Below are 55,038 nucleotides of genomic sequence, written 5' to 3'. Positions count from 1 at the left end.
ACGGTGATCGGCCTGGCGAGCGAGCCGAACCACGCTTGGTTGAAGGATCGCGGTGTCGTTCCCGTCGCGTACGGGGAGGGTGTGGCCGAGCGGATCCGGGGAGCCTGCGGCGGGAAGGTCGACGCTTTCATCGACACGTTCGGCGACGGCTACGTGGAGCTGGCAGTGGAGCTGGGCGTGCGGCCCGAGCGGATCAACACGATCCGCGACTGGCAGGCCGCGGCCAAGGTCGGTGCGCGTACCGACGGAGAAGGCGCCGCGGCGTGCGCGGTCGTGGTCGGCGAGCTGGCCCGGCTTGCCGCGCGTGGGGAGCTCGAAGTGCCGATCGCCCGCACCTACCCACTGGAGCAGGTACGGGACGCATACCACGAGCTGGAACAGCGGCACACTCACGGCAAGATCGTGCTCCGTCCCTAGCGGAGGGAAGGCGAGCCGTTCGCCCCCAGGGTTGACCTTGACCTTAGGTCAGCGTGCACGCTGAACGGGTGACCGACCTGAACTCCACCTGGACCGGCATGGTGCCGGTCGACGACACCACGCTGGCCGTGACCGACACCGGTGGGCCCGGCCGGCCCGTGGTCTACCTCAATGGACAGTTCGCCACGCAGTCGTACTGGCGTCGCGTCATCGCCGAACTCGGCGGTGAATACCGGCACATCACCTACGACATGCGAGCCCGCGGCCGATCGAGGCGTTCGGCGGCGGCCGCCTCGTTCGAGGCGCACGTCCGTGACGTCGACGCCGTCCTCAAGGCGAGGGGCGTTGACCGGCCGCTGCTGGTCGGCTGGTCCTACGGCGCGCCGGTCGCGCTGCACTGGGCCTGCCGGAACCCGGACCGCGTCCTGGGCGTGGTGTCCGTGGACGGCGCGTACCCGCACGGCTGGACCGACACCGTCACCCCGGAACGGATCCGAGGGCTGTTCCGCCGGTGGGGCTGGCTGTTTCCGATGCTCCGCCCCCTGCACTTGTGCGCGAAGATGTCCGTCGAGGAGCATGCCCAGAGCAACATCGAGCTCATCGAGATCTGCGCCGCCCTCGGCCCGGTCCTGGACGGTGTGACCTGTCCGGTCCGGTACGTGGTCGCCACGGGTGCCAACCTCGGCGGCAGCCGGGAGGAGATGGAACAGATGCGCGCCACCCTCGACCCGGTGCTCGCCCGCAACCCGAACATCAGGATGAGCGCGAAGGTCGCCGGCAACCACGGCAACATGCTGCGCAAGGACTTCCGCGCCGTCGCCGACGCGGTTCGCGAACTCGCCGGCACCCCACGATCGGTCGGCTGAGCAGATGACCGGCGGTGTCACGATCGGCCAGGCGGCGGCATTCGCCGGCGTCACGGTGAAAACCATCCGGCACTACCACAAGCACGGCCTGATCGACGAACCCCGCCGCGACAGCTCCGGCTACCGCCGCTACGGATCGGCCGACCTGCTGCGGCTGGTCCAGATCCGGACGCTGGCCGCCGCCGGAGTGCCGCTCGCCGAGATCGGGGCCATACTCGACGCCGACCCCGACCGGTTCGCCGCCGCGCTCGTCGACGTCGAACGGCGCCTCACCGACCGGATCGACGATCTGATCGCGCGGCGCGACACGCTGCGCCGGCTCGCCACCGGCGACCGGGCCCTGCTGCCCGACCGCGTTCTCACGAAGCTGGACAGGGTGGCCGCCGAGCTGGGCTTCACCCCGGACGACGTGACGATGGCCCGGGAGGGCCTGGTGCTGATCAGGGCCCTGGTGCCGGAAGGCTTCGACGACTATGTCACCAAGGTCGAGCGCGCCCTCGACGACCCTCAGTACGTCTCCTTGGTCAAGCGCCTGTGGTGTGCCGCCGAGTGGGAGCCGGACGACCCCCGGGTCGACGAACTCGCCACAGCCATGGCCGACCACTTCCTCGCCCACCCCTCGCTGCTGCCGATCCCGGCCGGACTCCGGGCCCGCGACGACGGCGCGATTCGCTACAGCCTGCTCAGCCACCACGGACAAGAGCGGAAGCCGGCCTGGGCTCGGCTGGATGAGTTGTTCGAGACAAGAATGCGCTCGGCCGGCATCGACCTCCCGTAGCGGACTCCCCGGCGCTCATGAAACCGACGAGCGTGGCGAGGGCCCCATCCCGGCGAAGAGAGCGTCGAGGATCCGGTCGACATACTCATAGGTCAGTTGTTCCTGAGTGATCAGGAGCTGGAAGTACAGCGGGCCGGACAGGATCGCCATCGCCAGGTCGAGGTCGAAGCCGGGTGACAGCTGGCCCTGGTCGCGAGCCGCTTTCAGCCGGGCGACGGTCCTGTCCGCCTGCGGGGTGATGAAGCGCTCGTTGAGTGCGGCGGCGACCTCGGGATTGTGCTGGGCCTCACTGATCAGGGCCTTGTACAAGGGGCCGAAGGGTGGCGTGGCCAGCAGGTCGACGGCCGCGCGGATCTGCGCGCGCAGGTCGGCGACGATGTCGCCGGTGTCGGGATAGTCCAGGCCGGGCTCGTTCAGCGACAACAGCGAGTCGAGCAGCAGGGCGCCCTTGGACGACCATCGGCGGTAGATGGTCTGCTTGCTCGCGCCCGCACGGGCGGCAACCGCTTCAATGCTCAGTTTGGCGTAGCCGATCTCCTGGCCGAGCTCCAGCGTGGTCCGCATGATGGCCTCGGTCCGGTCGGCGCCGCGGCGATGGGGCGTGTCGGTCATGCCGACACCTTATCGGTACGGTACGTGCCGTACTTGACATCAGAAGCCCCACTTGGACATCATCCTATCGGCACGGTGCGTTCCGTACCGATAAGAGCCGCCAGGCCCAATACCTCTTCGGGAAAGAAGACGATTTTTGATGCCCATTCCTGCCGACCCGACCGTGGTGCATCCCATGCCCGAGCAGCCGCGGGTGGTGCTGCTGAGGCCTCTTGTCACCTCGCCGCTGATCGAGGTCGGAGAGTTCTCCTACTACGACGACCCGGATGACCCAACCGCCTTCGAGACCCGCAACGTGCTGTACCACTACGGGCCGGAAAAGCTGGTCATCGGGAAGTTCTGCGCGCTGGGCGAGGGCGTGCGATTCATCATGAACGGCGCCAACCACCGCATGGACGGGCCCTCGACGTTCCCTTTCCCGATCATGGGCGGCTCCTGGGCCGAGCACTTCGACCTCATCACCGGTCTGCCCGGACGGGGTGACACCGTGGTCGGCCACGACGTCTGGCTCGGCTACCGGGCCACGGTGATGTCCGGCGTCCGCATCGGCCACGGAGCGATCATCGCCTCCGGGGCCGTGGTCGTCGACGACGTCCCTGACTACGGCATCGTCGGCGGCAACCCGGCCCGGCTCATCCGCCGCCGCTACAGCGACGCCGACATCGACCGTCTCCTCGCTCTTGCCTGGTGGGACTGGCCGCTCCAGCACATCACCGAGCACATCCGCACGATCATGTCCGGCAGCATCGACGACCTGGAGAAGGTGGCCGCTACTTGGGAGTCGAGTCGTCATGAGTGACCCGCAGGTGGAGCACACCGTGCAGGCGAAGTTCGAGATCGTTGAGTTCGACGAGAGCGTGTATGACGAGCACGCCGAGGGACCCAAGCTGACCCGGGTAACGATCCGCAAGCGCTACCACGGCGTGATCGAAGGAACGGGTGTCGCCGAGGTGCTGACGGCCCAAGGCGACGCCGGCGGTGGTTACGTCGCCTCGGAGCGAATCGAAGGCACGCTCGACGGCCGCCAGGGCACCTTTGTCATCCAGCACTGGGGGCTGGCCGATGGAGCCGAACAGAGCAGCGAAGGGAGCATCGTCCCGAACTCCGGGACGGGAGAGCTCGCCGGGATCGCCGGTCGGGCGATGGAGCGCGAGTTCCAGGTGCTCACGCTGGTCTACACGTTGTGAGATCACTCGAGCCGGATCCTGGCTCGCGGTTGCGACATCTGACCTCCGTTTCACAGTTCCAGCACTTCGGAATCGAGCTATCGGCATGCCTGCTTCGGCCCATCCCAACCCGTTCACCGGCTGGCTTCGCCGCCAGGCCGTCCCGCTCACCCACCTCGACCCTGAGGCGCCGCTCGACGATCTGGAGCCGGTACGCGACATCATCGGCGGCGCCCGCGTCGTCGCGATCGGTGAGAACTCCCACTTCATCAACGAGTTCTCACTCATGCGCCGGCGCATCCTGCGATTCCTGGTCGAACACTGCGGTTTCACCGTCCTGGCCTTCGAGTACGGCTTCAGCGAAGGCTTCCCCCTTGACGCCTGGGCCCAGGGGGAGGGGACGGATGATGATCTGTCGGCCCATCTCGCCGAGGCGATCCCTGTGGGAGTCGATGAGCCGCTGCGCTGGATGCGCCGGCACAACGCCACGGCCGGGGTGCCGGTACGTTTCGCCGGGATCGACATCCCCGCGGCCGGTGGATCCCTGCTTCCCGCGCTGGCCCCGGTCGCCGGCTACCTCCGCGAGATCGATCCCGAAACCCTCCCGGCGGTCCACGCGGCGATGCGGATGGCCGAGTCGTTCGCCGGTGCCTCCGCGGCCTCGGCCGCGCCGGCCTGGACGCGCCTGGCCACCGCCGAGCAGGACGCTCTCAGCGCTGTCCTGATGCGCCTGCTCATCCGGTTCCGCGCCGTCGAAGCGCTGTACGTCTCCCGTGGCGATCAGCACAGCTATGACATCGCCCTGCGTCGCATCGAGGCCGCCTGCCACGCCGACTACGGCTTCCGTGCCATGGCCGGCCTGTACGCCGGGACCGGGCTGACCGCCGACACCTCGGCCCGCGACGTCTACATGGCCGGGTCGGTCCTGTGGCACCTGGAGCGCCTCGAACCCGGGGCCCGCATCGTGCTGGCGGCTCACAACGCCCACCTCCAGAAGGTGCCGATCTCCTTCAACGGTCACCTCACGGGGCTCCCGATGGGACAGCACCTGCAGCGCGTTCTCGGCGACGAGTACTTCGCCCTCGGCCTGACGAGCACCGCCGGACACACAGCCGACATGCGCCCTGACGAGAACACGCGCTTCGGTTTCGCCATCGACAACACGGCGTTGGAGGCACCCGAGCCGGGAAGCGTCGAAGCCGCCTTCGCGGATGCCGGCCTGGGGCTCAGCATCGCCGACCTCCGCCGGGCACGCCGAGAGGCCGTTGCCCCGGGTCCCGATCGCATCCGGATACAAAGCGCCTACTTGCACACCCCCGTCCTCGACGCGTTCGACGGCATCCTCAGCACCCCGACCTCCACCGTCGCCGACGACGTGGAAAGCTGAATCGTCCAGAACCTGCAGAAACAGGGAGTAACGAGATGCGTGTATCACTGACAACGACGGATTGTGAGGGAGTCACCCGATGATGAACACCGATGTGATCATTGTGGGCGCCGGTCCGACCGGCCTGATGCTGGCCGCCGAGCTGCGCTTGGCCGGAGTGCGTCCACTGGTGCTGGAGCGGCATCCGCAGCGCCGGGACACTCCGAAGGCAGGTGGTCTCGGCGGGCAGATCCTGGAGTTGCTGCGCTACCGGGGCTTGCTGGAACGGTTCGAAGCGGCCTGCACCGGCCCTGTTCCGGCTCCCCGCTTCCCCTTCGGCGGTGTGCACCTGGACTTCACCCAGCTGGCAGATCCCCCGTTGCACGCCCTGCCGCTCCCGCAACAGCTGCTTGAGCGGCTGCTCGACGAACGCGCCGGCGAGCTCGGCGTCGACGTCCGCCGTGGGCACGAGGTGGCCGGGGTGAGCCAGGACGAGGCCGCGGTGAGCGTGGACGTGCACGGCCCGGACGGGCCGTACCGGGTGATCGCCCGCTACCTGGTGGGGTGTGACGGCGCGCGCAGCCGGGTCCGCGACTGGGCCGGCATCGGCTTTCCCGGCACCATCTATCCGGAGGTCAACCGGCTGGCCCAGGTCACCTTGCCCGAGAAGGTGACCGTGCTCGGCAACGGCGATCTCGACGTGCCCGGCTTCGGCACTGTCCGCGCGGGTTTCACCCGGACCGACCGTGGTCTGTTCGGCGTCGGCTCCTCGCCCGGCTCCCAGGCCGTCTCGCTCTACACCATCGAGGACGAGAGCACCGAGTACGACGACGACGTCCCGATGACGGTCGCCGAACTGCAGGACAGCGTCCGTCGCGTGCTCGGCGTGGAGCTGCCCGTGGGAGAGGCGCTCCGGCTGTCGCGCTTCACCTTCAAGGCCCGGCAGGCCGAGCGCTACCGTGAGGGGCGGATCCTGCTGGCCGGCGATGCGGCGCACCTGTTCCCCGCCACCGGGGTGGCGCTCAATGCCGGCATGCTGGATGCGGTCAACCTGGCCTGGAAACTGGCCGCGGACCTCCACGGCTGGGCGCCGACCGGCCTGCTGGACACCTACCACAGCGAACGCCACCTCGCCGGCGCCCGTACCATGCTGCACACCCGAGCCCAGGTGGCACTACGGCGCGGGCACGACGCGGCCGCCGAAGCACTGCGGGAGGTCTTCCAGGAACTCCTGGCCGACGAGCAGCCGTTGCGCCGCATGGGAGCGCTGGTCGCCGGCACCGACATCCGCTACCCGATGCCCGGCTCCGACCACCACCCCCTCGCCGGCGCCTTCGCCCCCGACCTCACCCTCCACACCGGCCAGGGCAAGACCAGCGTCGCCGAACTCCTGCACCCCGCCCGGCCGATCCTCCTCGACCTCGCCGACCGCCCGGACCTGCGCGAAGCCGTCCAAGGCTGGCGGCATCGCGTCGACATCCACACCGCCAAGACCGACGCTCGGCCGGCGGACGCCCTGCTGATCCGCCCGGACGCCCACATCGCCTGGGCCGCGACCATCGACGAACCCACCGGCACCGCCGCGCCCGCCCTGCGCGAAGCACTCTCCGGCTGGTTCGGCGCACCCTGATCATGCCCTGCGAGGCCGACGACTCCCGGCCGTGAGGCGAGGGCGGCCGACCGGAGCCGGGTTAGTGTTTCGCGCTCGGGCGGAGCCGGTCGGCGATGGAGGCGATCAGCTCGTAGGACCGGCGGCGATCCGCGTGGTGGTAGAGGGGAGTGGTGATCATGAGCTCGTGGGTGCCGGTGTCGTCGAGCACCGATTGCAGGTGCTCGATCACCGTGGCCGGGCCTCCGACCAGGACGCCATCCGAGCGGGCGGCGATTTCGGCGCGATCGTCGTCGGTGTAGGGATATGCTGCCGCGTCCTCGGGGCTCGGCAGCAGGATGCGGTTCCCCCGGACCCGGCTGAGCACCTTCAAGCGGGTGGACCCGGCGAGCCATTCGGCGCGTTCGTCGTCCTCGGCGGCGATGACGGACACGCTGACCAGCGTCGTCGGTGTCGCGGCATGGTCCGAGGGGCGGAACTGCTCCCGGTAGCTGCGCATGGCGTCCATCGCCATCTGCGCGTTGAGGTGGTGGGCGAAGGCGTAGGGCAGGCCGAGTTCGGCGGCGAGGTCGGCGCTGCTGGTCGTGGAGCCGAGCAGCCACAGCGACGGTACGTTGCCGCCGAGGACGGGAATCGCTTTGACCTGTGCGTCCTGGGGCGGATCCAGGTAGGCCCGGAGCTCGTCGAGTTGCTGGCGGAAGGTCTTCACGGTCCGGTCCCGCTCGGGACGGACCGCTTCCACGGCCGGTCGAGGGCCGCCCGGGGCACGGCCCAGGCCGAGGTCGATCCGTCCCGGGTGGAGGGCGGCCAGCGTGCCGAACTGCTCGGCCACCACGATCGGAGCGTGGTTGGGCAGCAGCACCCCGCCCGCGCCGACGCGCAGGTGCTGCGTGGCGTCGGCGAGGTGGCCGATGAGGACGGCGGGGGCGGAGCTGGCGACGCCGCGCATGCCGTGATGCTCGGGGACCCAGTAGCGGTGAAGGCCCAGCACGTCGGCCAGCTTCGCGAGATCCACCGTGTTGTGCAGCGCCTGCCTCGGTGTGGACCCCTGAACGATCGGTGAGGTGTCCAGCACCGAAATGCGTACGTCAGCCTGCCGGCACCCGCGCATGCTCGTCCTCTCCGGTCCTGCCACAGCCATTCGTCTCCAGCGCAGTATGGCGCGGGGGAGGGTGGGAGAAGTGCCCCCGAAGGCAGTGCTGGTGGGCTGGATTCCGGGACAACGTTCGAGCCCGGCCGGGCGGCCCTGGACCTCACCGGCCGCGATCGACGCCGTCGCCGTCGCGTCGCACCTGCCGGTCCCGCGCTGAGCGGCGGCGGTGGCCCGGGATGCGGGAATCAGCCGGTGGACGCCGCGTAACCGGCCGGAGCGACTCGTGGTGCGCCAGTCGATGGGCACCATCGGCTCAAACCGAGCGCTGCCGGTTGGGCCGAGCCGCCCAGATCATTGGGCTGTCCGGAGGTCGGGCAGCGCTCACCCCGGCTACCTCCCGGTGCCCGGTGGTCCCGTGGGCTGGTCGGCGTTGGTGGCGACGCATCGGATCGCCATGTACTGGCGCGCCGGCAAAGGGACCCGGAAGCTGCCCGAGTACGTGCCGGGCAGCGTTTCGACGGTCATGTTCCACGTGTCGATCACGTCCACCGTCCAGACCGTGCCGGGCTCCATCGTGACATCGCGATACGACGGCCGGTTGAAGCCGAAGTAGGCGATCAGGTAACGCGACGCCACGCCACCCCAAGGGGTGTCCCAATCGCTCGGCAGCGGGTCGAGCACCCCGGTCGGCGACTCCTCGATGATCCGTCTGAGAAAGGCGATCCGATCCGGACTCGAGCCGACGAGCTCGCCGCCCTTCGACCACCACAGCTCTTCGCGGTCGTTGAGATAGGTCTCCCCGTGCCCGACATAGCCGCCGCGCACCGCGCCCTCCCAGAACCGCCGGGTCATCTCCTCACCGGTGATGTTGCCCCACCCCTGGTCGATGTCTCCTTCGTAAGCGCATTCATCGATGACGACGGGTTTGTCCCACTGTTCACGCCACTGGTCGGTGTTCTCGGCGGTGCGGTACACGTCGATGCGCTGCGCACTCGCGTGAGTGATCCACGGCCGGCCGTAGTCGTAGAAGCGGAAGCAGTTGTGGATCGAGAGCAGGTGCCCGACCGGGTCCTCTTCGACGACGATCGCGGCCAGCCGCTCCCAGTCGTCGACGGTCTTCGAGAACAGCAGGTCGTACTCGTTCGCGAGCGACCACCAGACGTTCGGCAATGCCGACAATCGCCGAATCACGTACCGGACATAGCGGTCGTCTGCGGCGGTGCCCATGTCCGAGAAGCCCCAGCGGTCGTAGGCGTGGAACAGGATGACATCGGCTTCGAAGCCGATCGCGGCGAGATCCGCGATCCGGCGCTCGAAAGCGCGGAAGTAGGAGGGGTTGAAGCGGGTGTGGTCCCACCCTCCGTCGCCGTCCGGCTCGAACGGATGGAGCGGCGGCTCGTTGGCGTTGAAGAGGTACGACTTGGGAAAGATCCCCATCCGGATCTTGGTGAACGGCGACTCGGCGAGCGTGCGCAGGGTCTGTTCCTGCAGCGCCTCGCTCTGGTGGGTCCAGGCGTACGCGATCGTGCCGAGCGGCAGGTGACGCGTGCCGTCCGCGTACGAGAAGTGATAGCGGTCCGCCACCCGGACGGGCCCTCGACCGGCGCCGGCCGCCGCGGTGAGCTCGACGGTGACGCCGCCGAGGGAGGGCGTGGTCGCCTCCGTCGTGACGACCCAGCGTCCGGCCTGGTCGGGCAGCAGCCGGACGCGCCAGATCCCGTCGCCGTCGTAGAAGCCGCCGAGCCGGCGCGTCGACCCGTCGGGGGCGGTCGCGCGTGCGCGCAGGTCGACGTCGACGAACGGGTTGCCGTGGTCCGGTCCGGCGAGGGCGAGCTCCCAGGTCGCCCACACTTCGCCCGTGGCGGGTGCGGAGAGCACGCCGGCCGAGCCGCGCGGCGTACCGGCCGGCTCGTAGTGGGGATTCGGCGCGATCGCCGGCGGGTCGGAGCGCACGCGCGGGTCGCCGGCGTCGAGCGCGGCGAGCTCGCGCCACAGGTCGTCGAGCTGTGCGGGGGAGAGCCGGGCGTACGGACCGGCGGCCGTGATCTTGCCGAGGGTGCGGCGGCGCAGCTGTATGAGCAGGGGAGAGTTCACGACGCCGGGCAGAGTGCGCTGGATGACGCCGCGGGCCTCGGCGTGGTCCAGGACGTCGGCGAGCAGGCTGTCCGGTCCGAATCCCCGGCCGCTCATGCCATGCCGCCCGAAGTGCCGCCCGAAGTGCCGCCCGGGGTCCGGCACTTCGCCGAGCGGGCGCCCGGGGCGGGGAGGTCGACGTCGGGCATCCGGGTGTTCGCCTGCTCCGGCAAGGTGTCCGCGGTCTCCACCAGCCAGCGCAGCAGCACGCCGGAGAGCCGGGCCTCGACGTCGGCCAGGTCGGGGCGCCCGGCGAGGTTGTGCGCCTCGTGCGGGTCGGCCGACCGGTCGTAGAGCTCGGCGGGCTCGTACAGGCGCCACACGTACGTCCAGCGTTCGTCGCGGACGGCGGCGGCCTTGCCCACGGTCATCGGCCGCTCGTGCTGCAGCGCCGTCTTGCGGTCGTACGGGAAGCCGCTGCGCTCGAACTTCGGCTCCTCCTCGACGAGGAAGCCGCCCTCGCTGAACGCGTACTCGCGGTGCCCCACGGCGGGATCGCGCAGCACCGGAAGCAGGCTGCGGCCGAAGTGATGATGTCCAGGCTCGACCCCGGCGAGATCGAGCACGGTCGGGAAGACGTCGATCAGCTCCACCATGGCGTCGACCGCGCCGTGCGCCGGCAGCCCGCCGCCACTGATGATCACCGGGTCGCGGGTGATGCAGCTGTGCAGCGCCGACGGCCACTTCTCGACCACGCCGAAGTCGCCGAGGTACTCGCCGTGGTCGGAGAAGAACACCGTCACGGTACGTTCGGCCGCACCCGCACGATCCACGCCGTCGAGCAGGCGGCCGACATGTGAGTCGAGCCGCGAGACCATGCCCTGGTAGGTGGCCCGGAGCTCCCGCCATGCCTCGGGCGTCGCGCGGTCCGTGCCGTAGTAGTCGCGGATCCCCTGCAGGTAGGCGGGTTCGGGGCCGCTGCCCGACACCGGGTCGCCCACGGAGTCGCGATCGTGCAGGGAGAACCACGGTTCGGGGGCACGGAACGGGCAGTGCGGCGCGACCAGCGGCGCGAACAGCACCCACGGCCCGTCCGGCGGGTCGGCGAGCCACTCCTCGGCGGTGCGCACGGCGGCCTCGTCGAAGTCGATGTCGCTGTCGTCGACCACGCGGCCGTGGTAGTAGAGGCGGTCCCACAGGTCGGGATCGACGTCGGACCGCAGCCGCGGGAACTCGGTGGCCGCTTTGGCGCCACCCGCCCATCGGCCGCTGGTCGGCCGCGTGCCGAAGCCGTGCTCGTGAACGCTGAGCTCGGTCGCGCCGGGGCCGAACGTGTCGCCGCGATCACCGGCCCAGGCCACGTGGTAGCCGTTCTCCTTGAGCGTGCGCAGGAAGTTCGGCTCGTCGGGGCGCAGCGGCGTCCCGAACGTGCGGTGCCCCGCCGTGTGCGGATACCAGCCGGACAGGAACGAGGCGCGGCTGGGCGAGCACACCGGGTGCTGTGCGTAGGCGTTGGTGAAGGCGGTGCCTGTCGCGGCGAGGCGGTCGAGGTTCGGAGTGCGCGCGGACGGGTTTCCGAAGGCGCCCACCGCGTCGGCCCTCAGCTGGTCCGCGACCACCACCAGGAAATTCGGGCGATACGTCATGGTCATCCTCCCGTTACTGAATTGGGGGGTAGCGTACCTTACCGAGTACTCGGTAAGGTCTGCCGAAACCGCGAGAACGCAAGGAGAATCTCTTGTCAGGAGTGGCACCATCGGTGCGTAACCGCAGGCCGCCAGGGGTGCGGCGGGAGGAGATCCTCAGGGTCGCCACCGAGATGTTCGGCGACAGCGGTTACCGGGGTGTTTCGCTCGCCGACATCGCGGCCCGGGTCGGCATCTCCCAGCCCGGCCTGATCCACCACTTCAAGAACAAGGAAGAGCTGCTGCTCGCGGCCCTCGAACGTCGTGACGAGGACAGCCGCGACCACATGGACGCGATGTTCCAGGAGATGTCCGTCGCGGACGCGCTGATCTCGCTGTGCCGCCACAACGTCGAGGATCCGACGGCGATGCGTCTGTACGCCGTGGAGTCCGCGGAGAGCATCGAGCCGGGCCACCCCGCCCGCGAGTTCTTCCTGCGCCGCTACGCCCGCGTCCGTGAGCGCGTGGCCGAGCGCATCGGCCGCGACCAGGAGTTGGGCCGGCTCCCGGCCACGCTCGACGCGGTCGTCCTGGCCGGCGAGATGATCGCCGTGATGGACGGGCTCCAGATCCAGTGGTTGCTCGACCCCACCATGGACCTCCCCGGGCGCATGGCCGCCTACCTCGAGCGACTCATCATCAAGGAGGACCGGTGAACGACGGACTCGAGGAGCACCTCGACGCCCTGGTCGGCAAGCTCGACCTCCCGCGGAAGGTGCGGCTGCTGACGGGGGAGTCCCACTGGCGCACGTACGCGGAGCCGGCCGTCGGTCTGCGCGAGATCAACGTGTCGGACGGGCCCGCCGGAGTGCGCGGCCCGGAATGGGACAACGGTTCCCCGTCGGCGTGCCTGCCGTGCCCGACCGCGATCGCGGCGAGCTGGGACGTCGACCGCGCCGCCGCGACCGGGCGCGTGCTCGCCGCGGAGGCCACCCGCAAGGACGTCGACGTGGTGCTGGGTCCCACGGCGAACCTCCAGCGCAGCCCGCTCGCCGGCCGACATTTCGAGTGGTGGTCGGAGGATCCGGTCCTGACCGCCCGGCTCGCCGGCGCGCTGGTCGGAACGCTCCAGCGGCACGGCGTGGCGGCGACCGTGAAGCACTACGTCGCCAACGACTCGGAGACCGAACGCGCCACCGTCGACGTCCGCCTCGACGAGCGCACGCTGCGCGAGGTGTATCTCGCCCCGTTCGAGCACATCGTCCGTGATGAACGGCCGTGGCTGGTCATGGCGTCGTACAACGCCGTCAACGGGACCGCGATGACCGAGAACGAGCTGCTCGACAGCCCGCTGCGTACGGACTGGGGCTTCGACGGGCTCGTCATGTCCGACTGGCACGCCACCCGCTCGGTGGCGCCCGCCGCCTCGGCGGGCCTCGACCTCACCATGCCGGGCCCCGGCGGACCGTGGGGCGCCTCGCTGGTGCAGGCCGTCACCGACGGCCTGGTCAGCGAGGCCGCGGTGGACGCGAAGGTGAAGAACCTCCTGCGGCTCGCCGCCCGGCTCGGCGCCCTCGACTCGGTGCCGGTGACCCGTACGCCGGTCACCGTGGACGTACGCAGTGAGCTGCACGCCGCCGGCGCGGACGCGACCGTGCTGCTGCACAACTCCGATGACCTGCTGCCGCTCGCGCCGGAGCGCCTGCGCTGCGTCGCCGTGTTCGGCGAGCTGGCCGGCAGCCCGCGCATCCAGGGCGGCGGCAGCGCCGAAGTGCGGCCCACCCACGTCGTGTCCCCGCTGGACGGGCTCGAAGCCGCCCTGCCGCCCGGCGTCCAGGTGACCTACACCGCCGGCAGCTACCTCGAAGGCGACCCCGCCCCGGTGCCGCCCGGGATGCTCGGCGCGCCCGTGCTGATCCGCTGGCTCGATGACACGGGCGCCGAGGTGACGCGCGAGGATCGCCGGAGCGCCGCTCTCGTACGGCTCGGCGCCGACGTGCCCGCGGGGGCCACCACCGTCGAGCTGACCACCCGGATCGTCCCGGACGTCTCGGGCACGTGGCAGCTCGGCCTCAGCGGGGCGGGCCGCATCGTGTTCGCCGTCGACGGCCGGACCCTGCTGGACGACGACGTACGGCCGACGCACGACGGCCCGGGCGCGGAGATCCTCACGCCGCCCGTGCGCACGTTCGACGTGCCGCTCGAAGCGGGCAGGCCGGTCGAGGTGCTGCTGCGGCAGCGGATGCCGAAGTCCGGCTCGGCCGTCGCGATCCGCTCCCGGGCGCCGCGGCGGTCCCCGGCCGAGGAGCTCGCCGTCGCCCGCGAGCAGGCCAGGGCCGCCGACGTCGCGATCGTCGTGGTCGGCACCAGCTCGCAGACGGAGAGCGAAGGCTTCGACCGAGCGGACCTGTCGCTGCCCGACGGGCAGGACGACCTGGTACGTGCGGTCGCCGCGGAGAACCCGAACACCGTCGTCGTGGTCAACGCGGGCGCCCCCGTGCTGCTGCCGTGGCGCCATGACGTCGCGGCGGTGCTCGTGACGTGGTTCGGCGGCCAGGAGTCCGGCGCCGCGCTCGCGGACGTGCTCCTCGGTCACGCCGAGCCCGGCGGCAGGCTGCCGATGACGTGGCCGGACTGCGGCGAGGACGTTCCGGTGCTGGACACGGCGCCTGTGGACGGCCGGCTGGAGTACGGCGAAGGGGTCCATGTCGGCTACCGCGCGTGGCTGCGCGCCGGGGTCGAGCCCGCGTACCCGTTCGGGCACGGCGTCGGCTACACGTCCTGGGAGCTCGTCAACGTCGACAGCGGACCGGGCGCGGCCGTACGGGTCTCCGTGCGCAACACCGGTTCGCGGCCGGGCAAGCAGGTGCTGCAGGTCTACCTGGCGCGGCCCGGTTCGAGCGTCGACCGCCCCGCCCGCTGGCTGGCCGGGTTCGCCGTCGTGCGCGGCGAACCCGGCGAAACGCTCACCGCCGAGATCCCGCTACCTCCCCAGGCCTTCCAGCACTGGGACGTGGCACGGCACGACTGGGCGGTCGAGCCTGGAACGTTCGAAGTCTCCATCGGATTCTCCTGCGCGGACATCCGTGGCACGACGTCGATCAAGGTTCACGAGGAGTGATCAACCGGGTCTTCCCCCCGGCCCGAGAGAAAGTAAGTGAGGTGGTGCAGCGATGTACCCCAGTAATCGCCACGTCGATTCCATCCCCGGTGCTTCGGCCCTGTCGCGCCGGACGCTCCTCAGCGGGCTGGCCGTCCTCGGTGCGGCCGGCCTGGCCGGATGCCGTTCCGCGGTGAACGAGAGCAAGACGGCCGGCGCGGTGAGCGGCCCGACCCGCGGCGGGACCCTGGTCGCCACGGTCGCCGCGCCGCCGGACCCCGCGGCCTATTTCACCGGCCGCCCCGGCAACATCTTCTGGAACCGCAATGTCCTGGAGACGCTGGTCATGGTCGACCAGGACAACAAGCCGCAGCCCCTGCTGGCGACGAAGTGGGAGCTGCGGGACGACAACCGGACGCTGGTGCTGTCGCTGCGCGAGGGTGTCAAGTTCCACGGCGGCCGTGCCTTCGGCGCGGAAGACGTCGTGTTCACCCTCGAACGCGAGATGGCGGGCGACGGCCTGGCCACGCTCGGCGGCGCGATGAAGGGCTGGAAAGCGAGCGCGACCGGCCAGCACGAGGTCACGATCACCTCGCCGCGGCCGCTCCAGGAAGTGGTGCTGGACATCCTCGACTCGACACCGATCATCGACCGCGAGAGCTACAAGGGGCTCGCGGACGGGTCGAAGGTCATCGGCACGGGACCGTTCCTCTGGTCCGGCTACAAGGCCGGCACGGAGATCAAGATGACGCGCAACGACGCGTACTGGGAGCAGGGGCTGCCCTACCTCGACGGCATCGAGCTCACGGTCATCGGCGACTCCACCGCCCAGCTGGCGGCGCTGCGCTCAGGCCGCGCGCACCTGGCGAACGGGCTCAACATCCAGGACGCCAAGACGGTCGTCGACGACAAGAAGTTCCACCTCGACCTCAACCACGGGCTCGTGTACGCGCTGGGCTTCGACGTCACCAAGGCGCCCTTCGACAAGCCCGAGGTGCGCCGGGCCATCGGCTACGCGATCGATCGCCAGCGCATCAACCAGCAGGTCTTCGGCGGGGTGGGCACGACGACCAGCCTGCCGTGGAGCGAGGACGCGACCGGCTACCCCGCGGAGCTCGCCGCCACCTACGCCTACCAGCCGGACCGCGCGAAGAAGATGATCGAGGACGCCGGGGCGGCCGGGGCCCGCGTCGAGATCGCCGTCCACGCGCTGCCGGTGCCGCGCAACGTGATCGAGATCGTGTCCCGCAACCTGACGGACGTCGGCCTCCGTCCGTCGGCGCTCGAACTGCCCCCCGCGGAGTTCGAGCCGCGCAGGATCGCCGGCAAGCTGGGGCCCGCGTTCCTGACCTGGACCGCGGTGGCCAAGCTGCCGCCGGCGCTCTCGCTGTACGGATATCCGGACCTGCGGCCGGCCAAGAACACCTCGAACTACGCCGACGCCGGTTACCGCGAGCGGGCGCAGGCGCTGATCGACAGCGCCGACGAGAGCGAGACGGCGCAGCGCCTGAAGGACCTCTCGCAGTACCTGCTCGACGCCGCCTTCCTCCAGACCATCGCCATCGTGCCGGCCACGGTCGTGCGCGCGGACGCCGCGAGGGACATCCTGGTCAGCCGCTACGGCCGCTCCATGCGCGCCGCCTACCTCACCCGGTGAACGAGGCCGAGCATGATCCATTTCCTGATCCGGCGCCTGCCGTCGGTCCTGCTCGTCCTGGTGGCGACGACCGCCATCGCCTTCCTCCTGCCCCGCCTGGCGCCCGGTGATCCGGCCGCCATCGCGGCGGGGCCGGAGGCCACCGCGGAGCAGGTCGCGGCGATCCGCGTCGAGATGGGGCTGGACCGCCCCCTGGCCGAGCAGTACGTCCACTGGATGGGCGGGCTGCTCACCGGCGACCTGGGCCAGTCGCTGCAGTTCAAGCGCCCGGTCGCCGAGCTGATCGGCAGCAGGGTGGAGAGCACGTTCGAGCTGACCGTCGCGGCCACGATCCTCCTGATCGCGGTCTCGCTGGGGCTCGGGATCTTCGCCGGGTCGGCGCGTTCGCGGCTGTCCCGGTTCACCGCCGACGCGAGCAACACCGTGCTCCTGGCGATGCCGCCCTTCCTGTTCGGCCTGCTGCTGATCATCCTGTTCGGGGTGGTCTTCCGCCTGCTGCCGATCAGCGGGGAGGTGGCTGTGCTGGACGATCCGGTGATCGGCCTGCAGTACCTGATCCTGCCCGCGGTGGCGATGGCGGTGCCGATGGGCGGCCACGTCGCCATGCTCGTCCAGTCCTCGATGGACAACGCGTGGCGGCAGGACTACGTCGACCTCGCCGTGGCCAAGGGCGTGCCACGAAGGTGGATCACCCTGCGCCACGTCGTCCGCAACAGCCTCGGGCCCGCCGCCGTCACGATCGGCATGCGGTTCGGCGACATGCTGGCCGGCGCCGTCGTCATCGAGATGATCTTCGCGAGGAACGGGATCGGGCAGCTCGGGGTGTCGGGCGTGCTCAGCGCGGACTACAACCTCGTACAGGTGATCATCGTCGGCACGGTGCTGATCGCCGTGGTCGTGCAGCTGCTCACAGAGATCGCCATGGCGGTCCTGGACCCCCGCGTCAGGTTGGGAGCGTGAAACCATGACCACCACCGTCACCGCACCCGGAACCCCCGCGCCGGCGGTGCCGCGCCGGCCCGGCGCCGGGGCGCTGAGACAGTACCTCACCGCGCTGCGCACCCCGCGCGGCGCGTTCGGCGCCGGGCTGCTGCTGGCCCTCGTCGCGGTCGCCCTCCTGGCGCCGGTGCTGTTCCCCGGCGGGTACGACGACCAGAGCGGCGACTCGTTGGCCGGTGCGTCGGCCGCGCACTGGATGGGCACCGACGAGCTGGGCCGCGACATCCTCGCCCGTACGATCTACGGCCTCCGTACGGATCTGAGCCTCATCCTGGCCGCGGTGCCGGTGAGCGCCGTCATCGGGACGCTCATGGGGCTGACCGGCGTGGTCTCGCGCTTGCTCGGCGCCGCGATGCAGCGCGCGCTCGACATCATCCTCGGCTTCCCGGGGCTGGTGCTCGGCATGAGCGTCGTCCTCGTGCTCGGCACGGGCTGGCTCTCGCTGTTCGTGGCCGTGCTGATCAGCGGCCTGCCCGGGTTCGGACGGCTGTCGCGGGCCGGGCTCCAGGTCGAGCAGGAACGCGAGTACGTGCTGGCCGCCAAGGTGCTCGGCGTGCGCAAGCGCACCGTGCTGGTGCGGCACGTGCTGCCGAACATCATGGACCCGATCGTCGTCGGCGCCGCCGTCTACATGGTGGTCGCGATCTTCATCGTGTCCGGCCTGAGCATCGTGGGTCTCGGCATCAAGCCGCCCGTCCCGTCGCTGGGCGCGATGCTCAACGTCGGCGCCCGCTACATCGAGGTGCACCCCGCGTACGTGCTCGGCCCCGGCCTGGTGCTGCTGCTCCTCGCGTTGGCGTTCACCCTGCTGTCCAACGCGCTCAACAAGGCGGTGCTGCGCAAATGACCACTCACCCCCACGGCGCCGCGCCGGCGGCCCCGGCGCGTCCCGACGCGGACGCCCTGCTCGAGGTCCGCGGGCTGCGCACCGAGTTCGCGACCGGCGCGGGGATCGTCCACGCCGTCAACGACGTCGATCTCACCCTGCGACCGGGCCAGATCCTCGGCGTGGTCGGCGAGTCCGGCTCGGGCAAGTCGGTGACCGCCCGCTCGATCCTGCGGATGGTGCCCCAACCGGGCCGGATCGCCGCCGGCGAGATCCGCTTCGGCGGCCGCGACCTGCTCGGGCTCTCCGAGGAGGAGATGCGCCGCATCCGCGGGGCCGAGATCGCGATGGTATTCCAGGACCCGCAGTCCGCGCTCAACCCGGTCCTCACGGTGGGCGCGCAGATCGTCGAAGCCCTCACCGTGCACGGCACGGGCAGGCGTGCGGCCCGCGCACGGGCCCTCGAACTGCTCCGGCAGGTCGGGATCCCGGACGCCGAACGCAAGATCGACGACTACCCGCACCAGTTCTCCGGCGGCATGCGCCAGCGCGCCGTGATCGCCATCGCGCTGGCGGGCTCGCCGTCGCTGCTGATCGCCGACGAGCCGACCACGGCCCTGGACGTCACCATCCAGGCGCAGATCCTGCGCCTGCTCAAGCAGTTGCGCGACGAGCTGGGCATCGCCGTACTCATGATCACCCATGACATGGGCGTGGTCGCCGAGATGTGCGACGACGTCGTCGTCATGTACGGCGGCCGGGTCGTGGAGCGGGGACCGGTCGAGACGATCTTCGCGCGGCAGGAGCATCCGTACACCGCCGACCTGCTCAAGGCCATGCCGCGGATGGACACCGCGGGCGGCAACCGGCTGCCGGCGATCCCCGGCGCCCCGCCGGACCCCGCCGCGCTGCCGCCCGGGTGCGCCTTCCACCCGCGCTGCCGGCTGGCCGAGGACCGCTGCCGCGCCGACGTTCCCGAGCTGCTGCCCCTGGCCACGCCAGGGCACGCCGCCGCCTGCTGGGTGACCCATCAGGGCACGCCCATACCGCCGCTCACGCTCGTCACCGCCGACCCGGCCGCGCGGGCCGAACAGGCCCGAACCCCGCTGCTGAGCGTGGAGAACCTCCGGGTCGACGTCGCCTCCGGCCGCAGGAGCCTGCTCGGCCGGTCGCAGCCCGTGTACGCCGTGGACGGGGTGAGCCTGACGGTCGCCGGCGGGGAGACGCTGGGCCTGGTCGGCGAGTCCGGGTGCGGCAAGTCGACCCTGGCCAGGACGGTCGTCGGGATCAACCGGCCGGCCGCGGGCACGGTCCGCGTCGGATCCGACGGCGTCGACGCGTTCTCCCCGGCCGGCGCGCGGGCGTTGCGCTCCACGGTGCAGTACGTGTTCCAGGACCCGTACGCGTCGCTCAACCCGCGCCGCACGATCAGGCAGTCGCTCGACGAGGCGCTCGACATGCGTGGCGTGCCGGTCGCCGAACGGGCAGCGGAGGCGGACGCGCTCATCCGGCGGGTCGGCCTGAACGAGTCGCACCTGGACCGCTACCCGCACGCCTTCTCCGGCGGGCAGCGCCAGCGCATCGGCATCGCCCGCGCGCTGGCCGTCCAACCCCAGGTGCTGATCTGCGACGAGCCGGTGTCGGCACTGGACGTGTCGATCCAGGCGCAGATCATCAACCTGCTGGAGTCGCTGCGCGACGAGCTCGGCCTCGGGTACCTGTTCATCGCGCACGACCTCTCGGTCGTGCGGCACCTGTCCGACCGGGTCGCCGTCATGTACCTCGGCAAGATCGTCGAAACCGGCCCGGTCGAGGCGGTCTACGCGGCTCCGCAGCATCCGTACACGGTCGCGCTCATGTCGTCCTCGCCGGTGCCCGACACCACGGTGCGCGGCCGCGAGCGCATCGTGCTCACCGGCGACCTGCCCAGCCCGAAGAGCCCGCCGTCGGGCTGCCGTTTCCGTACGCGCTGCCCGATCGGCCCGCTGGCCCATCCGGAGCGGACGATCTGCGCCGAGCAGGAGCCGCAGCTCGCCGAGACCCCGGGCGGGCAACTGGCCGCGTGCCACTTCGCCGGGGAGCTGGTGGCGACCGGCGGACAGCGGTGAACTCACCGGGCTTCAGAGATCGGCGAGGAGGTCGTCGAGGGCCTTGTTGAGGGCTTCGGCGTTGGCCGGGGTGAACCAGGTGGTGCGGATGCGTTCGTTGTTCCCGTTCGGGGTCTCGTGGTCGGCCGCGAGCTGGTGCAGCGAACGGGTCTCGTCGCTCAGCGAACGGCCGACCCCCTGGAAGAGGCCGCGGATGTAGCGGTCCGCCTCGTCGGGGTCGATGCCGTGACCGACGGTCCACGACGTGAGCGTGGCGAGATACGAGTAGTGGGTGGTCAGCGTTCCCGTCAGTGCGGACAAGACGTTGAAGGCCGCCTCGTCCGCGACCGGGAGCACCCCGCCCAGGTGCTCGAAGAGGGAGTTCGCCACCGGGTGCGACGGGTACGTCACCGTGACGGAGCGGCGTTCGCGTACGGTGGGCAGGGGGATGGCCCGTACCAGCGGGGCGTCGGTGGCGAGCGTCCGGCGCAGGTCGTCGTTGCCGACTCCGGCCATCACGTTGACCACCACCTTGTCGCCGTCCACCCTCAAACCGGCCAGCGCTTCGTGCCGGTCCTGGCGGCGTACGGCGATGATCACCACCTCGGAGCCGTCCACCACTTCCTGGTTGCCGGCGCACACCCGCACGCTCTCGTAGCGCTCGGACAGCGCCGCGACCGTGCCGGCTCCCCGGGGGGAGAGGAACACCTCGGGGGACCGGTCGGCTCCCTCACACAGGCCCGCCACGATGGCTCGGCCGATCTCGCCCACCCCGATGATGCCGATGCGCTTCACTGTGTCTTCCTCCATCGTCTTACCTGTCGCGATCTTCTCCATAGGAGCATGACCGCCAGGAGGCCGGCCGCGCAGGGGCGTTTCCGCTGCGTTCGATGTGCGCTATGTCTCATCCGCGGGCCGTTACGCCGGATGCGTGGCTGGTGTCTCCATGCCGAGTCCATAACACGAGGGAGGCATCATGAACGGGAACGTCGAGGTGGTCGTGGTCGGCGGCGGGTACGGGGGAGTGATGGCGGCCAATCGCCTGGCCCGGCACGATGGCGTGTCGGTGACCCTGGTCAATCGACGTCCCGACTTCGTCGAGCGGATCCGCCTGCACCAGCTCGTGACCGGTTCCGATGACGCGGTCGAGGGCTTCGGCGAGGTTCTGGGCGGGAACGTCAGGCTGGTGGTCGACACCGCGACCCGGATCGACGCCGCCGAGCGCCGGGTGTCGCTGGCGGGCGGCGGCACGGTCTCCTACGACTACCTCGTCTACGCGGTGGGCAGCGGCGCCGCTGATCCCGGCGTGCCCGGAGCAGCAGAGTTCGCTCACTCGGTGTCGGACCTCGAAAGGGCGGAACGACTGCGGTCGGCGCTGGCCGCGACGCCCGCCACGGCTCCGGTGACCGTGGTCGGAGCCGGCCCGACCGGCATAGAGACCGCCGCCGAGCTGGCCGAACTGGGCCGCGAGGTCACCCTGGTCTGCGGCGACGTGCTCGGCCCCTACCTGCATGCCCGGGGCCGCCGCCCGGTCGCCCGACGGCTCGCCGAGCTGGGTGTGACCGTCCTCGAAGGTCCCCGCGCGCGGGTGACGGAAGTGACCCGCGACGCCGTACAGCTCGACGACGGCCGCCGGCTGCCCAGCGCGGTGACGATCTGGACCGCGGGGTTCCGTGTCCCGGACCTGGCCGCCCGCAGCGGGTTGCGCACCGACACCGAAGGCCGCCTGCTCACCGACGCGACGCTGACCAGCGTGGACGACGTGCGCATCATCGCTGCCGGGGACGCGGCGGCGATGACGGACCGGCCCTTCCGGATGAGCTGCCAGGCCGCCGTGCAACTGGGTGCGGGGGCCGCCGCCACAATCCTGCGCCGGATCGCGGGGAAAGCACCCGCTCCCGTCCGGTTGATGTTCGCCGGGCAGTGCATCAGCCTCGGTCGGAACGCGGGCGTCACCCAGTTCTCCTACCTGGATGACAAGGTGAACGGGCTCCACATCAGCGGGCGACTCGGTGCCAAGATCAAGGAGTTCGCCTGCCGGTTCCCTCTCGATCTGTTGGTGTCCGGGGCACGCAAGGCCGGTTCCCGCGCATCCCGCGGCGACAGCACCGACCGCCTCGAAACGCCCAGGCCGGAACGAGGCGCGGCCTAGCCGCCTTCGGACCGGGTACATTTCGACGACCTGCTTCCGGCACGTGGGGCCGACCGCGAGAGAGTGAAGCGCACGACATGAACGACCACGCCACCGACCCCGCGACCGAGGCCTTCGTCACCCACCGCGACCTGCTGTTCACCGTCGCCTACGAGATGCTCGGATCGGCGGCGGACACCGAGGACGTCCTCCAGGAGACCTGGCTGCGGTGGGTCAAGGTCGACTTGGCGCAGGTGCAGGACCAGCGCGCCTACCTGGTGCGGATCACGGCCCGGCAGGCACTCAACCGGCTACGCACCCTCAAACGGCGCAAGGAGGCCTACGTCGGCCCCTGGCTGCCCGAGCCCCTGCTCACCGCGCCGGACGTGGCCGAGGACGTCGAACTGTCCGAGAACCTGTCGCTGGCACTCATGTTCATCCTGGAAACCCTCTCACCGACCGAACGCGCCGTCTTCGTGCTGCACGAGGTTTTCGACATCGGCTACGACGACATCGCGGCCGCGATCGGCAAGAGCCCCGCCGCCGCACGCCAGATCGCCTACCGCGCCCGCCGGCACGTCGACGCCCGCAGGCCGCGCACACCGGCTTCCCCGGAAGAAGCCCGGGCGGCGTTGAATTCGTTCCGGACCGCGCTCGCGACCGGGGATCTGCAGGGACTGCTCAACGTGCTCGCCCCGGACGTCGTCTTCGTCAGCGACGGCGGCGGCCTCAAGCTGGCGGCCCTGCGGCCGGTCGTCGGCGCGGACAAGGTGCTCGGTTACATGGCCGGCAGTGTCGCCAAGGCCGGCGGCACCTTCACCAGTGAGCCCACGACGGTCAACGGCAACCCCGGGCTCATCCTGCGCCTGGACGGCGTGATCGACGGCGTGCTGGCCTTCCGCGTGGAGAACGCCCGCGTCACCGGCCTCTACTACGTCCGCAACCCCGAGAAGCTCACCCGCGTCGAGTCCGAAACCCCTCTTACCTCCCGCTGACCGTGCATTAAGCTCATGCGATACCGTATCGAATGAGAATATAGCTGGTAGCCTGGGTTGATGGCTGCCGACGTTCCCCCCAGAGCGACCGACCGCTCTGGGGATGCATCACCTTTCGCTCTCGGTCTGCTGCTGCGCCAGGCGCACTGGCGCGCGGCCACGGTGATGACAGAGGCGCTTCGGCCGCTCGGCATAGAGTTGCGGCATTTTGCCGTGCTGATCGTACTGATCGAGCGCGGGCCCACGGTGCAGCGGGACCTGGCGACGGCGACCGGGTCGGACAAGGCCGGAATCATGCGGGTCGTGGACGACCTGGAGCGTAAGGGGCTGGCCGTACGCAAGAGCGTTCCGGGGGACCGACGGGTTCGGGCGGTGGAGATCACGCCTCAAGGCGTCGAGCTCTTCGATGCGGCCCATGTGGCGGCGGAGCCGGTGGATGCGCGCCTGGTTGCCGCGCTGGGGCCCGGCGAGGCCGAGCTCCTGAGGGATCTGCTGACCCGGTTCGCCTATCCAGCGGACGGCGAGGCGTAAGCGCGCCCGTGTGCCGGCTGCCCGGCGCCGCGCCGGCTTCGAGCGGGGACCCTGCCCTGGCGGCAGCGTTGCGCACCTCATCGGCTAGCGTTGATTTCATTCCCTCCGCGATGCACGGGGCTCGTACGGTCACCAGATAGTATTGAATGATACCATCACTGGTGATACAGTCTCGGATGTAGTGAAATCAATGCATTGAGGAGGTAGGTGATCTTGGACGTCTATGAGGCAGTCACGAGCCGGCGGGCGGTGCGCGGATTCACCGACCGGCCTGTCCCGAGGGAGGTGCTGGAGCGCGTGCTGTCCGCCGCGGCTTGGGCGCCGTCCGGATCGAACCTCCAGCCATGGCACGCGTACGTGCTGACCGGCGAGCCGCTGGCCGAGCTGAAGAAGCGCGCCGGTAAGCGCCTGGCCGCAGGCGACCCCTGGGACGATCGCGAGTACGAGATGTACCCGCCCACGCTGAAGACCCCGTACCACGAGCGCCGATCCGCCTTCGGCCAGGAGCGCTACAGCGCACTCGGCATCGTGCGCGAGGACTGGGAGGCGCGCCAGAGGGCCGCTGCCGAGAACTGGCAGTGTTTCGGCGCGCCCGCCGCCCTGTTCTGCTACATCGACCGCGCCATGGGCCCGCCCCAATGGGCCGACGTCGGCATGTACCTGCAGACCGTCATGCTGCTGCTGCGCGCCGAAGGGCTGCACAGTTGCCCGCAGATGGCGTGGTCGGTGTATCGCAGGACCGTCGCGGAGATCCTGTCACCCCCGGACGGCCTCATCCTCTTCTGTGGCATGTCGATCGGGTTCGAGGACGTCACGGTGGAGTACGTCCGTACGGGCCGGGCGCCGCTCGACGAGACGGTCGCGTTCGTCGAGGGTTAGCCCCGCGCGTCCTCGAGATCAACCTCACCGGCACGTACCCCCTCCTCGACTGATGAGTACGTGTCGTCACATCCGGCTCCGGACCCCCTACGTCGCGGCCGGCTCGCCCATGGACTGGGCGGCTACGGCATCTCCGCCGACGTGATCCCCCCGGGCCTCGCCGTCACCGAACAGGTGCGCAAGACGTTCCCCGGCACTGCTGTGAGCACGACGCGGCCGGCAGCCCGAAGACCTCGTCGGCACGGCCTCCTTCCCGCCTCTTTTTCTTGAAAGGAAACGCAATGACTTACATCGTTGGTTACATCGTCGGGAGTCTGTCCCAGAAGTCGATCAACCGGACTCTCGCTCTGGCTCTGAGCCGCCTCGCGCCGCCGGAACTCCGCCTCACGGAGATCCCCATCGGCGAGCTGCCCCTGTACAGCTACGACTACGACCCGGACTACCCCGCCGTGGCCCAGGAGTTCAAGGACGCGATCAAAGCCTCCGACGCCCTCCTGTTCGTCACCCCCGAGTACAACCGGTCCGTACCGGGCGCGCTGAAGAACGCCATCGACTGGGCGACCCGGCCCTACGGATCCAACGTGCTGAACGGCAAGCCGTCCGCGATCATCGGGGCCTCACCCGGCCAGATCTCCACCGCGGTCGCACAGCAGCACCTCAAGACCATCCTGTCCTTCACCAACTCCCCGGTGCTGGGTCAGCCCGAGGCCTACATCCAGTTCACCAAGGGCCTGATCAACGACGAGGGCGACATCCAGGTGCCGTCCGTCGCCGAGTTTCTGACCGGATACATGCGGGCCTTCACGGCGCACATCCGGCGCCACCACCACGACATCCCGGACCTGTAGGCCGCCCTGAGAGCGAGCCTTCATCATCACCGCCGGGAGGAGAACCATGTCCTTGATCGTCAGCCAGATCCTGTTCACCACGGCCATCGCCGCGGCTTTGGCCATGGTGTCGCTGTACAGGCGGACACCGGCCCCGTGCCAGGACTGCTCGCCGCAGGAACGGCAGTTGCTCGTCCTGTTCATCCGCGATGAGATCGACGAGGAGGAATACCGCCGCCGGCGAGCCTTGAACGGCCGAGCGCCTGGCAGGTTCGCGCACGCGTGCGGCGCGCCGGGCGATCTGCGAAGCGGCGAGATGACGTCATGAGTCCGGGCTCATCGCCACGGTGGCCGCGCCTGCGCTCGACCCCGGCCCGACTCACCGTCCTGGCCTTGGCCACGGCGATCGCCGTACTGGTCCCGATGGGCATGGTCGGAGCGTCAGCCGCCGGGCAGGCGTCAGCCGACCCCGGCTGGTCGGGCGCCCGCGAGCAAGCCGGGATCACCGCCGCCGCGGCCGGGCGCCGGAATCTGACCGGCACGATCGAGACGCAAACACCCGGCATCGACCTGATCCAGGTAGTGGGAGCCGATCACCGCGTCATCGCCGCTTCCCCCGCGGCACGCGGTCGGAACCCGCTGAGCCAGGTACGACCCTCCCCGGACCACCCTCAGGCCGACGTCGAGGTGTGCGACAAGAACAGCGGCAGACAGTGCCTGCGTCTGGCCGCCGTCCGCCTCTCACCCGCCCCCACCTCCCCGGTGATCTACGCCGGCCGGATGGTCTCGCCCGCGGCGCCGTCCCGGACGTTCCAACTGCTCTGGATCGCCCAGATCGCGCTGCTGATCCTCCTGGCCACCGCGGCGACATGGAAGATCACCAGCCGCACGTTGCGCCCGATCCAGCTCATCCGCGCACAGCTGGCCGCGATCAACGTCAGCGACCTGAGCATCCGCATCCCGCAACCGCACGGCCACGGCGAGATCGCCCAACTGGCGCGCACCGTCAACCACACGCTCGGACGTCTGGAGCAGGCCAAAGCCTCGACCCATCAGGCGCTGCAGCGGCAACGCCAGTTCGCCTCCGACGCCTCCCACGAGCTGCGCACCCCGCTGGCCGGCCTGCGCGTGCGCCTGGAGGAGGCCCAGATGCATCCCCGCGACACCGACCTGCCCGACCTGATCGGGCACACGCTGGAGGACCTGGATCGGATTCAGGACATCATGACCGACCTGCTCCTGCTCGCCCGGCTGGACGCCGCCGCTCCCCAGGCCACTCAGCACGTCGATCTGACCGACCTGATCCACACCGAGACCGGCCGGCGTGCCGATCGCCACCCGGCAGCCCTGAACCTGGCCGAACGGGTCGTCGTCGACGCCGTACCAGGACAGATCGCAAGGGTGCTGACCAACCTGCTGGACAACGCACAGCGGCACGCCACCAGCAAGGTGCGGGTACGGCTTCGCAGCTCGGCAACGCACGCCGAGCTGGTGGTGAGCGACGATGGCGACGGCGTGCCCCCGGTCGACCGAGAACGGATCTTCCAGCGGTTCGTCCGCCTCGACGCCGCCCGCAGCCGCGACCGTGGAGGCACCGGCCTGGGCCTGGCCATCGCCCGGGACATCGCCACCGCCCACCACGGCACCCTGCACGTCGAGCAGGCCGCGATCGGCGGGGCCGGCTTCGTCCTGCGCCTGCCGCTGAGCACCCCCGCCGAGCAGGCCGCCCCGCCGAACCCTGGCGCCTGACCACACGCCGCAGCGCTTGCACGACCACAGTCGGCAAGGCAAAACCGCTGCCCTGACCGCCAACAGGCGAAGAAGTCGCATGTCGTTACCGCTGATTTCTGCACTCAGCATCCTCGAGGCCGGTCGTCCAGAGCCAGGCGATGACGGACAAGAGGACCAGGTGAGTGGCGACGGCCAAGTCGGCTCACGCGGACCGGGAGCCCACGGCCGAGCAGCGCCACCTAAGCCCGGCAATTGCGCACCGCAAGTATCGATACCGCTGGTAGCGCAATGGTTTATCGTGTGGGCATGACCTCGACCGCATCCGCCAGACCACCCGGTCGCCCGCGCGCCGGCCTCAACGACGTGGTCTTCGCCGCGACGCTGAGCACGGTCCAGGAGCTCGGGTACGCGCGTGCCACCGTCGACCGCATCGCCGCCGCGGCCGGGGTCGCCAAGACGACGATCTACCGCCGCTGGCCGTCCAAGGGCGCGCTGATCGTGGACTGCCTCCTGGACGTGTTCGGCCCGGTGCCGTTGGAGGGCACCGGTCGAGCCGAGCTCATGTCCTCGGCCATCCGCTGGATCGCGGGGAAGATCAGCGAGCCCGGGGTCGGCGACGCGTTCGCCGGCGTGTTCAGCGACGCCGTCAGCGACCCGGCCCTGCGCGAGATCCTGTCCGCCCGGTTGCAGGACCCCTACCGGCTCGCGCTCCAGGAGGCGCTCGGCGAGCCGGAGACCCGGGTCCTGTTCTTCATCGACGTCGTCGTCGGAACCCTGCTCCACCGGATGGGCATGACCGGCGAGCCGATGGTGGATGCCGACATCGCCGCACTGGTCGAGATGGTTCTGTCGCACTTCACCGACGACGCGTCCTGACTGCCGATCGTTTCGACCTCGATGTCGCCCGGCCGCGGAAGGGCAACGGGCCGATGCTCGTCACGTCGTGTCACGTCTCGGCGATCCCTGGCGCCTGGAAGGCATGACGAAACACCCAGCAAGGGGTGGAACCGAATACGCAAGAAAGGGGCCGCGGCTGACGCCGTGGTCGCGGGCGAGGGCACCGATCGAGCGGCCCTCCAGGTACGCGGTGCGGACGTCGTCGGTCTCCTCGGCCACCACGGCGGGGCGGCGCCCGGCCTTGCTGCCCTTGGCCTCGGCGGCTCGCAGTCCGTCGTAGGTCAGCTCGCGCTGGAGGTCGCGCTGGAGTTCGCCGGCGGCGGCGAGGGTCTGCACCATGAACTTCACGGTGGACAGCAACTCCCCGGTGCGCGGGTGACGGGCGGTGAGGTCCATCGCGGAGAACGCGCCGTCGTGGATGCGCAGCGCCACCTGGTCGCGGTGGAGGACGTCGGTCGCAGGGTTGAACCCTGGTGAGGGTGTCCAGCCTGCCCGTTTCCCGCCACCCCGTTCGGCCCTACGCCCTCGCGGCCGCCAGAGGCCGGCGACGGCGCCCGCTCTTCGCCCCGAGGCAGTGCCGTCCGTGAGCGTGAACAACGGCGGCCATGGCCAGGCCTCGGCCCTGCCAGTCGTTGCGGACCACGTACGGGATTTGAGACCACGAGCAGCCCATGGCAGGCTCATGCCGCATGATCGATGAATTCGCGAAAGACAACCTGCACGGGAGACTGCGGCGGGACCGCAAGGCGCTGCTCTGGAAACTCGACGGCTTGTCCGAATACGACGCCCGCCGACCTTTGACAGCGACCGGGACCAACCTCCTCGGCCTGGTCAAACACGTGGCCCTCGTCGAGGCCAGGTATTTCGGCGAGGTCTTCGACCGCCCTTCCCCGGAACCGCTGCCTCGGTGGCAGGACTCCGACGGCAGCGATCTGTGGGCGACCGAGGACGAGACCCGCGATCAGATCATCGGGTTCTACCGGCGCACGTGGGAACACTCGGACGCGACGATCAACGAGCTTCCGCTCGACGCCCCCGGCCACGTGCCGTGGTGGCCGGAGCCTTATCCCAACACGAACCTGTTCGCCGTCATGGTCCATGTCCTCGGCGAGTCCAACCGGCATGCCGGGCACGCCGATATCCTGCGCGAGGGCCTCGACGGCCGGACCGGGGTGCGCCCCGAACACGAGAAGCCGATCGACGAGGAAGCCCGTGCAGCCTACTGCGCGAAGATCGAGCAGGCCGCCAGGACGGCCGCACCAATCAAGGCTTAGGTAGACATACCAGGCAGCCTGACATCAGTTTCCCTACCGGCGCTTGCGATTTCCGAGCACCCCGGCCACCTGATATGCCCGCGTCACCCGATGTGGGCGTTCAGTCCACGCCTTCGTCGTCCTCGTCCAGCTCGGGCGCGTCCGGGTCGCGCAGCGGGCGCAGGGCGCCGGCGGCCGGGGTGGAGGCGGTGAAGCTGTAGCGGCCGAGCAGGTTCAGGTTGCGGTGCTTGAGCGGGGAGAGCCGGGTGATGTCCTCCTCGCGGATCTCGTGGCCCTCGGCCTGGAGCTGGGCGACGGCGGCGTCGATGTAACGGGTCGCCCAGAGCACGATGGCGTTGAGAACCAGGCTGGTCCTCCATGCCGTCCCGGTACGCCTGGTGGATGGCGCCGCGCTTGCCGTGGCACACGTCCCGGGCCGGCTTGTGGCGGGATTCCTGGACGGTGAGCTGCCGGTTCATCTGCCTCCGGTAGGTGCCGTCGACCGGGTCGATCACGCGCAGCAGGTCGTAGGCACGGACCTGGTTGGTGACCATGTCCGGCCAGTGCGTGATCACCTTGTTCAGGTTCACGCGGTTGTGCGCCAGGTCCTCCACCGCGCCGTACGTGCCCGTCTCGACGCCGGGCATCGTGGCCCGCCAGAACCGCTGGTCGTCCAGGTCGCGGAACGGCGGGCTGAAGTTGTAGCCGAGGATCTTGAACAGGCCGAACACCATGTCGGAGTACGAGGCGTTGTCGGTCGCCACCATCTCCGGCTTGACCCCGCCGTCCAGGTTCAGCAGCGCGTCCAGGATGTGCTGGGAGTCGCGCGGGGTGCCCGGGACGACCATCTGCCCGATGCCCGCGACCTGGTCGTTGACGGCGTTGAGCCAGGTGATGCCCCGCTTGAAACCCGAAGTACTTCGGCGACGGCGCAGGCCCACTTCGCCCTTCCGCGCGCACCTGCTGTCCGAGAGCCCGCCGACATCACGGAAAGTCACTACCACGGCCCTCGGCATCGAGAACTCGCGATAGTCGGAATAGGTGACTTCACCAGTACCCCCGCCGCTCAGCCGTATGTCGTCTCGGAATGTCCGAACGGGCTCAAGCGGTCGGTCAGGAAGACGATGATCTCGTCCCTGGCCTTCAGCGTGGGATGTCCGTCCTCGTCGACGAGGTGGGCGGTGACCACGCTGTGGGGGGACCCGACCACGTCGCCGAAGAACGGTGGCGGGCTGGTGTTCGCGGAACTGCCCGGAAGAACACGGCCGTCGAAGGCGTCGCCGAGGAGCGCCTGGTAGGCGGCGAAGCGCTGGCCGGTGCACCAGCGGTCGTCGGCGAAGCGGTAGGCAAGGACCTTCAGTCCCTCGCGCGCGATGCGGTCTCGGACTGCGCGCGCGTCCTCGTCGCTGATCTCGAGTCCGGCAGGGTCGTCCAGCGGCAGCGACGGGTGGTTGACCACTGGCGCGATGACAGCCGGCTCAAGCGCCATGGTGAGAGCGAAGTTGCCGGTGAAGCACAATCCGATCGCGCCGACTCCCGGACCGCCGCATTCGGCATGGGCTTGGCGCGCCAGCCCACGTAGCCATGCCGTGACCGGGCTGGTGCCGCCCCCGGCGAACGCGCGGAACTCGGCACTGACACACGCGCGGCGGACGACTTCCGTACCACCCTCCACCGTGGGATAGGCACCGTCGATCCCGAAGAGTGAGGGGACATAAACGGTGAAGCCCGCATCTCGCACCCACCGCGCCAGTCGAAGGACATCAGGACTGATGCCGGGCATCTCCGGCATCAACACGACGGCCGGCCCGGAACCCGCGGTGTACACCGTCTTCACCACCCCCTCCACATCCACGAGTCGGCGGGAGAAGTCCGTGATCATGTCGTCAAGTCGTCCGCTGGCAGCGCTCATGGTGACAGCGTGGACCGATGCCCCCGCGAGGGCGAGAGGCGATATCGCCATGTATGCCGGTAATCTCGCCAAAGGCTGATGGTGAGGAGGCGAGCGTGAGCGCGCTGCGGGTTGGGGTCCTGGCCTATCCAGGCTGCTTCGCGTCCGAGGTATTCGGCGTCCCCGATCTCTTGACGATGGCCACGCACGTTGCCGGTCCGGACGGCTCTGGATACGAGGTGTCGATCGTTTCGCCTCGTCGTCGTGTCGCGGCATCGGGTGGTGCGGTGTTGGACGTCTCTCCGCTGCGCGAGGTAGATGTCCTTGTTGTGCCAGGGTTCGAGCTCGTGCCGGGCCTCGACGTGGACGCGAAGCTCGCACCCCTCGCCCCTGAAATTGCGGCGATCCGTTCACACGCTGCTGCGGGCACTGTCGTCGTCTCGATCTGTGTCGGTGCGTTCCTGCTCGCCGAGGCTGGACTCCTCAACCGACGCCGTGCCACGACAGCCTGGCTCCTCGCGGACGAACTGGCTCGACGCTATCCGGACGCTGACGTCCGGCCTGAGCGTCTGGTCGTCACCGACACCGGGGTGACGACAACGGCGGCCTTCAGCGCCATGTACGACTTCGCGCTGGATCTGATCCGTCAACACAGTGGTGCCGGCGTGGCACGGACAACCGCGCGGGTGGCGCTCGTCGACGATGCGCGATCGTCCCAGACCCCATACGTTGACGCGCAATGTCTTCCGCAGCCCGGAAACGCGTTCTCCCACAAGGTCATGCGATGGCTCGACCAAAACCTTGCCACCCGATACGACCTCGCCGCGTTGTCGGACACGTTCAAGGTCAGCACTCGGACGCTGCTGCGGCGCTTCGCGGACGAGACCGGCCAGAGCCCGCTGGAGTACCTGCAATCGTCGCGTGTCCGTCGCGCCCGCCACCTCCTTGAGGCCACGAACCGAACCGTCGGCAGCATCTCCGCTGCGGTCGGATACAGGGACCCCAGCACGTTCGCCGCCCTCTTCGCCAAGCACACTGGACGACGCCCGAGGGACTACCGCGCGGCCTTCCGCCGTGTTGACTGATTTAGGCGCATGAAGCCGTTTTGCCGCTAGAGATCATGGTCAGTTACTGCCGCGCCCCTCTGCATTGAGAACCCGCGACAGTTGAATACGCGACCTCACCAGCACCGAGGCCGGGTGAGCGGGATGCTGGTGGTGGCCAGCGGGGTGAGCACGGTCAGCGCGTCTGTATCGAGGTCGGGCTGCGTGGTGTCGGCTGCCGTGGTGGCCGCGGTAGTGCGCCGCTGGGTGTGGGCGGATCGAGCGCCACGATGTATTCGGCGATCGCCGCAGCTCACGCCACTGCTCGCCCGGCACGCAGGCGAGCAGTACCGCCGCGACGACCGCGAGTCCTCCGGCAGAGGGAGGCCGCAGTTCGCGCACGTCCGAACCGCCGCGCGCCAACCCACTCCACCGATTGTCGCAGGCCGACAACAAAGCCCTCATCGCTACGACAGGGGAGATCGGGGTCGAGGAACCCAGGAACAGTCGTTGGCGGCTACAGCACCTCTGCGGCGTTCCTCAGCATGTTGTCGAGGCGCTGGCTATTCCTTTCGAGCTGGGGGCGATTCTCCGCGATCAACTGCCGCTGCGCGGCGAGATCGGCGGTCAGCCAACTGCGTACAAAGCCCGACTCGTTTTTGCACATGATGTCGTCGAGCGCGGCCCGGCGTTCGGCTTCGGTGGGAGGGATCCCATGTTTCCGCTGCTCTTTCGTCGGATTCGGATGCGCGGCCATCCGTTGGGAGGTCCAGTAGGAGTAGGGGGCTTCGACGGGGTCCTCGTAGTCGTGTCCCCTCCGGGTCATGCAGCGTTTCCACTCGGCAGCTGCACTCTGAACGCCCGGGTCCTTCCGCGAGGTCTTCCATGCTCTGGATTCGAGTTCTGGCACCGGGTTCCTCGCCTTGCCCGTGGCGGAGGCGGTCTCACCCCGCTCGAGCCGGCGGTTTGCCGCACCGCGGCAGCCGCCCTGGGGGAGGCCGGCGATCCGGGCCGGGTGCCCTTGCTCGTCCACGCCGCTGACGATCTGGAACAGCCGGGACTTCCTGTCAATCTGGTCTTCCCACAGAGGGGCAGCGACCGGCGGCGCGTCGAGGGAGTACGCCCAGGTACGGGCGGTACGTACGTCATACATGCCGTACCGGTCGTTCTGCGGTACCCGATGGCGACCGGACTGCCAAGCAGGCAGTTTGACGTGGAACCTGTCGGCACACTGCTGAGTCAGCAGATACCTCGCCCGAAGGGTGGTTTCGAGCTCCGCCTCGGTCAACTCGAAGGCGGCCAAGGGGTAGTCGACCTGGTCAAGATCAATGGTCTTCCCGAGGAGCTTCTCTCCCGCCTCCGGAGGGCCGCCTCCGCAACCGACGAGCACCGCCAAGACGGACAGCATCAGGGCGCCGAGCATGCGACCATCGGCCACGGTGGCGACCTCCTGAGAGCCGGGACCAAGAACGGGGACGGTCCGCACGCCGCCGGGACCAGTGGGACTGACCCCGGACGACGCTTTGCGCTACATTCCGGACGGGCCGGCCTCAGCAGTTGAGCCAAGCCGCATAGCTTCGGTCGTTCTCGTCCATGGCCACGTTGCGAACACCGGTCCCCGGCCAGGTGCGGAAGGCGGGGTGCCCGAGGTCGTCGGTCACATCGGCGTAGACGTAGGCGCCGCCGTACTGGTTGTCCCAGTACGAGCTCGCCTGCATCTTCATGGGGCCGGTGAAGAAGTGCCGGCCGCAGGTCGTCCAGCCCTGGTAGGCGCCCTGGCAGTCGGAGTGCTGGTAGAAAAGGACCCATCCTCGGTCGGGTACCGCAGAACAGGCCGCGGCGTTCTTCGCCCCGGTGTCCGCTTTCGCGGCGGTGGGAGCCTGCTGCGCTGCCGAGGCGGCGGTCGGTGCCATAGCGAAGCCGATGCCGAGGGCCGCCGCAGCAATACCCACACGGATTTTCCCGTTCACGTGTTGCCCCTTTCGTCTCCGGTACGCCGCAGAAGCCGTCTGCAGGTACCAACGCCGGTCGTCAGTCGGGCGGAGTTGAGCGGGCGGAGAGAGCAGTACTCGTCGGAGGCCCTGGAGAATGCTCAGGTCCTTGCAGGTCAACGTCACGCCCCTTGGGCGATACTTGCCTTTCTGCCTGCGAAACTATCGCGGTGGCCTTTCGCCCCTCTGCCTTCTCACTGTCACGTCACTGTCGCGGTCCGGCACGGAACGAGCCCTCGCGACCATAACGAGATTTGAGCGGACATGAAGGCCGCCAAGCAGGCCATCCATGCTGCCTTACGCACCTCGGACATCGACGCGACGTGGAACGCGAAGATCGCCTGGTTCGCCCATCTGGGCGACAACTGGGAACCCCATCTCAAGCGCGGAGTGGCGGCGGGCTGGGCATGCGCCGGCCTGGGGCTATCTGACGGCCGCCAGGGCTGGACGTCAGCGGCTGACTCACCCGTACCTGGCCGCATATCGATGGGCGCTGTCGATTTAGCCCTCCAGTTCTTTGGACGGCAGGTCCTCTGCCCGGTGGGGCGGGGTGGTCAGCGACCGCCGTCGTAGATGAATCTGGCGACCGGGTTGCCGAGCGCCCAGATGCCGTCGAGCCGGTCGACGGTACGCCGGTAGGCGTCCTCCTCGGCCGGGGTGAGCACGACGTCGGCGGCGGGACCGGCGGTGGCCAGGCGATCGCGCAGCAGTTCGGTGTCGGCGGTGTCGTCGAAGTCCGGCAGCCCGGCCGGCGGCCATCACGAGCTCGGGGCCGGACATGTTCACGCCGCCGGCCTCCAGGCCATCGCGCACGAGCTCGTGCGCGGGCGGGTCGCCGAGCACCCGGGCCGCGGCGGCCAGGACCTGAATGTCGGCCTGGTCGACGTCGACCAGGCGCAGTGGCGCGAGCTCGTAGCGGCCGTCCGGGGCGAGCAGGCGGCCGGTGGTGCCGGCCTCTTGATGGCGCGCTCGCCCTGCGTGGGCGCGAGCGCGGTCTGAAGTCGTCGCAGTGCCTCCAGCGCGGCGCCGTTGGCGAGCGGGGCGGGTAGCTCGCCGGGCTCGACCTGGCCGGTGTTCTCCCACACGGCGTAGGTGAGCAGCAGCTCTTCCAGCTCGTTGAGCACGTGCCACAGGTCGTTGTCCAGGTCTGGCACAAGCACGGTTCGGATGGTGGGGCTCATGGGGTGTCCTTCCCCTTGATGGAACGCGGTCCTGGTGGACGCTGTCAGGGCCGGTGGATGTCGTCGACCAGCTCGGCGGCGGGTGAGTTGTCGCCTTCGAGTGCTCTGTACAGCGTGGAGCGTCCGACGCCGAGTTCGCGGGCGATCTGGGTGACGGACTGGCCGCGGTCGCGGCGAGCACGTCCATGGTCACCATCACCGGGCGACCGCCGACGCGGCCGGCAGCGCGGGCGGCGTCCAGGCCCTCCAGTGGGCGCTCCTGGATGAGGTCGCGTTCCATCTCGGCGGCCATGGCTGCGACCATGAACAGCACCTTGTCCACGATGCTCTGCCCGTTGGGCTTGTGGATGCCGGCGCAGATGCCGGTAGCGGCAGGGCGGCGAATTCATTATCCGGAGCTCCGCGGACTCTCCGTCGCTGGGCGCCGGGCCGTGCGAACCTGAAAGCCGTGGGACTTCTCCGGCTCGCTGTGCTCGTGGGGCTGACGGTGCGGCACCTGTGCCAGGGCGCCCCTCGGCCGGCCTCAGAAGGATCTCCCGGTGCCCGGGCCGGCGGCGAGGCGCCCGCGCGGTCACCGGCTGATCATCGGGATGTTCGCGCTGTCCGCGCTGCTCGGCGCGGCTGCCTGGAACTTGTACCAGACCGCCGCGCCCGTGCCCCTGTACACCCGCTTCGACGGGAGCATCGGCGTGTAGGTGACCGTGCCGGAGGGCGAACGCGCCCTCGACCTCCTCACGCTGGCCGTCAAGGCGGGCCCCTGCGCCGAACTCCAGGCGGAGGGGATCGCGCTCGACGAGAAGGAGCTGGCGCAGTGCGGGCCGGACACGTACGAGTTCGTGATGACCGGCCTTGCGACAAGGGGAGCTCCGCCGTGCTATGGCTATCGCATCACCCTCGACGGCGATGCGCGGTTGTCGGAGATGGAGCTCAACGACCGGACTCGGCAGGTCACATCGGTGATCGACGGGCAACTCTGCCGCTCTGGCGCGGATTCCCTGCTCCTGGAGCCCGTCCACATCAGCGGGCGGGCGAGGAAGCCACTTGTGATCTCCCGCGGATACACGACCGTGCTCGCCGCTCCATCGGTCATGTACGGGGGCGCCACGAACGCCGACGAGACGCACATCTCCTGGCAGCTCGGCCGCATGCCGCTCGACAGCGTCGTGGAGTCCGGCACCGAGTACGGCCGCGACAGGTCCGACCCGCTGCGGCTGGCCTGGTACCAACCCAGCCCGGAGACCGTCCCCGAGCCCACGACGCGCCTCGAGTGGCGGGCTGACCCCGATGAGCCGGCCGGGGACTCCGACCGGGGGGATATCTCGCCGGGCCGCACGCCCGGCTCATCTCCATCCCCGGCAAGCAGGCCGCCGAACAGGCTCTGTTCTGGGCCGGGCTCCTGGCGGGCGCCGCCGTGTCGACGCTCACGTGGGCGGGGGAACTGCTGCTGGAAAACCGGCGATCAAGGCGATGAGGCAGGGCATGGCTTCTGCCCGCTCGATGGCTGCCGACGCCAGAGCAACGGCCTGTCATTGGGAGTCTGGCTGCGCTGGGAGCGCGGCCTGCGCGAGCTGACCGGCCTGGCGCCCTGCCCCGCCGCTGACGACCCGGAAGAATGCCTGAACTCCGTGACCACCGCGTGCACGACCCGAACCCCCCGGCTCGCGCGAGCCGGCCTTCGAGGAGGCTGAGTGCAGAAATTGGCGCTCTGAACTTGATCTTCGTTTCGGTTCGATGACGAGAGCTGTTTGCCCTGATGGATGGGCCTACGGCCGCCCCGTTCGGCGCGCAGTCGCCGAGAAACTGGGGTTCGGGGACAACGTCACCCTGCTCGACGCGGCGACCGGCCCCAAGTCACCACTCGCCGTGACTCAAAGGGTGAGTGGTGACTGGTCCGGCAGCACGGCTTGCCGAAACTATGGCATGCCGTGGAGTAAGTGATTTCGACCTGGCTGCGCGCGAGTTCCCCACACCAATCGGACTTCGGGCTCACCGTGACACGAGGAACAACGGTGATGGCTCAGTGCCCCGGACGGACCTTTCTGGAATCTGCCTGCCTGGCGATGGGCATGCGGTCGGGAGTACTGACCACTCAGGACGCTGCCCAGAAGTACCAGCCCTGGTCATCAAAGCAGGGATGGGTCTGTGTCCCACCTGCCTGCACACCGTTCCTCCAGTATTCGCAAATTCCCTTAGTGGAATAGGGGCCGTACCAGTGACCTGCCGTCTCCTTGGCCTGTGCGGGACTGACGGAGAGCAGCAGAGCCGCGAGGCCGCCGATCGCGGTAATGGCAATTCTTGCGGTGACGTTTCGCTTCATTTCTCCGCTTCCTTTCGTCGTTTCTTCGTCATACGGCCGGCCATATCGAGCACGGAACCGGAATAGGCGACCACTACTTGCCCAGCAGAGAAGCGACAGCCAATTCGGTTCCGCGCGATTGAAGACAGACGTATGTCTGGAGGTGCCGATAATTTCGTCACCCGTGTGTCATTTACGCTAATGTCCAAGAAGACTTGGCGCCAGGTAACCAGCAGGACATTCATAGGACATTTCGCCGCTGACAGGAGCAGTTCGTGAGAGTCAGACGCACCCGTGTAGCAACCGGGCCAGGCTCACGTCCCCCGATTCGATGGCCGCCTCCAGCCAGTCAGCGGTCGCCCGGACGCGCGCCACCGCGGCGCGCTCGTCTTCGGTGAACCGATGGTCGCGAAGACCGGGTAGTACCCGGCCCACCGAGGTCACGAACAGGGAGCACGCCCCGACGAGGTCGAGGAAGTCGCGGCTGCGCTCGATGCGGGGCAGGGCGGGCGTACGCTGCCGTACCTCCTGGCCGACCTGCTGAGCATGCTCGACGGCGCCCGGTTGACCATGTGTTCAGCCAAATCGTCGCGCATGGACCGCTCAGCCACCTGCAGGGATTTCACCGTCGCGCACGCGAGTACGGAATAAATGCACAGTAGCGAAGAGAACTACGGACAAGCCGGTGCTTCACAGCCTTCTGCACGGATCCCCGAAAGCCCCGAGCGGCACCCGGCTCAAAGGCGCTCCAGGGGATCGGCGATCGTGATCCGCCCGTGCCGGCCTGCCGGGCCACCGGCCCGGTGATCGAAGCGAGCACAATCTCAGTTGGCGGAGCAGCAGAGCGTTCATGAGGATGAGAACGCGCATGATGGCCCGGGCAGCGCGCGGGCCATCATGTGAATTGTGAAGGACATGGTGACGTTGATGTCGCGGTGGCAGGCTGTTGAGGACCGCGTCCGTGATGAACATCCTCCGGAAGTCCTTTGCGCGAAGCGCCGCCGTGGACCACGCCACGGCTCATCTTGATCGGATGGTCTGCCGCTGTCTGGTCGAGATGGTAGGAACTACCCGTTGGTTGATCTTTTCCGGACGGAGTGCGCGTTCCTATGTCGGACGGACCGAAGACCTCAGAGCTCTCCGAGATTCTTCGTGAGATGTGCAGACAGATCGCCGGGGCGGCGCCGGAGGGCTGGCTGCGGGCGACGGCGAACGGTTTTGCCGACAAGCAGGGCGTCGGGCTTGCTGGTGTGTCGTACAAGCTGGCCGCCAGTGACGAATACACCGCAGAAGTGGATCTGCGGCGCTGCCTGCGCCAGGCGTACAGGGCGTCAGGTGCCTCAGAACAGGGCCTGACCATCGAGCTGACCGTCGATGCTTCCGGAAGGTTCGAGGCGGTCACCGGGCGCGGGGTGAGCAGGGTGAGCCATCCCAAACGTGGCTTTATGTACGTGCTCGAACCTGAAACTCTCCCGCCCGACCCCGGGGATGAGCAGGACGGGCCCGTGAACCCCACACCAGCGGGCGACCCAGAGGAGGCCGTCCGCCTGCTGCGCGAGTACCTCGGGCGGCGAGCCGAGCTCCTTGGCGGCATGCTGGACGACCCCTGCGGCATACTGCCCGCCCCGCTGCCGCCCGCGCGGCTGGAGGAGGTGGAGAGCAGGCTGAACGTGGCGTTTCCGGCAGATCTGCGCGCGTTGTACGGCGTGGCCGACGGCGATGGGCAAGCCGGACTCTTCGGGCGACTGTCATGGTGGATGGATGCGGCCGGAGTGGTTGCGGTGCATGACGGTGACCGCCATTGGGCACCACCCCGCTGGAGAGACCAGCCTTTCAGGCCCTTCGTCCACGACGCCGACCCTCCCGGGACGGTGCGGCGGTCGGTGGATCGGCGCGGTTGGATCCCGTTCGTGATCGGGACCGACGGTAACTACCTCGCGGTGGACATGGATCCGGCCAGCGGGGGCCGGCCCGGGCAGGTCATCCGCATCGGCTCCGGCCACTACCACGGACCCACATATGTCGCCGACTCGGTGACGACCCTGCTCCGCCGCTATGTGGACGCACTCGCTCGCGGCGACCACAGGATCGGCGAGGACGGCGACCTGTGGATCGACGTTCCGGAACCGCCCAAGGGCGCAGGCACACACCTGCAGACGTTGCGGGTGACCGAAGACAACGAAGCCGACCTCCAGCTCGCACGCCAGGCCCCCTTCTTGCGGGTGGTGGAGCTGTCCCGCTGCCGGTCCGCCGACCTCACGGCGCTACATGAAGCTCCGGTCGAAACGCTCGACATCGATCTCAAGACGATCGACCTGGCCCCGCTGGCCGGCCACCCGACCCTGCGGGCCGTGACCTTGACCACGCCTGACCCCGTTGACCTGGGCACGCTCCGCACCCTTCCCCACCTGGAGGGACTGGATCTGTCCCGCGCGTCCACCCGCGGCATTCGGGTGATCGCCGAACTGGAGGGACTGCTGTACCTGGCGCTGCGCTATGAGCAGTGGCAGGAGTTGTGGGCGCATACCGATCGGATGCCTGCGCTCGCGGCTGCGTTCCTGGCCGGCAAGGTCCCGTACGACAAAGTCGCCGACTGGACGGCCCAGCTCAACGCCCATACGGTTGACCGTCGGCCCACCGCCCAGCAAATCCATTACGGCCATCGATGACCCAGCACACCAGTTCCGTTGGCGCCAAGCCCGCTGATCTGACCGGCCTCAGCGCCAATGGCCGACAGGAGCCCCACCTCAGCGGCACAGCACCGCCCACTGCCCCACATTCAGCAGCCCGCACAGGGAGGCCCACAACCACTGCTCGCCTGACGCCCCCACTGCCAAGCCGAACTGTTTCATAGGCGACCACCTATGAAACACCCCTATGAAACGATCTCGGGGTGCACGACGACGACTTCCCCCGCGTGGAGGCCCACGCCTGCCCGATGACCTCCTGCGCCGCCCCGCCCGGCTCGCCCTGCCGCACCGGCCGGGGCAGGGTGGCCCGTCATCACCAGCGGCGCAAAGAAGGGCCGTCACCCCTCGGCCGCGACCGTCCTGCGTATGCTGCGCGACCACGACCAGCAGACCGCGATCTGACCGGCCGGGCCCGTCAGGGCCCGGGGGACGGCTGGATGCGGGAGTTATCACAGACGGATCGCCTCGGCCGCGCGGCGGCAGACCGGGTAGACCGGGACCCCCGCCGGTGTCCAGCCCTCCGCCAGGCGGTCATCGGTCACCACGATCTCCCACTGGCCAGGGGCGACCATGCCCACCACCCGCCCGGCAGCCACGGCCACGACATCTCATCCGTGTCGTCGGCCGTCAGCGGGTGGCGGACCTGCACCGGCGACGCGTCCGGAACGGGTTCGCCCGCCGGGCCAGCTCATCGGCCAAGGTCTCTACGCCCAGCTCCAGGTCCGACTTGGCCGGCGTCGCCTCGCTCGTGCCCGCGGCCAGCTCATCGGCCAGCACCAGGATGCCCGTGTTGCTCGGCGCGAACGCCTCCACCGCGGCCACGTACTGGTCGACCTTCGCGGCCGTGGCCGCGTTCAGCTCCTGGGCCTGCCAGCGCTCACCGGTCTCGACCCACAGCCACAGGTCATCGCGCTGCCTCCGAACACCTGCCGCTGCGCGCGGGGTTTCGATTGGAATCCGGTCGATCGCTTTGCGGCTGGCGGTGGTGGCCAGGAGCCTGTGACGAACCAACCCTTGCTCATCTGTCTCTCCGTTCTGGGATGTTCTACCAGGCGAGGGGGCCGAGGCGATCGATGAAGATCCCGGTCGGGCCGTCAGAGGCGAGCGTCGCGAGCTCGATGATCGGATCACTGCCCTCGGTGACCGTCAGCTCGCCCGTGTGCATGTTCATGTCGGTGGCGGTGAACCTGCCGTTGGCGACCTCGCCGGGGGTCACGGCGTTGAACTTGATGGCCGGCAACGCCTGGGCGTATCGGACGGTGATCATGTTCAGCGCCGCCTTCGACGAGGTGTAAGCGAGTTCGTACATCTTCGAGACGGCTTGCCCGGGGTCAGTCACGAACGCGATAGACCCCCCGGCGCCGGTGACCATCACCACCCGCGGGTTATCGGCCGCCTGCAACAGCGGCAGGAACGCGTGCGTGACCCGGACCGGCCCGTACACATTGGTGTCGTAGACGGCGTGGATGTCCTTGGCCGTCGCGTCCGCCGGGTTGACACCGCCGCCCGGCGTGCCGGCGTTATTGATCAGTACGTCGATCCGGTCGGTGTGCTCTCGGACCAGCCGCACAGCCCCGGCCACCGACTCCTCCGAGGTCACGTCCAACGGGACCACGATGACGCGTACGCCGTCGGCGGCCAGCTTCTGCGCGGCGGCCCTCCCCCTGCCCTCGTCGCGTGAGCCGAGGAAGACTTTCCAGCCCAGCTCTCCGAGCCTGCGCGCCGTCTCGTAGCCCAGGCCTTTGTTCGCTCCGGTGATCAATACTGAAGTCATGCTCTCTCCTGATGTCGTTGTGCTTACGACCATGTGGCGGTTCCGGCCCGATTTCTGTGACGCTGCCGAGGTGTGATGTAGGCCACCAGCGGCGGTTGTCACAAACCGGCGGGATCGGCGTCTTGTGTGCAGGCACCATCGAGATCAGAGTGGAGGGCCGGCAATCGTAAGGGCAGGAGTGAAGTCGTTCCGGGAGGCCAGGCAATCGGGATGTGGAGTCCGACGACACGACCGCTGGGAATGTGAGGCGACGCGTCGTTCGTTATGCCGCGGCGGCCGGGTGAAAGAGCCTGTCTCCACGGCTCACGACCAGTGGTAGCCCCAAGCTCAGCATCGAGGCGGTCGCGGCCCGGGCCGGCGTTGGCGCAAACACACCGTCTACCGCCGCTGGCCTTCGTGCGGCCTGCTGTTCCTCGACGCGGTCCTCAGCCTGAACACCGCAGGCCTGGACCACCCTGACACCGGCGACATCGTGGCCGATCTACGCGAGGTGATGACCAGGGCCGCCGACCTGCTGGGCCAGCCACAATGGGGCCCGCTGTTCCAGGACCTCATCGGCGAAGCCCGGCACGATCCAGAGGTCGCCGCCGCACTCAACCGGCGTTTCATCGCACCACAGACCGCCAACACCCTGGCTCGCCTCAAGGCCGCCAAGGTCCAGGGTCAACTCGCTCCCGACTTCGACCTGGACCTGGCGTTCGAGATCCTGTCGGGCCCCTTGTACTACCGGCTGCTGATCACACAGCAGCCAGTGACCCACGCCTACATCGACCGTGTACTCCATGCACTCTTCGCCGGATTGAGCCCCAGACCGCAAACGCGATAGCGAACGGTCGACCGACTGGTCCGCCCCTTTCTTAACCTGATGCGGCCCGGACGGACGCGTAGTTCACCCGGGGTAGGGCTTACTCCTGCAGGATGGACAGGGCTCGGGATGGGCACAGGGTGACGGCGTGGCGCGCCTGTGCGGCGCTCTGGTCGTCGGGCTGATCGGTCAGCAGGGCCACGATCCCGTCGTCGTCCTGGTCGAAGACGGCCGGTTCGGTCAGGACGCACTGGCCGGAGCCGACGCAGGCCCCGGTGTCGGCTTTGACGCGCATCATGTCCTGCTCACCAGGTGACGGGGAGTTCGTGAACGCCGTAGATGACGGCGTCGGTCTTGAACGGCAGCTCCTCGGCCGGTGTGGCGAGCCGCAGGGTGGGGATGCGGCGGAACAGCGTGTCGAAGACGATCTGCAGTTCCATCCGGGCCAGGTTCTGGCCGAGGCACTGGTGCGGGCCGAAGCCGAAGGCGAGGTGGTGGCGGGCCCCGCGCTCGACATCCAGTTCGGCCGGATCCTTGAACGCCGCCGGGTCCCAGTTGGCCGACAAGCCTGAGACGATGACGCCCTCGCCGGCCTTGATGCTCACCCCGCCGATCTCCACGTCTTTGGTGGCCAGCCGGGAGGTGACTCCGTCGGCGATGGTGAAGTAGCGCAGCAGTTCCTCCACGGCCATGGGCGTCCTGTCCGGGTCGGCCTTGACCAGGGCCAGTTGCTCCGGATGCGTCAGCAGCCCGACGACGCCGAGCGAGATCATGTTCGCCGTGGTCTCGTGTCCGGCGGTCAGCAGCAGGAAGGCCAGGCTCACCAGGCCCGCGTGGTCAAGGGTGCCCTCCTGGCGTTGCCGGGCGATCTGTCGGCTGAACAGGTCGTCGCTGGGTTCGGACTCCTTGCGGGTGACCAGGTCGTCGATGTAAGCGCGCAGCTCGGCGAAGGCTCGCTGGCGGCCTTCCAGCGACGTCCGGCGCACCATCATGGTGGTACGGCTCTGGAAGAAGTCGTGGTCGGCGTACGGGACGCCGAGCAGTTCGCAGATCACCAAGGAGGGCACCGGCAGGGACAGCGCCTGCACCAGGTCGACCGGCCGCTGGTCGGCGGCGAGCATGTCGTCGATGAAGTGGTCGACGATGTCCTGGATGCGCGGGCGTAGTGCGGCCAGCCGCTTCACGGTGAACTCGCCGATCACCGAGCGCCGGGCCGCGGAGTGTTCCGCGCCGTCCATGCCGAGCATCAACGGCGGCTGGCTACGGAGCTGCTGCAGGGTCGCCGCATCGAGGGTGAAGAGCGGAAAGCCGTCCTTGCGCTTGTCGGAGGAGAAGCGGCCATCGATGAGGACGGCCCGGGCCTCCTCATGTCCGGACACCCACCACGCCTCGCCGCCGCTGGCCAGGCGGACCTTGCTGATCGGCGCCTGCTTGCGCAGCCGCTCGTAGGCGGCGGGCGGGGCGAACGGGCAGCCCCGTCCGACCGGCAATTCCAGATCGGCGAGTTCGTCGGCAACGCTCTTCGTCATGAATGACCTCCCAGTACTAGATCTGGCGGAATGTGTTCTGCTCGTGGCGACCTCCGGAACCGGCGGTGTCCTGCGGAGGCTGAGAGTCGCTGTCGCGCCACCGTCAGGTCCATGTCGCTCCAAGGCCGTGGGCCGGTTCGTCACCGGTCTTCATCGCAGGCTGAGCGGGGTCTCGGATTCGCTGGGGACAACATCTCCGGGTCGCGGACGCGTAGGAGAGGCCGGTGATGCGGCAGTCCTGGGAAGGCCCGCGGCGACGGTGGCGGCACGGCGCACGCGCAGGCCGCCGGCCAGGCACAGCACGACACCGAGCGTGAGCCAGGTGACCAGGACGATGACGGAGTGGGTGACGCCGTGGCCGTCGAAGAAGGCGGTGGAGCGCAGCAACTGGCCACCCGCCCCGGGCGGCAGCAGCTGGCCAAGGACGCCGGACCAGCCGGGCAGCATTTCGGGCGCGGTCGCGGCACCTGACAGGGGATTGCCGATGAGCATCATGGCGACGGCGCCGAGACCGAAGCCCGCCACCCCGAGCAGCGACTCCAGCCCGAGGATGCTCAGCGAGGTGGCCGCGATGGTCAGGGCGACGGCGCCGCTGTTGGCCCAGTACGCGCCGCCCAGCGAGCCGAGCCAGAACTGCAGGATCGCCGCCGCGGCCAGGCCGCCGGTAATCGCGGAGGCGAGCGCTCCGGTGACCCGGCGGGCGGTGCCGCGGACCAGTCTGGCCAGCAGGAGCGCGGCGAGCAGGCCTCCCATGACCAGGGGAAGGGCTCCGGCGGCCAGGCCGGCGCCGCGCGGGTCGTCGGCCGGCAAGGCGACGAGGTCACGGACGGCGACCGCCGTGCGGGTGCCCGGTGCCTGCGCCTGGCTCAGCCCGGTCGCGACGCTCTGCAGGGTCTGGGCGACCGCAGTGCCGGCGGCGGTGGCCATGATGACCTGTGGGGTGCCGGAGCTGACGTCGATCGCCCCGTAGACCTCCCGGTCGCGGATCAACCGTTCGGCGGCCGCGGTGCCGGCGACCTCGGTGATCTCGAAGCCGTCCGGTAGACGTCGGCCGAGAGCGGTGCTGACCTGCTCGACCGCGGCGGCCGGCCCGGCGACGGCGATCGGCACATCGTGTACCGACGAGCGCACCGACGGCCAGGCGAAGGCGATGAGCAGCACGGAAATGCCCGCCGTGAGCAGGACGACCGCCCTGACCACCGTTGACCAGGGTGACCGTGGTGTGTCGGCTGCCAGCGGGGCCTGAACGGCCATATCTGCTCCTCGAATACAACGTTTGCGTGATTGACGTGATGACGGGGCGGGCCGGTACGCGGATGCCTTCGCCCGGAATGCTCCGCACTGCCAGGCGCGGTGGCCGGCGGATTACTTCAGCGTGAGCGGGGTCTCGGATCCGATGCGGGTCAGCTTCTGCGGGTTGCGGACGTAGTAGAGGCCGGTGATGCGGGCGTCCTCGACACGGGCCGCTATGACGCCGTCGATCTCGCCGTCCACGCACAGGAGAAGCGCCGGGTTGCCGTTGACCACGGTGGGCTCGCCGGCGAGCGCGACCTGGGCCTTGCCGAGACCGCTGACGATCATGCGGGCCACCTTGCCGGCGCCGATGATCGGCTGCGGCGCAGCCTGCTTGACGCCGCCGCCGTCGCTGATCAGGACGACCTCGGGGGCGAGCACGTCGAGCAGGCCCTGCAGGTCCCGGGTTTCTACCGCACGCTGGAACGACTCCAGCACCGCCCGGGTCTGGCTCGGGGAGACCGTCTCGCGAGGGCGGCGGGCATCGACGTGCCGCCGAGCCCGGTGCGCGATCTGGCGTACGGTCGCCGGGGTCTTGCCGACCGCGGCCGAGATCTCGTCGTAGCTCACATCGAAGACCTCGCGCAGCACGAAGACGGCGCGCTCGGTCGGCGACAGCGTCTCCAGGACAAGCATCAGCGCCATCGACACACTCTCGGCGAGCTCGACGTCCTCGGCCACGTCCGGCGCGGTGAGCAGCGGCTCGGGCAGCCACGGACCGACATACGCCTCCTTGCGGCGCTTCAGGATGCGAAGCCGGTCCAGCGAGCGCCGGGTGGCGATCCGCACCAGGTAGGCGCGCTGGTCGTGCACCTGTTCCAGGTCGACTTTCATCCACCGCAGCCAGGTCTCCTGGAGGACGTCCTCGGCGTCGGCCACCGAGCCGAGCATCTCGTAGGCGACGGTGAACAGCAGGTTGCGGTGGACGAGGAACACCTCGGTCGCCTCGGTGGCGGAGTCCATCCGGCCGTCACCAGCCATCGGCTCGGCTGTGCCCGTCGTTGCATCCCTGCGCTCGTTCATACCTGGCTCCTGCCTGTTCACCCGCAACTCCTGCTCCATGCACAAGGCGTCGGCGCCCACCGCTGTGTGACACCCGTGATCGGTGACACACGTCACACGACCGCACTGTCACAAAGTTCGGGGCGCCCACGCCACATGGTCGTCAGGACGCCGCGCGAACGATCCGCGGGGCACACAACCCCATGAGTGATCGCCTCGGCCGGTTGCGTGGTGACCGCCGCGCGACCGCCACCGCAGAAAGAACGGAAAGGACATCATGAGCAAGGTCTGGTTCATCACCGGTTCGTCTCGCGGCCTCGGCCGCCACTTCGTCGAGGCCGCCCTGTCGCGCGGTGACAAGGTGGCCGCAGTTGCCCGGAGCATCCCAGGCCTGGACGGGCTGGTCGCCGCCTACGGCGGGGCGGTGCTTCCGTTGGAGCTGGACGTGACCGACAAGGCCGCTGTCTTCGAGAGCGTGAAGCGGGCCAGGGAGCACTTCGGTCGTCTCGACGTCATCGTGAACAACGCCGGCTACGCCCAGGTCGGCGCGATCGAGGAGCTGACCGAGCAGCAGTTGCGCGACCAGCTGGAGACCAACCTGTTCGGCGCGCTATGGGTGATCCAGGCCGCGCTGCCCTACCTGCGCGAGCAGGGCTCGGGGCACATCATCCAGCTGTCCTCGGCCGCCGGGCTCATGGCGATGCCGCTCAGCGGCGCCTACAGCGCCTCCAAGTGGGCCCTGGAAGCCCTGAACGAATCCCTCGCCCAAGAGGTCGCCGACTTCGGCATCAAGGTGACCGTGATCGAGCCCGGCGGCTTCGCCACCCGGTCCGGCAAGAACCCCGATCCCCTCAACAACGGCCACCTGGCCGCGCCCAACCCGATCTACGACGCTCTTCGCCGGCGCATCGCCGCGTTCGCGGGAAAGTAGCCCGCCGGCGACCCGGCCGCCGCGGCCCAGGCACTCCTCAAGATCGTCGACTCCGACAAGCCGCCCCTGCGGGTGCTGTTCGGGCAGGGCTTCTACCCGATGCTCCAGCAGGTCTACGCCGACCGGCTCAAGACCTGGGCCGACTGGCAGGACCTTTCGGCACAGGCGCACGGCAACCTCGATCAAGAAGATCGGTGACCCAGGGCCGAGTCAACTCACCGGGAGCAAGTGAACCGACAGGAGCAACACATGAAGCACCGCATCGTCGTCCTGGGCGCCGGCTATGCCGGGGCCTACGTGGCCGGGAACCTGGCCCGCCGGCTGTCCCCAGCGGACACCGAGATCACCGTGGTCAACGCTGAGCCGGACTTCGTCGAGCGGCTGCGGCTGCACCAGCTCGCGGCCGGCCAGCAGATCGAGGCCCAAAAGCTTGCCGACGTCTTCGCGGGCACGGGCATACGGCTGCGCCTGGCCCGGGTCACCGCCGTCGACTCCGAGCGCCAGGTCGTCGCCATCGCTGACGCCGACGGCGGCGGCGAGCTCGGCTACGACACGCTTGTCTACGCGCTCGGCAGCCACGTCGCCGACTGCGGCGTCCCCGGCGTGGCCGAGCACGCCTTCCACGTCACCAGCCGGCCCGCGGCGCTGCGCCTGCGCGAGCGCCTGGACAGCCTGGTCAAGCGGGGCGAAGGCGGGCGTGTGCTGGTCGTCGGCGACGGGTTGACCGGCATCGAGACCGCCACCGAGTTCGCCGAATCCCGGCCCGGCCTGTCGGTGGCGCTCATCGCCCGTGGCGAGCTTGGCGCCCGGCTCTCCGACGGAGCCCGCACCCACCTGCGCCAGGCCTGCGACCGGCTGGGCATCACCGTCCTGGAGCACACCAGCGTCGAAGCCGTCGAAGCGACCCGGGTGCTGTGCGCCGACGGCACCGCCCTGGCGTCCGACGTGACCGTGTGGACGGCCGGGTTCGCGGTCAACCCCATCGCCGCCGCCGGCGGGCTGGAGGTCACCGATAACGGTCAGATCATCGTCGACGACACCATGCGGTCGGTCTCGCACCCGAACGTCTACGCCGCCGGCGACAGCGCCTACGCCATCGGCGACAACAGCCGGCCGCTGCCGATGTCCTGCGCTTCGGCCGGCTCCACCGGCAGGCAGGCCACGGACGCGATCGTGGGACGCCTGACCGGCCGCAAGATTGCGAAGAGCAAGCTGGACTACCCGGGCAACCACATCAGCCTCGGACGGCGGGACGGGATCCTGCAGATGGTCGACGACGAAGCGCAAGCAAAGCCGAAGTATGTGGGCGGCCGGAAGGCCGCGCGGATCAAGACGGGCATCCTCCAGATCTCGCTGTGGGGCATCTCGCACCCGACCTTCGGCCTGCCCAAGCGCAAGGCGTCCAGATCATCGGGCCGCGCTTCCGCGAGGACCTGTGCTTGGACGCCGCCGAGGCGATCGAGGCCCGCACTCCTCCGCTGACCCCGATCACTCCGCGCTAGCCGCCGGGAGGGCTCATCGGGCGCGGCGCAGACCGCGCAGGAAGCTCCATAATCCGGCTCATACCGAGATCGCCACATTGGAGCCTACGACCAAGCAACCGCATGGTCACACCGCCAGCACGACCTCGCGACTTGACGTCCAGCCTCTAGGGATGTCAGCGGCTCAGCCCGGGTAGGCCCTGCGGCGCTCGTGCTCGCGCAGTAGCCCGGGCATCGGGCAGCTGCTTGAAGGCCGTTGAGCCACGTTTAGGCAAGTAGGCGGGTGTTCGGTCCGAGATCTTGCGGATTAGTCGCCCGTTGATCATCCCTAAGATGAGGACGTGGCGGTGATCTTCATAACCGGTATGTCCGGCACCGGGAAGTCGACGGTTCTCGGCGAGTTGGCGAGGCTTGGCTATCGGGTTGTGGACACCGACTATGGCGATTGGATGGAAGACGTTCCGGCTCCTGACGGCACCGGCGCTGAGTCGCAATGGCGTGAGGATCGCATCACCGAGCTGATCTCCGAGGCCGAAGTCTCAGGCGTGCCGCTCTTCATCTCCGGAACGTCCTGGAACCAAGGCAAGTTCTATCCCAGCTTCGATCAGGTCATCTTGTTCAGCGCACCCCTCGAGGTGATGCTCGAACGTATCGCCGCCCGTGAAACCAACCCGTTCGGCAAAACCATCGACGAACGCGAGAGGATCATCAAAGACACGGCCGAGGTCGAGCCGCTGCTCCGCGCATCGGCAACGATGGAAATCGACACGCGTCAGCCGCTCACCGACACGGTGAGCCAGCTGAGAGATCTCATTGGCCCGGTCGGGACCGGTGAGCCGTAACGAAGCTCATGCCAGGAGACCCGACGCGCCGCATGTGGGCATCGGCCCCCTGTACGGGCAGCACATCCCACCGCCAGCGGCCTGGTGCCGCTCATCGCCGCCGCCACCGGAGCCGCTCCGGACCGCATCGACCATCTGCTGGCCGAAAGCACGCGCTGACCCGTCCCCAGGCCCCGTCGGTGTAGCCGGCGGGGCCCGGGCGGGTCAGCGGCTCAGCCCGGGCCCGCGGTCGACACCACGGTCGACGCCGCGGCCAAGTGGCGGCCGGTAGGCCTGGCGGCGCTCGTGCTCGCGCCGCAGGGCGGGCATCGGGCGGGTGGGGTCGCCGGGTCGGGTGGCGGCCGCGCGCTGGCGTCGGGCGTGCTCGGCACGGGCGGCGCGTTCGAGCTCGCGCAGGTCGCGCAGGTCGGCGCGCCGCTCGCGCTCGCCGTGGAGAGCGACCAGCTCTCGCTGGGCGAGCTGGTGGTCGTGGCGGGCGCGGGCGTTGCGGTGAGTGGCATCGTCGACGTCGCGGGCCCGGGCGCCGCGCCGGGACGCATCCAGGTCACGTTCGAAGTCGTGCTGCCGGCGCCGGACCATCGGCCAGACGGTGGCCGACGGCGCCGCGGCGGCGGCCCGCTCGGCGGCCACCTCCAGAGCCGGGCCCTGCGCCAGGATCGGTGCCAAGCGCTCCTGCGCGGCGGCCAGGTCCTCGCCGAGGCCGGGCAGCACGGCCTCCAGCTCGCGGCGGCGGGCCTGGTGCACGGGGCGCAACTGGCCCAGACCGTCGAGCTCGCGCGCACGTCCTGGGCGCGCTGTACGCCGCTGCCGCAGGCGGCCTGCCCATCCTCGCCGACGGCGGCTACGACGGCGCGGGCATCGGCGTCCACACACCGATCAAACAACCGGCTGGGAATCAGACCCTCAGCCCGGACAGCCGCACCTACAACCAACTCCTGCGCAGCCTGCGCTGTCTCGGCGAACGCGGGTTCGCCCTGCTCAAAGGCCGCTGGCGGATCCTCCAGCACATCACCGCCGGCCCCAGCACAATCGGCGACATCGCCCGCGCCGCCCTTGTCCTGACCCATTTCGAGCACAACTGGCTACCAGAAATTCGCTGAGATCACCTCAGTGCACATACCACCCATCAGGTACATGTCCACCCCCCAGCAAATCATTACAACTAAAGTCAAATCGCTTGCAGAATTAAGATGAAATATAGATAACGGAGCGTTCGCTTCCGGATGCCTAAAATTAACACTTCACTTTTCCCGGAAGGACGGGTTTTATAGGCGAGCGAACAAGCGCGCGCCAGCAAAGATCCGTTCCGACAACCCAAGGGAGAGTTACTGCATGCGCAAAAGACTCATAGCTGCATTCATGGCCTGCCTGGCACTAACGCTCGGCATGATCGTGAGCCTGACCAGCGCCGCCCAAGCCGCCGACCCATCACAGTGCGCTACCGATCGCCAAACGGCCATCGACCGCCAACTCACCAAGGCGCCAGGAGGCAAGGCACTCGACGAGCGCACCATCTCCTACCTCGAGGGCAAGGTCCTCGTCACCCTGGTCTCGCCGCAGTCCTGCGGGGAGACCACCACCATGGCCAAGTCGGACTGTCCCCTTGGCTGGCTCTGCTTCTGGGAAGACCCCTCCTTCCAGGGCACCCGATGGCAGTTCCAGGATGAGGGTTACTGGCAGGATCTCCGGCAATGGGGCGTCGACATCTTCTACTCCTTCTACAACCACCGAGCCGACGCCTTCCTGCTGCGCAGAACGAGCTCCTCTAACGTCCTCTGCTACAACGCAGAGGGCTCCGGCTCCAACGTCGGTACCACTGTCGGAGGGTACCGATACATATTCCTGCGCCAGACGGCCGGATGCTGAAGGCGTTTGTTTGAAGTCTAGGGACAAGTAGTCCCTCGAATGGGGATTCTCCGCCTAACCTGGAGGGATCCCCATTCGCCATTTCTCATTCACTGCTGGCAGTCCATTCTTGATCAAGGAACAGTGTGTACCCGATGACCGCCGGAGGCCGGACATTGAGCTTTCCGGCCTCTTTGGTGAGTACCTCTTCCAGGGCCAGGAGCCTGCCGTCCTCGGAGCTGACGATCAGGATCCATCTCTTCGGCAGCGAACGGTCGAAGTCGAACGCGAAGGCCTGACCTCCGCGTCCGGCCCTGTCCGCCACCTCGCCGGCCAGCACGAAATCGGGCTGCCGTGCCAGCATCCGCCATAGTCGGCTCGACATAGAGGGCTGGACCACATGGTGAGCATGCAGGATACGGATATTCCACAGCAGCCGGTAGGTCTGCGAGGCGTCCTGGGGCGTGCTCCCCCACAAGAGCCGTTCCTTGAGGTCTTCTAGGGAGGAAGCAGCCGCGAGTTCGCTCGGCGGGGGACCCACCGTACGCCGAGCGGCGGGGTACGTCTCGTCAGCGCGCGGCGCCACATCACTCACCGCCGCAGCAGTGATCTCGCTGGCCTGCTCGAACAGATCCGGGCTCCCCCGGAACTCCACGCGGCGTACCTCGCCGCCCGCTGCCAGCGGCGTCCACTGCTTGACCACTTTGGGGACGACCGCCGAGATGGTCGTGCCATCAGCGGTGGCCACGCTCAAGTCCCACGTGTTCATGGTGATGCGGCCATAGGCCGCTCCAGCAGGAGGCCGGGCATCGGCCTGTCGGGCCGCAAGCGCGGCCAGCGCAAGCAGAGCCTCTTCGGCAGATGGGACAGACATCGATGCTCCAGCAAGTCGGTAGGCGAGCAGGGGAGGTGTCGCGAGCAGGGGCGGCGGCGTCAACGACCTGTAAGCCAGCACGCCGGCGGCGACGGCCGCCGCGGTTCCCGCGCCGGCGGCGACAAAGCGCCGACGCGTCCACAGGCGGTGTTGCCGCTCGCCGGCAGCCGAGCCGGCGAGCGGCTGCTCAAGGATGGCACGCAGCACGGCCCGGGCCTGTCGTTCCTGAGCCGCCCCGGCGAACATGCCGGGGGGTACCGGGTTCACCCGCCCGACCAGTTGCTCAACGTCCCGCGAGTCGTTCATCGTCCGCTCACTCCTTACCTTTGCCTGCGGGAGCTGGATCAGATGCGGCAAGGAGGCGTCGCTCCGCCAAAACGGCCAGAAAGCGCCGTTTAGCGCGAAAGGCCCTCACCGCCATCGTCGCCGGCGTACAGCCCAAGACCACGGCAGCCTGGCGAACAGTCAGTTCCTCCCAGCCGAGAAGCTGAAGCACCTCTTGGTCGGCCGGTGACAGCGCTTGCAGGGCTTGCGTCAGCGCCAAGGCCCCAGCGACATGATCTCCCGGGTCCGGAACCGTCGCAGCGTCTCGGTCTCGTCGATCGGCGGCAATTCGGGCGACCAGTCGCTCACTGCGCCGCTCCCGGCGCTTCTCGTTGGCCAGCACCCTTCGCGCCACCCCGTACAGCCATGGCAAGGCATCCTCGTCGGCCTGCGGCACCACCGACCGCTTGCGCCAGGCAATCAGAAAGGTCTCGGCCGTCACGTCACGAGCCGTGTCCAAGTCCACCCGGCGTGCCGTATACCGCAGTACGTCCTCATAGCAGGCATCGAAGAGCCGGATTAATTTGCTCGCTGGCTCTTCCATGACACCTCCCTCCCGCAGATCGCTACATCTGTCTATGTCCGACAGGCCAACAACGATTACGAGGGCGTCGTCACTACTGGACACTGCACTCGCACATCGCAGATGCATAGGTACGTGCCTGTGGATCTGTAGCTGTTGGCCTCAACATCCGCGCTGGCGGGAGTTGTCCAGTCCAGCGGGCGATACGAGACACTCATGCCGCTGACCACTTGGGGAGGGGAGCCGATGGAATGAGACATCCGGGGCCGTTCGGCTTCCTGCTGGAAGGCTGGGAGAACCGCAGCGTATGGGGCTGGGATGAAGGAACCGGCAGCTGGTGGGCGCAACTGTGGCACAACGACCTGCCCGACGACCCGGTCGCCGACGCCCCGCACGTGAGCATCGGCCCGCTTGCCGGGCAGCACATCTCCGCGGCGAGCGGCCTGGTGCCGTTGATCGCTGCCGCCACCGGAGCCGATCCGGACCGTATCGACCAGCTGCTGGCCGAAAGCATGCGCTGACCGGTCCCGGGGCCCCGCCGCCCGTCGGCGTAGCCGGCGGGGCCCGGGCGGGTCAGCGGCTCAGCCCGGGCCCGCGGTCGACGCCGTGGTCGGGCGGCCGGTAGGCCTGGCGGCGCTCGTGCTCGCGCTGCCGCCCGGGTGTGGGCCGGGTGGGGTCGTCGGCTCGGGCAGCGGCCGCGCGCTGGCGTCGGGCGTGCTCGACGCGGGCGGTGCTTTCGAGCTCGCGCCGGTCGGGTGGCAGGCCGGCGCGGCGCTGGCGCTCTCCACGGAGGGCGGCCAGCTCTTGCTGGGCGAGCTGGTGAGCGTGGCGGGCGCGGCCGGCGCGGTACGTGGCGTCGTCGACGTCGCGGGCCCGGGCCTCGCGCTGGGCACCGAGGCTGCGCTGGCCGGGTTCAAGGTCAAGTACACCCTAGCGGCCAAGCTGGTCAACGAGCTGGTCGAGGCCGCCGACGAGAAGGTGCTGACCAAGACCATCGCCTGCTACGGCCGCGTCGATCTGCTTTGCATTGATGAGCTCGGCTACATGGAGCTTGATCGGCACGGAGCCGAACTGCTGTTCCAGGTTCTCACCGAGGGAGGAGACCAACAGTGAACCTATTTCAGCCTCATGCGGCCTGGGCAACGCGATGATTTTGAAGGACAGCGATGGCCTTGCACAGGTGGCCGGCCTTGGACGGGCTGCAG

General features: G+C 69.1%; 58 protein-coding genes and 2 pseudogenes (1 of these 60 only partly in view). 36 read left to right on the top strand and 24 right to left on the bottom strand.

Features of this window, described 5'->3' with window-relative positions; all coding sequences use genetic code 11:
• The 3 genes from ACIHFD_RS33045 to ACIHFD_RS33035 form a co-directional block, all read left to right on the top strand.
• A protein-coding gene (locus tag ACIHFD_RS33045; RefSeq protein ID WP_397370220.1) for an NADP-dependent oxidoreductase crosses the window boundary here: on the top strand, positions 1-417 show its 3' portion. It extends 501 nt beyond the left edge of the window; the window shows 417 of its 918 coding nt (coding positions 502-918); the start codon falls outside the window, past its left edge; it ends in the stop codon at positions 415-417.
• 68 nt (positions 418-485) lie between these two features.
• Positions 486-1,283, top strand: coding sequence for an alpha/beta fold hydrolase (locus tag ACIHFD_RS33040; protein WP_397370219.1), 798 nt, complete (start codon positions 486-488; stop codon positions 1,281-1,283).
• Positions 1,284-1,287: 4 nt separating this feature from the next.
• Positions 1,288-2,061 (top strand): MerR family transcriptional regulator, encoded by a 774-nt coding sequence (locus ACIHFD_RS33035; RefSeq protein ID WP_397370218.1) that lies wholly within the window; start codon positions 1,288-1,290, stop codon positions 2,059-2,061.
• 15 nt (positions 2,062-2,076) lie between these two features.
• Here ACIHFD_RS33035 and ACIHFD_RS33030 read toward each other — a convergent pair whose 3' ends face one another.
• A complete protein-coding gene (locus ACIHFD_RS33030; protein WP_397370217.1) occupies positions 2,077-2,673 on the bottom strand; it encodes a TetR/AcrR family transcriptional regulator in 597 nt (198 codons plus the stop codon).
• A gap of 139 nt (positions 2,674-2,812) precedes the next feature.
• Between ACIHFD_RS33030 and ACIHFD_RS33025 the strand changes: the two genes are divergently transcribed.
• The 4 genes from ACIHFD_RS33025 to ACIHFD_RS33010 all read left to right on the top strand — a co-directional run bounded on the left by ACIHFD_RS33025 (position 2,813) and on the right by ACIHFD_RS33010 (position 6,835).
• Positions 2,813-3,472, top strand: a complete 660-nt coding sequence (locus ACIHFD_RS33025; RefSeq protein WP_397370216.1) for a CatB-related O-acetyltransferase — start codon at positions 2,813-2,815, stop codon at positions 3,470-3,472.
• On the top strand, positions 3,465-3,860 hold the full coding sequence (locus ACIHFD_RS33020) for a DUF3224 domain-containing protein (protein WP_397370215.1): 396 nt from the start codon (positions 3,465-3,467) through the stop codon (positions 3,858-3,860). The genes ACIHFD_RS33025 and ACIHFD_RS33020 overlap by 8 nt, the downstream gene beginning before the upstream one ends.
• 85 nt (positions 3,861-3,945) lie before the next feature.
• Positions 3,946-5,226 (top strand): erythromycin esterase family protein, encoded by a 1,281-nt coding sequence (locus ACIHFD_RS33015; protein ID WP_397370214.1) that lies wholly within the window; start codon positions 3,946-3,948, stop codon positions 5,224-5,226.
• A 79-nt stretch (positions 5,227-5,305) separates the two neighbouring features.
• Complete coding sequence (locus tag ACIHFD_RS33010) at positions 5,306-6,835, top strand: FAD-dependent monooxygenase (protein WP_397370213.1); 1,530 nt, start codon at positions 5,306-5,308, stop codon at positions 6,833-6,835.
• A 61-nt stretch (positions 6,836-6,896) separates the two neighbouring features.
• Here ACIHFD_RS33010 and ACIHFD_RS33005 read toward each other — a convergent pair whose 3' ends face one another.
• Positions 6,897-7,955: an LLM class flavin-dependent oxidoreductase gene (locus ACIHFD_RS33005; RefSeq protein ID WP_397370212.1), complete on the bottom strand. Its 1,059-nt coding sequence runs from the start codon at positions 7,953-7,955 to the stop codon at positions 6,897-6,899.
• 40 nt (positions 7,956-7,995) lie between these two features.
• Between ACIHFD_RS33005 and ACIHFD_RS33000 the strand changes: the two genes are divergently transcribed.
• Complete coding sequence (locus ACIHFD_RS33000) at positions 7,996-8,124, top strand: hypothetical protein (protein WP_397370211.1); 129 nt, start codon at positions 7,996-7,998, stop codon at positions 8,122-8,124.
• A gap of 173 nt (positions 8,125-8,297) precedes the next feature.
• On the opposite strand, the gene ACIHFD_RS32995 is transcribed toward ACIHFD_RS33000, so the two are convergent.
• Both ACIHFD_RS32995 and ACIHFD_RS32990 read right to left on the bottom strand, forming a co-directional pair.
• Positions 8,298-10,097, bottom strand: a complete 1,800-nt coding sequence (locus ACIHFD_RS32995; RefSeq protein WP_397370210.1) for a DUF5605 domain-containing protein — start codon at positions 10,095-10,097, stop codon at positions 8,298-8,300.
• Positions 10,094-11,626: a sulfatase-like hydrolase/transferase gene (locus ACIHFD_RS32990; RefSeq protein ID WP_397370209.1), complete on the bottom strand. Its 1,533-nt coding sequence runs from the start codon at positions 11,624-11,626 to the stop codon at positions 10,094-10,096. Before ACIHFD_RS32990 ends, ACIHFD_RS32995 begins: the two co-directional genes overlap by 4 nt.
• 113 nt (positions 11,627-11,739) lie before the next feature.
• Here ACIHFD_RS32990 and ACIHFD_RS32985 point away from each other — a divergent pair, with 113 nt between their 5' ends.
• Genes ACIHFD_RS32985 through ACIHFD_RS32960 form a run of 6 tightly spaced genes read left to right on the top strand, consistent with a single transcriptional unit; the run spans position 11,740 to position 20,295 of the window.
• Positions 11,740-12,321, top strand: coding sequence for a TetR/AcrR family transcriptional regulator (locus ACIHFD_RS32985; RefSeq protein WP_397370208.1), 582 nt, complete (start codon positions 11,740-11,742; stop codon positions 12,319-12,321).
• Positions 12,318-14,726 (top strand): beta-glucosidase H, encoded by a 2,409-nt coding sequence (locus ACIHFD_RS32980; RefSeq protein ID WP_397370207.1) that lies wholly within the window; start codon positions 12,318-12,320, stop codon positions 14,724-14,726. Before ACIHFD_RS32985 ends, ACIHFD_RS32980 begins: the two co-directional genes overlap by 4 nt.
• 52 nt (positions 14,727-14,778) lie before the next feature.
• Positions 14,779-16,362, top strand: a complete 1,584-nt coding sequence (locus tag ACIHFD_RS32975) for an ABC transporter substrate-binding protein (protein WP_397370206.1) — start codon at positions 14,779-14,781, stop codon at positions 16,360-16,362.
• Positions 16,363-16,374: 12 nt separating this feature from the next.
• Positions 16,375-17,322 (top strand): ABC transporter permease, encoded by a 948-nt coding sequence (locus ACIHFD_RS32970; protein WP_397370205.1) that lies wholly within the window; start codon positions 16,375-16,377, stop codon positions 17,320-17,322.
• 4 nt (positions 17,323-17,326) lie between these two features.
• On the top strand, positions 17,327-18,208 hold the full coding sequence (locus tag ACIHFD_RS32965) for an ABC transporter permease (protein ID WP_355196280.1): 882 nt from the start codon (positions 17,327-17,329) through the stop codon (positions 18,206-18,208).
• A complete protein-coding gene (locus ACIHFD_RS32960) occupies positions 18,205-20,295 on the top strand; it encodes a dipeptide ABC transporter ATP-binding protein (protein WP_397370204.1) in 2,091 nt (696 codons plus the stop codon). The genes ACIHFD_RS32965 and ACIHFD_RS32960 overlap by 4 nt, the downstream gene beginning before the upstream one ends.
• 12 nt (positions 20,296-20,307) lie before the next feature.
• Here ACIHFD_RS32960 and ACIHFD_RS32955 read toward each other — a convergent pair whose 3' ends face one another.
• Positions 20,308-21,084 carry an NAD(P)-binding domain-containing protein gene (locus ACIHFD_RS32955; RefSeq protein ID WP_397370203.1) on the bottom strand — a complete coding sequence of 259 codons (777 nt, stop codon included), beginning with the start codon at positions 21,082-21,084 and terminating at the stop codon, positions 20,308-20,310.
• A gap of 166 nt (positions 21,085-21,250) precedes the next feature.
• Between ACIHFD_RS32955 and ACIHFD_RS32950 the strand changes: the two genes are divergently transcribed.
• The 8 genes from ACIHFD_RS32950 (at position 21,251) to ACIHFD_RS32915 (ending at position 28,244) form a co-directional block, all read left to right on the top strand.
• Complete coding sequence (locus ACIHFD_RS32950; RefSeq protein ID WP_397370202.1) at positions 21,251-22,426, top strand: NAD(P)/FAD-dependent oxidoreductase; 1,176 nt, start codon at positions 21,251-21,253, stop codon at positions 22,424-22,426.
• 77 nt (positions 22,427-22,503) lie between these two features.
• On the top strand, positions 22,504-23,400 hold the full coding sequence (locus tag ACIHFD_RS32945; protein ID WP_397370201.1) for an RNA polymerase sigma-70 factor: 897 nt from the start codon (positions 22,504-22,506) through the stop codon (positions 23,398-23,400).
• A gap of 60 nt (positions 23,401-23,460) precedes the next feature.
• Positions 23,461-23,931 (top strand): MarR family transcriptional regulator, encoded by a 471-nt coding sequence (locus tag ACIHFD_RS32940; RefSeq protein WP_350730396.1) that lies wholly within the window; start codon positions 23,461-23,463, stop codon positions 23,929-23,931.
• 207 nt (positions 23,932-24,138) lie between these two features.
• Positions 24,139-24,810, top strand: coding sequence for a nitroreductase (locus ACIHFD_RS32935; RefSeq protein ID WP_397370200.1), 672 nt, complete (start codon positions 24,139-24,141; stop codon positions 24,808-24,810).
• 281 nt (positions 24,811-25,091) lie between these two features.
• Complete coding sequence (locus ACIHFD_RS32930; protein ID WP_355196270.1) at positions 25,092-25,658, top strand: NADPH-dependent FMN reductase; 567 nt, start codon at positions 25,092-25,094, stop codon at positions 25,656-25,658.
• 46 nt (positions 25,659-25,704) lie between these two features.
• Entirely contained in the window at positions 25,705-25,965 is a 261-nt protein-coding gene (locus ACIHFD_RS32925) for a hypothetical protein (RefSeq protein WP_350730390.1), read from the top strand.
• A gap of 65 nt (positions 25,966-26,030) precedes the next feature.
• Positions 26,031-27,386: a sensor histidine kinase gene (locus ACIHFD_RS32920; protein WP_397370199.1), complete on the top strand. Its 1,356-nt coding sequence runs from the start codon at positions 26,031-26,033 to the stop codon at positions 27,384-27,386.
• A gap of 288 nt (positions 27,387-27,674) precedes the next feature.
• Positions 27,675-28,244 (top strand): TetR/AcrR family transcriptional regulator, encoded by a 570-nt coding sequence (locus ACIHFD_RS32915; RefSeq protein ID WP_397370198.1) that lies wholly within the window; start codon positions 27,675-27,677, stop codon positions 28,242-28,244.
• Positions 28,245-28,304: 60 nt separating this feature from the next.
• On the opposite strand, the gene ACIHFD_RS32910 is transcribed toward ACIHFD_RS32915, so the two are convergent.
• On the bottom strand, positions 28,305-28,697 hold the full coding sequence (locus tag ACIHFD_RS32910) for a hypothetical protein (RefSeq protein ID WP_397370197.1): 393 nt from the start codon (positions 28,695-28,697) through the stop codon (positions 28,305-28,307).
• Between the two features lie 257 nt (positions 28,698-28,954).
• On the opposite strand from ACIHFD_RS32910, the gene ACIHFD_RS32905 reads away from it, so the two are divergent.
• On the top strand, positions 28,955-29,539 hold the full coding sequence (locus ACIHFD_RS32905; RefSeq protein ID WP_397370196.1) for a DinB family protein: 585 nt from the start codon (positions 28,955-28,957) through the stop codon (positions 29,537-29,539).
• A 100-nt stretch (positions 29,540-29,639) separates the two neighbouring features.
• Here the strand turns inward: ACIHFD_RS32905 and ACIHFD_RS32900 are convergent.
• Both ACIHFD_RS32900 and ACIHFD_RS32895 read right to left on the bottom strand, forming a co-directional pair.
• Positions 29,640-30,451: pseudogene (locus ACIHFD_RS32900) on the bottom strand (Tn3 family transposase); the annotation flags it as partial.
• 133 nt (positions 30,452-30,584) lie between these two features.
• Positions 30,585-31,430: a dienelactone hydrolase family protein gene (locus ACIHFD_RS32895; protein WP_397370195.1), complete on the bottom strand. Its 846-nt coding sequence runs from the start codon at positions 31,428-31,430 to the stop codon at positions 30,585-30,587.
• A gap of 95 nt (positions 31,431-31,525) precedes the next feature.
• Here ACIHFD_RS32895 and ACIHFD_RS32890 point away from each other — a divergent pair, with 95 nt between their 5' ends.
• On the top strand, positions 31,526-32,494 hold the full coding sequence (locus ACIHFD_RS32890; RefSeq protein WP_397370194.1) for a GlxA family transcriptional regulator: 969 nt from the start codon (positions 31,526-31,528) through the stop codon (positions 32,492-32,494).
• Between the two features lie 475 nt (positions 32,495-32,969).
• On the opposite strand, the gene ACIHFD_RS32885 is transcribed toward ACIHFD_RS32890, so the two are convergent.
• From ACIHFD_RS32885 to ACIHFD_RS32870, 4 genes are all read right to left on the bottom strand, one after another.
• Positions 32,970-33,890, bottom strand: coding sequence for a hypothetical protein (locus ACIHFD_RS32885; RefSeq protein ID WP_397370193.1), 921 nt, complete (start codon positions 33,888-33,890; stop codon positions 32,970-32,972).
• Positions 33,891-34,002: 112 nt separating this feature from the next.
• Positions 34,003-34,422 carry a hypothetical protein gene (locus tag ACIHFD_RS32880; RefSeq protein ID WP_397370192.1) on the bottom strand — a complete coding sequence of 140 codons (420 nt, stop codon included), beginning with the start codon at positions 34,420-34,422 and terminating at the stop codon, positions 34,003-34,005.
• 803 nt (positions 34,423-35,225) lie between these two features.
• A complete protein-coding gene (locus tag ACIHFD_RS32875; RefSeq protein ID WP_397370191.1) occupies positions 35,226-35,603 on the bottom strand; it encodes a hypothetical protein in 378 nt (125 codons plus the stop codon).
• A gap of 65 nt (positions 35,604-35,668) precedes the next feature.
• Positions 35,669-36,013 (bottom strand): helix-turn-helix domain-containing protein, encoded by a 345-nt coding sequence (locus ACIHFD_RS32870; RefSeq protein WP_397370189.1) that lies wholly within the window; start codon positions 36,011-36,013, stop codon positions 35,669-35,671.
• A gap of 150 nt (positions 36,014-36,163) precedes the next feature.
• Here ACIHFD_RS32870 and ACIHFD_RS32865 point away from each other — a divergent pair, with 150 nt between their 5' ends.
• Positions 36,164-36,319, top strand: a complete 156-nt coding sequence (locus tag ACIHFD_RS32865; RefSeq protein ID WP_397370188.1) for a hypothetical protein — start codon at positions 36,164-36,166, stop codon at positions 36,317-36,319.
• Complete coding sequence (locus ACIHFD_RS32860; RefSeq protein WP_397370187.1) at positions 36,320-37,312, top strand: hypothetical protein; 993 nt, start codon at positions 36,320-36,322, stop codon at positions 37,310-37,312.
• A 401-nt stretch (positions 37,313-37,713) separates the two neighbouring features.
• Here the strand turns inward: ACIHFD_RS32860 and ACIHFD_RS32855 are convergent, their stop codons facing one another.
• Both ACIHFD_RS32855 and ACIHFD_RS32850 read right to left on the bottom strand, forming a co-directional pair.
• Positions 37,714-37,941 (bottom strand): hypothetical protein, encoded by a 228-nt coding sequence (locus tag ACIHFD_RS32855; protein WP_397370186.1) that lies wholly within the window; start codon positions 37,939-37,941, stop codon positions 37,714-37,716.
• 261 nt (positions 37,942-38,202) lie between these two features.
• Positions 38,203-38,463 (bottom strand): annotated as a pseudogene (locus tag ACIHFD_RS32850) (DUF6192 family protein); the annotation flags it as partial.
• Positions 38,464-39,077: 614 nt separating this feature from the next.
• Between ACIHFD_RS32850 and ACIHFD_RS32845 the strand changes: the two are divergent.
• Positions 39,078-40,589, top strand: coding sequence for an SMI1/KNR4 family protein (locus ACIHFD_RS32845; protein ID WP_397370185.1), 1,512 nt, complete (start codon positions 39,078-39,080; stop codon positions 40,587-40,589).
• A 470-nt stretch (positions 40,590-41,059) separates the two neighbouring features.
• Here the strand turns inward: ACIHFD_RS32845 and ACIHFD_RS32840 are convergent, their stop codons facing one another.
• Genes ACIHFD_RS32840 through ACIHFD_RS32830 form a run of 3 tightly spaced genes read right to left on the bottom strand, consistent with a single transcriptional unit; the run spans position 41,060 to position 42,384 of the window.
• Entirely contained in the window at positions 41,060-41,212 is a 153-nt protein-coding gene (locus ACIHFD_RS32840; protein ID WP_397370184.1) for a hypothetical protein, read from the bottom strand.
• Between the two features lie 25 nt (positions 41,213-41,237).
• On the bottom strand, positions 41,238-41,621 hold the full coding sequence (locus ACIHFD_RS32835; RefSeq protein ID WP_397370183.1) for a hypothetical protein: 384 nt from the start codon (positions 41,619-41,621) through the stop codon (positions 41,238-41,240).
• 34 nt (positions 41,622-41,655) lie between these two features.
• Positions 41,656-42,384, bottom strand: a complete 729-nt coding sequence (locus ACIHFD_RS32830; RefSeq protein WP_397370182.1) for an SDR family NAD(P)-dependent oxidoreductase — start codon at positions 42,382-42,384, stop codon at positions 41,656-41,658.
• A gap of 472 nt (positions 42,385-42,856) precedes the next feature.
• Between ACIHFD_RS32830 and ACIHFD_RS32825 the strand changes: the two genes are divergently transcribed.
• Positions 42,857-43,210 (top strand): TetR-like C-terminal domain-containing protein, encoded by a 354-nt coding sequence (locus ACIHFD_RS32825; protein ID WP_397370181.1) that lies wholly within the window; start codon positions 42,857-42,859, stop codon positions 43,208-43,210.
• A gap of 79 nt (positions 43,211-43,289) precedes the next feature.
• Here the strand turns inward: ACIHFD_RS32825 and ACIHFD_RS32820 are convergent, their stop codons facing one another.
• The 4 genes from ACIHFD_RS32820 to ACIHFD_RS32805 form a co-directional block, all read right to left on the bottom strand.
• A complete protein-coding gene (locus tag ACIHFD_RS32820) occupies positions 43,290-43,487 on the bottom strand; it encodes a ferredoxin (protein WP_397370180.1) in 198 nt (65 codons plus the stop codon).
• A gap of 7 nt (positions 43,488-43,494) precedes the next feature.
• Positions 43,495-44,718: a cytochrome P450 gene (locus tag ACIHFD_RS32815; protein WP_397370179.1), complete on the bottom strand. Its 1,224-nt coding sequence runs from the start codon at positions 44,716-44,718 to the stop codon at positions 43,495-43,497.
• A gap of 150 nt (positions 44,719-44,868) precedes the next feature.
• A complete protein-coding gene (locus ACIHFD_RS32810) occupies positions 44,869-45,972 on the bottom strand; it encodes a hypothetical protein (RefSeq protein ID WP_397370178.1) in 1,104 nt (367 codons plus the stop codon).
• Between the two features lie 111 nt (positions 45,973-46,083).
• Positions 46,084-47,034: an RNA polymerase sigma-70 factor gene (locus ACIHFD_RS32805; RefSeq protein ID WP_397370177.1), complete on the bottom strand. Its 951-nt coding sequence runs from the start codon at positions 47,032-47,034 to the stop codon at positions 46,084-46,086.
• Between the two features lie 256 nt (positions 47,035-47,290).
• On the opposite strand from ACIHFD_RS32805, the gene ACIHFD_RS32800 reads away from it, so the two are divergent.
• The 4 genes from ACIHFD_RS32800 to ACIHFD_RS32785 all read left to right on the top strand — a co-directional run bounded on the left by ACIHFD_RS32800 (position 47,291) and on the right by ACIHFD_RS32785 (position 50,267).
• On the top strand, positions 47,291-47,944 hold the full coding sequence (locus tag ACIHFD_RS32800) for an SDR family NAD(P)-dependent oxidoreductase (protein ID WP_397370176.1): 654 nt from the start codon (positions 47,291-47,293) through the stop codon (positions 47,942-47,944).
• A gap of 72 nt (positions 47,945-48,016) precedes the next feature.
• Entirely contained in the window at positions 48,017-48,142 is a 126-nt protein-coding gene (locus ACIHFD_RS32795) for a hypothetical protein (RefSeq protein WP_363981333.1), read from the top strand.
• Positions 48,143-48,193: 51 nt separating this feature from the next.
• Positions 48,194-49,426, top strand: coding sequence for an NAD(P)/FAD-dependent oxidoreductase (locus ACIHFD_RS32790; RefSeq protein WP_397370175.1), 1,233 nt, complete (start codon positions 48,194-48,196; stop codon positions 49,424-49,426).
• Between the two features lie 340 nt (positions 49,427-49,766).
• The gene (locus ACIHFD_RS32785; protein ID WP_397370174.1) at positions 49,767-50,267 is read left to right on the top strand and encodes an AAA family ATPase; all 501 of its coding nucleotides are present in this window, start codon (positions 49,767-49,769) and stop codon (positions 50,265-50,267) included.
• 204 nt (positions 50,268-50,471) lie between these two features.
• Here ACIHFD_RS32785 and ACIHFD_RS32780 read toward each other — a convergent pair whose 3' ends face one another.
• On the bottom strand, positions 50,472-51,020 hold the full coding sequence (locus ACIHFD_RS32780) for a hypothetical protein (RefSeq protein WP_397370372.1): 549 nt from the start codon (positions 51,018-51,020) through the stop codon (positions 50,472-50,474).
• On the opposite strand from ACIHFD_RS32780, the gene ACIHFD_RS32775 reads away from it, so the two are divergent.
• The gene (locus ACIHFD_RS32775; RefSeq protein ID WP_397370173.1) at positions 50,927-51,367 is read left to right on the top strand and encodes a transposase family protein; all 441 of its coding nucleotides are present in this window, start codon (positions 50,927-50,929) and stop codon (positions 51,365-51,367) included. The two genes, ACIHFD_RS32780 and ACIHFD_RS32775, sit on opposite strands and share 94 nt — an antisense overlap.
• A gap of 232 nt (positions 51,368-51,599) precedes the next feature.
• The gene (locus ACIHFD_RS32770) at positions 51,600-52,133 is read left to right on the top strand and encodes a peptidase inhibitor family I36 protein (protein WP_397370172.1); all 534 of its coding nucleotides are present in this window, start codon (positions 51,600-51,602) and stop codon (positions 52,131-52,133) included.
• Positions 52,134-52,218: 85 nt separating this feature from the next.
• Here the strand turns inward: ACIHFD_RS32770 and ACIHFD_RS32765 are convergent, their stop codons facing one another.
• Together ACIHFD_RS32765 and ACIHFD_RS32760 are read right to left on the bottom strand one after the other, a co-directional pair.
• The gene (locus ACIHFD_RS32765) at positions 52,219-53,292 is read right to left on the bottom strand and encodes a hypothetical protein (protein WP_397370171.1); all 1,074 of its coding nucleotides are present in this window, start codon (positions 53,290-53,292) and stop codon (positions 52,219-52,221) included.
• Positions 53,293-53,299: 7 nt separating this feature from the next.
• On the bottom strand, positions 53,300-53,854 hold the full coding sequence (locus ACIHFD_RS32760; RefSeq protein ID WP_397370170.1) for an RNA polymerase sigma factor: 555 nt from the start codon (positions 53,852-53,854) through the stop codon (positions 53,300-53,302).
• Positions 53,855-54,084: 230 nt separating this feature from the next.
• On the opposite strand from ACIHFD_RS32760, the gene ACIHFD_RS32755 reads away from it, so the two are divergent.
• Both ACIHFD_RS32755 and ACIHFD_RS32750 read left to right on the top strand, forming a co-directional pair.
• Positions 54,085-54,354: a hypothetical protein gene (locus ACIHFD_RS32755; protein ID WP_397370169.1), complete on the top strand. Its 270-nt coding sequence runs from the start codon at positions 54,085-54,087 to the stop codon at positions 54,352-54,354.
• A gap of 118 nt (positions 54,355-54,472) precedes the next feature.
• On the top strand, positions 54,473-54,946 hold the full coding sequence (locus ACIHFD_RS32750; RefSeq protein ID WP_397370168.1) for an ATP-binding protein: 474 nt from the start codon (positions 54,473-54,475) through the stop codon (positions 54,944-54,946).
• Positions 54,947-55,038: the final 92 nt, after the last annotated feature.

The organism is Nonomuraea sp. NPDC051941 (genome assembly GCF_044593615.1).
This window is presented reverse-complemented; position numbering and strand designations above follow the sequence as displayed.

What these genes read in the sequence shown, in the direction of transcription:
- ACIHFD_RS33035 (WP_397370218.1), top strand. Translation starts at nt 1,288, where the DNA reads ATGACCGGCGGTGTCACGATCGGCCAGGCGGCGGCATTCGCCGGCGTC.
- ACIHFD_RS33030 (WP_397370217.1), bottom strand. Translation starts at nt 2,673, where the DNA reads ATGACCGACACGCCCCATCGCCGCGGCGCCGACCGGACCGAGGCCATC.
- ACIHFD_RS33025 (WP_397370216.1), top strand. Translation starts at nt 2,813, where the DNA reads ATGCCCATTCCTGCCGACCCGACCGTGGTGCATCCCATGCCCGAGCAG.
- ACIHFD_RS33020 (WP_397370215.1), top strand. Translation starts at nt 3,465, where the DNA reads ATGAGTGACCCGCAGGTGGAGCACACCGTGCAGGCGAAGTTCGAGATC.
- ACIHFD_RS33015 (WP_397370214.1), top strand. Translation starts at nt 3,946, where the DNA reads ATGCCTGCTTCGGCCCATCCCAACCCGTTCACCGGCTGGCTTCGCCGC.
- ACIHFD_RS33010 (WP_397370213.1), top strand. Translation starts at nt 5,306, where the DNA reads ATGATGAACACCGATGTGATCATTGTGGGCGCCGGTCCGACCGGCCTG.
- ACIHFD_RS33005 (WP_397370212.1), bottom strand. Translation starts at nt 7,955, where the DNA reads ATGGCTGTGGCAGGACCGGAGAGGACGAGCATGCGCGGGTGCCGGCAG.
- ACIHFD_RS32995 (WP_397370210.1), bottom strand. Translation starts at nt 10,097, where the DNA reads ATGAGCGGCCGGGGATTCGGACCGGACAGCCTGCTCGCCGACGTCCTG.
- ACIHFD_RS32990 (WP_397370209.1), bottom strand. Translation starts at nt 11,626, where the DNA reads ATGACGTATCGCCCGAATTTCCTGGTGGTGGTCGCGGACCAGCTGAGG.
- ACIHFD_RS32975 (WP_397370206.1), top strand. Translation starts at nt 14,779, where the DNA reads ATGTACCCCAGTAATCGCCACGTCGATTCCATCCCCGGTGCTTCGGCC.
- ACIHFD_RS32970 (WP_397370205.1), top strand. Translation starts at nt 16,375, where the DNA reads ATGATCCATTTCCTGATCCGGCGCCTGCCGTCGGTCCTGCTCGTCCTG.
- ACIHFD_RS32965 (WP_355196280.1), top strand. Translation starts at nt 17,327, where the DNA reads ATGACCACCACCGTCACCGCACCCGGAACCCCCGCGCCGGCGGTGCCG.
- ACIHFD_RS32960 (WP_397370204.1), top strand. Translation starts at nt 18,205, where the DNA reads ATGACCACTCACCCCCACGGCGCCGCGCCGGCGGCCCCGGCGCGTCCC.
- ACIHFD_RS32955 (WP_397370203.1), bottom strand. Translation starts at nt 21,084, where the DNA reads ATGGAGGAAGACACAGTGAAGCGCATCGGCATCATCGGGGTGGGCGAG.
- ACIHFD_RS32950 (WP_397370202.1), top strand. Translation starts at nt 21,251, where the DNA reads ATGAACGGGAACGTCGAGGTGGTCGTGGTCGGCGGCGGGTACGGGGGA.
- ACIHFD_RS32945 (WP_397370201.1), top strand. Translation starts at nt 22,504, where the DNA reads ATGAACGACCACGCCACCGACCCCGCGACCGAGGCCTTCGTCACCCAC.
- ACIHFD_RS32940 (WP_350730396.1), top strand. Translation starts at nt 23,461, where the DNA reads ATGGCTGCCGACGTTCCCCCCAGAGCGACCGACCGCTCTGGGGATGCA.
- ACIHFD_RS32930 (WP_355196270.1), top strand. Translation starts at nt 25,092, where the DNA reads ATGACTTACATCGTTGGTTACATCGTCGGGAGTCTGTCCCAGAAGTCG.
- ACIHFD_RS32925 (WP_350730390.1), top strand. Translation starts at nt 25,705, where the DNA reads ATGTCCTTGATCGTCAGCCAGATCCTGTTCACCACGGCCATCGCCGCG.
- ACIHFD_RS32915 (WP_397370198.1), top strand. Translation starts at nt 27,675, where the DNA reads ATGACCTCGACCGCATCCGCCAGACCACCCGGTCGCCCGCGCGCCGGC.
- ACIHFD_RS32905 (WP_397370196.1), top strand. Translation starts at nt 28,955, where the DNA reads ATGATCGATGAATTCGCGAAAGACAACCTGCACGGGAGACTGCGGCGG.
- ACIHFD_RS32895 (WP_397370195.1), bottom strand. Translation starts at nt 31,430, where the DNA reads ATGAGCGCTGCCAGCGGACGACTTGACGACATGATCACGGACTTCTCC.
- ACIHFD_RS32870 (WP_397370189.1), bottom strand. Translation starts at nt 36,013, where the DNA reads ATGAATTCGCCGCCCTGCCGCTACCGGCATCTGCGCCGGCATCCACAA.
- ACIHFD_RS32855 (WP_397370186.1), bottom strand. Translation starts at nt 37,941, where the DNA reads ATGAAGCGAAACGTCACCGCAAGAATTGCCATTACCGCGATCGGCGGC.
- ACIHFD_RS32845 (WP_397370185.1), top strand. Translation starts at nt 39,078, where the DNA reads ATGTGCAGACAGATCGCCGGGGCGGCGCCGGAGGGCTGGCTGCGGGCG.
- ACIHFD_RS32830 (WP_397370182.1), bottom strand. Translation starts at nt 42,384, where the DNA reads ATGACTTCAGTATTGATCACCGGAGCGAACAAAGGCCTGGGCTACGAG.
- ACIHFD_RS32820 (WP_397370180.1), bottom strand. Translation starts at nt 43,487, where the DNA reads ATGATGCGCGTCAAAGCCGACACCGGGGCCTGCGTCGGCTCCGGCCAG.
- ACIHFD_RS32815 (WP_397370179.1), bottom strand. Translation starts at nt 44,718, where the DNA reads ATGACGAAGAGCGTTGCCGACGAACTCGCCGATCTGGAATTGCCGGTC.
- ACIHFD_RS32810 (WP_397370178.1), bottom strand. Translation starts at nt 45,972, where the DNA reads ATGGCCGTTCAGGCCCCGCTGGCAGCCGACACACCACGGTCACCCTGG.
- ACIHFD_RS32805 (WP_397370177.1), bottom strand. Translation starts at nt 47,034, where the DNA reads ATGAACGAGCGCAGGGATGCAACGACGGGCACAGCCGAGCCGATGGCT.
- ACIHFD_RS32800 (WP_397370176.1), top strand. Translation starts at nt 47,291, where the DNA reads ATGAGCAAGGTCTGGTTCATCACCGGTTCGTCTCGCGGCCTCGGCCGC.
- ACIHFD_RS32790 (WP_397370175.1), top strand. Translation starts at nt 48,194, where the DNA reads ATGAAGCACCGCATCGTCGTCCTGGGCGCCGGCTATGCCGGGGCCTAC.
- ACIHFD_RS32770 (WP_397370172.1), top strand. Translation starts at nt 51,600, where the DNA reads ATGCGCAAAAGACTCATAGCTGCATTCATGGCCTGCCTGGCACTAACG.
- ACIHFD_RS32765 (WP_397370171.1), bottom strand. Translation starts at nt 53,292, where the DNA reads ATGAACGACTCGCGGGACGTTGAGCAACTGGTCGGGCGGGTGAACCCG.
- ACIHFD_RS32760 (WP_397370170.1), bottom strand. Translation starts at nt 53,854, where the DNA reads ATGGAAGAGCCAGCGAGCAAATTAATCCGGCTCTTCGATGCCTGCTAT.
- ACIHFD_RS32755 (WP_397370169.1), top strand. Translation starts at nt 54,085, where the DNA reads ATGAGACATCCGGGGCCGTTCGGCTTCCTGCTGGAAGGCTGGGAGAAC.